Source organism: Enterococcus sp. SB12, assembly GCF_030910025.2.
Classification (GTDB): Bacteria; Bacillota; Bacilli; order Lactobacillales; family Enterococcaceae; genus Enterococcus_B; species Enterococcus_B faecium.
On record NZ_CP175675.1, the window covers coordinates 346,029 to 403,699 of the forward strand.

48 protein-coding genes, 6 pseudogenes and 1 other annotated feature (2 of these 55 cut by a window edge) are annotated in these 57,671 nt (G+C 38.3%); of the genes and pseudogenes, 36 read left to right on the forward strand and 18 right to left on the reverse strand.

Annotation, left to right across the window (positions count from 1 at the left end; translation table 11 throughout):
* From RBL01_RS01675 to RBL01_RS01690, 4 genes and pseudogenes are all read left to right on the forward strand, one after another.
* A pseudogene (locus RBL01_RS01675) lies at positions 1–1,416 on the forward strand (HelD family protein) (it extends 719 nt beyond the left edge of the window).
* A gap of 174 nt (positions 1,417–1,590) precedes the next feature.
* Positions 1,591–2,100 (forward strand): hypothetical protein, encoded by a 510-nt coding sequence (locus RBL01_RS01680; RefSeq protein WP_002319538.1) that lies wholly within the window; start codon positions 1,591–1,593, stop codon positions 2,098–2,100.
* Positions 2,097–3,401 carry a glycosyltransferase family 2 protein gene (locus RBL01_RS01685; RefSeq protein ID WP_002319539.1) on the forward strand — a complete coding sequence of 435 codons (1,305 nt, stop codon included), beginning with the start codon at positions 2,097–2,099 and terminating at the stop codon, positions 3,399–3,401. Before RBL01_RS01680 ends, RBL01_RS01685 begins: the two co-directional genes overlap by 4 nt.
* 107 nt (positions 3,402–3,508) lie before the next feature.
* On the forward strand, positions 3,509–4,366 hold the full coding sequence (locus RBL01_RS01690) for an LPXTG cell wall anchor domain-containing protein (RefSeq protein ID WP_002317153.1): 858 nt from the start codon (positions 3,509–3,511) through the stop codon (positions 4,364–4,366).
* Positions 4,367–4,477: 111 nt separating this feature from the next.
* Here RBL01_RS01690 and RBL01_RS01695 read toward each other — a convergent pair whose 3' ends face one another.
* The gene (locus RBL01_RS01695) at positions 4,478–4,798 is read right to left on the reverse strand and encodes a putative heavy metal-binding protein (RefSeq protein WP_002292575.1); all 321 of its coding nucleotides are present in this window, start codon (positions 4,796–4,798) and stop codon (positions 4,478–4,480) included.
* A gap of 152 nt (positions 4,799–4,950) precedes the next feature.
* On the opposite strand from RBL01_RS01695, the gene dhaM reads away from it, so the two are divergent.
* The 5 genes from dhaM to RBL01_RS01720 all read left to right on the forward strand — a co-directional run bounded on the left by dhaM (position 4,951) and on the right by RBL01_RS01720 (position 8,718).
* Positions 4,951–5,346: a dihydroxyacetone kinase phosphoryl donor subunit DhaM gene (gene dhaM, locus RBL01_RS01700; RefSeq protein WP_002304157.1), complete on the forward strand. Its 396-nt coding sequence runs from the start codon at positions 4,951–4,953 to the stop codon at positions 5,344–5,346.
* On the forward strand, positions 5,321–6,331 hold the full coding sequence (gene dhaK / locus RBL01_RS01705; protein WP_002324360.1) for a dihydroxyacetone kinase subunit DhaK: 1,011 nt from the start codon (positions 5,321–5,323) through the stop codon (positions 6,329–6,331). Before dhaM ends, dhaK begins: the two co-directional genes overlap by 26 nt.
* A gap of 27 nt (positions 6,332–6,358) precedes the next feature.
* Complete coding sequence (dhaL, locus tag RBL01_RS01710; RefSeq protein WP_002319542.1) at positions 6,359–6,964, forward strand: dihydroxyacetone kinase subunit DhaL; 606 nt, start codon at positions 6,359–6,361, stop codon at positions 6,962–6,964.
* 146 nt (positions 6,965–7,110) lie between these two features.
* The gene (locus RBL01_RS01715) at positions 7,111–7,776 is read left to right on the forward strand and encodes a glucose-6-phosphate 1-dehydrogenase family protein (RefSeq protein ID WP_002289292.1); all 666 of its coding nucleotides are present in this window, start codon (positions 7,111–7,113) and stop codon (positions 7,774–7,776) included.
* A 282-nt stretch (positions 7,777–8,058) separates the two neighbouring features.
* Positions 8,059–8,718, forward strand: coding sequence for a Crp/Fnr family transcriptional regulator (locus RBL01_RS01720; protein ID WP_002289290.1), 660 nt, complete (start codon positions 8,059–8,061; stop codon positions 8,716–8,718).
* A gap of 76 nt (positions 8,719–8,794) precedes the next feature.
* On the opposite strand, the gene RBL01_RS01725 is transcribed toward RBL01_RS01720, so the two are convergent.
* A complete protein-coding gene (locus RBL01_RS01725; RefSeq protein WP_038809639.1) occupies positions 8,795–10,405 on the reverse strand; it encodes an ABC transporter permease in 1,611 nt (536 codons plus the stop codon).
* A gap of 12 nt (positions 10,406–10,417) precedes the next feature.
* Positions 10,418–11,299, reverse strand: a complete 882-nt coding sequence (locus RBL01_RS01730) for an ABC transporter ATP-binding protein (RefSeq protein WP_002319544.1) — start codon at positions 11,297–11,299, stop codon at positions 10,418–10,420.
* A gap of 254 nt (positions 11,300–11,553) precedes the next feature.
* Here RBL01_RS01730 and RBL01_RS01735 point away from each other — a divergent pair, with 254 nt between their 5' ends.
* On the forward strand, positions 11,554–12,153 hold the full coding sequence (locus tag RBL01_RS01735) for a TetR/AcrR family transcriptional regulator (protein WP_002294634.1): 600 nt from the start codon (positions 11,554–11,556) through the stop codon (positions 12,151–12,153).
* 68 nt (positions 12,154–12,221) lie between these two features.
* On the opposite strand, the gene RBL01_RS01740 is transcribed toward RBL01_RS01735, so the two are convergent.
* On the reverse strand, positions 12,222–13,523 hold the full coding sequence (locus RBL01_RS01740; RefSeq protein WP_002339555.1) for a polysaccharide deacetylase family protein: 1,302 nt from the start codon (positions 13,521–13,523) through the stop codon (positions 12,222–12,224).
* 262 nt (positions 13,524–13,785) lie between these two features.
* Positions 13,786–13,991, forward strand: a binding site (T-box leader).
* Between the two features lie 111 nt (positions 13,992–14,102).
* On the opposite strand from RBL01_RS01740, the gene tyrS reads away from it, so the two are divergent.
* The 4 genes from tyrS (at position 14,103) to nhaC (ending at position 20,667) form a co-directional block, all read left to right on the forward strand.
* Positions 14,103–15,359, forward strand: a complete 1,257-nt coding sequence (gene tyrS / locus RBL01_RS01745) for a tyrosine--tRNA ligase (RefSeq protein WP_002286405.1) — start codon at positions 14,103–14,105, stop codon at positions 15,357–15,359.
* A 290-nt stretch (positions 15,360–15,649) separates the two neighbouring features.
* A complete protein-coding gene (tdc, locus tag RBL01_RS01750) occupies positions 15,650–17,527 on the forward strand; it encodes a tyrosine decarboxylase (protein WP_002319546.1) in 1,878 nt (625 codons plus the stop codon).
* Between the two features lie 266 nt (positions 17,528–17,793).
* Positions 17,794–19,191, forward strand: coding sequence for a tyrosine-tyramine antiporter (tyrP, locus tag RBL01_RS01755; RefSeq protein WP_002316652.1), 1,398 nt, complete (start codon positions 17,794–17,796; stop codon positions 19,189–19,191).
* A 108-nt stretch (positions 19,192–19,299) separates the two neighbouring features.
* On the forward strand, positions 19,300–20,667 hold the full coding sequence (gene nhaC / locus RBL01_RS01760) for a Na+/H+ antiporter NhaC (protein WP_002286385.1): 1,368 nt from the start codon (positions 19,300–19,302) through the stop codon (positions 20,665–20,667).
* A gap of 280 nt (positions 20,668–20,947) precedes the next feature.
* Here nhaC and RBL01_RS01765 read toward each other — a convergent pair whose 3' ends face one another.
* Genes RBL01_RS01765 through RBL01_RS01780 form a run of 4 tightly spaced genes read right to left on the reverse strand, consistent with a single transcriptional unit; the run spans position 20,948 to position 25,941 of the window.
* Positions 20,948–21,967 (reverse strand): LacI family DNA-binding transcriptional regulator, encoded by a 1,020-nt coding sequence (locus RBL01_RS01765; protein WP_002319547.1) that lies wholly within the window; start codon positions 21,965–21,967, stop codon positions 20,948–20,950.
* Between the two features lie 21 nt (positions 21,968–21,988).
* The gene (locus RBL01_RS01770; RefSeq protein WP_002319548.1) at positions 21,989–22,996 is read right to left on the reverse strand and encodes an aldose epimerase family protein; all 1,008 of its coding nucleotides are present in this window, start codon (positions 22,994–22,996) and stop codon (positions 21,989–21,991) included.
* Entirely contained in the window at positions 22,989–23,654 is a 666-nt protein-coding gene (gene pgmB / locus RBL01_RS01775; RefSeq protein WP_002307916.1) for a beta-phosphoglucomutase, read from the reverse strand. Before pgmB ends, RBL01_RS01770 begins: the two co-directional genes overlap by 8 nt.
* Positions 23,647–25,941, reverse strand: a complete 2,295-nt coding sequence (locus tag RBL01_RS01780) for a glycoside hydrolase family 65 protein (protein ID WP_002319549.1) — start codon at positions 25,939–25,941, stop codon at positions 23,647–23,649. The genes pgmB and RBL01_RS01780 overlap by 8 nt, the downstream gene beginning before the upstream one ends.
* Positions 25,942–26,200: 259 nt before the next feature.
* Here RBL01_RS01780 and RBL01_RS01785 point away from each other — a divergent pair, with 259 nt between their 5' ends.
* Both RBL01_RS01785 and RBL01_RS01790 read left to right on the forward strand, forming a co-directional pair.
* Positions 26,201–28,366 carry a PTS transporter subunit IIBC gene (locus RBL01_RS01785; RefSeq protein WP_002319550.1) on the forward strand — a complete coding sequence of 722 codons (2,166 nt, stop codon included), beginning with the start codon at positions 26,201–26,203 and terminating at the stop codon, positions 28,364–28,366.
* Positions 28,367–28,791: 425 nt separating this feature from the next.
* Entirely contained in the window at positions 28,792–29,625 is an 834-nt protein-coding gene (locus RBL01_RS01790) for an endonuclease/exonuclease/phosphatase family protein (protein ID WP_002319551.1), read from the forward strand.
* Between the two features lie 101 nt (positions 29,626–29,726).
* Here the strand turns inward: RBL01_RS01790 and RBL01_RS01795 are convergent, their stop codons facing one another.
* Positions 29,727–31,427, reverse strand: a complete 1,701-nt coding sequence (locus RBL01_RS01795; RefSeq protein ID WP_002376521.1) for a hypothetical protein — start codon at positions 31,425–31,427, stop codon at positions 29,727–29,729.
* Between the two features lie 629 nt (positions 31,428–32,056).
* Between RBL01_RS01795 and RBL01_RS01800 the strand changes: the two are divergent.
* Together RBL01_RS01800 and RBL01_RS01805 are read left to right on the forward strand one after the other, a co-directional pair.
* Positions 32,057–33,217 (forward strand): annotated as a pseudogene (locus RBL01_RS01800) (class C sortase).
* Positions 33,218–33,232: 15 nt separating this feature from the next.
* Complete coding sequence (locus tag RBL01_RS01805; protein ID WP_002286361.1) at positions 33,233–33,676, forward strand: GNAT family N-acetyltransferase; 444 nt, start codon at positions 33,233–33,235, stop codon at positions 33,674–33,676.
* A 239-nt stretch (positions 33,677–33,915) separates the two neighbouring features.
* Here the strand turns inward: RBL01_RS01805 and RBL01_RS01810 are convergent, their stop codons facing one another.
* Complete coding sequence (locus RBL01_RS01810; protein ID WP_002286355.1) at positions 33,916–34,446, reverse strand: phenolic acid decarboxylase; 531 nt, start codon at positions 34,444–34,446, stop codon at positions 33,916–33,918.
* Between the two features lie 104 nt (positions 34,447–34,550).
* Between RBL01_RS01810 and RBL01_RS01815 the strand changes: the two genes are divergently transcribed.
* Positions 34,551–35,102, forward strand: a complete 552-nt coding sequence (locus tag RBL01_RS01815) for a PadR family transcriptional regulator (RefSeq protein WP_002286354.1) — start codon at positions 34,551–34,553, stop codon at positions 35,100–35,102.
* Positions 35,103–35,254: 152 nt separating this feature from the next.
* Here RBL01_RS01815 and RBL01_RS01820 read toward each other — a convergent pair whose 3' ends face one another.
* Positions 35,255–35,728: a MerR family transcriptional regulator gene (locus RBL01_RS01820; RefSeq protein WP_002319555.1), complete on the reverse strand. Its 474-nt coding sequence runs from the start codon at positions 35,726–35,728 to the stop codon at positions 35,255–35,257.
* Positions 35,729–35,865: 137 nt separating this feature from the next.
* Here RBL01_RS01820 and RBL01_RS01825 point away from each other — a divergent pair, with 137 nt between their 5' ends.
* The 3 genes from RBL01_RS01825 to RBL01_RS01835 all read left to right on the forward strand — a co-directional run bounded on the left by RBL01_RS01825 (position 35,866) and on the right by RBL01_RS01835 (position 38,681).
* On the forward strand, positions 35,866–37,338 hold the full coding sequence (locus RBL01_RS01825; protein ID WP_002319556.1) for an MDR family MFS transporter: 1,473 nt from the start codon (positions 35,866–35,868) through the stop codon (positions 37,336–37,338).
* Positions 37,335–38,045, forward strand: coding sequence for a DUF4811 domain-containing protein (locus RBL01_RS01830; protein WP_002286342.1), 711 nt, complete (start codon positions 37,335–37,337; stop codon positions 38,043–38,045). The genes RBL01_RS01825 and RBL01_RS01830 overlap by 4 nt, the downstream gene beginning before the upstream one ends.
* A gap of 351 nt (positions 38,046–38,396) precedes the next feature.
* Complete coding sequence (locus RBL01_RS01835) at positions 38,397–38,681, forward strand: DUF1905 domain-containing protein (RefSeq protein WP_002286335.1); 285 nt, start codon at positions 38,397–38,399, stop codon at positions 38,679–38,681.
* A gap of 158 nt (positions 38,682–38,839) precedes the next feature.
* Here RBL01_RS01835 and RBL01_RS01840 read toward each other — a convergent pair whose 3' ends face one another.
* From RBL01_RS01840 to RBL01_RS01850, 3 genes are read right to left on the reverse strand one after another with little or no spacing between them, the layout of a single operon-like run.
* Positions 38,840–39,259, reverse strand: coding sequence for a hypothetical protein (locus tag RBL01_RS01840; RefSeq protein WP_002319198.1), 420 nt, complete (start codon positions 39,257–39,259; stop codon positions 38,840–38,842).
* Between the two features lies 1 nt (position 39,260).
* The gene (locus RBL01_RS01845; RefSeq protein ID WP_002319199.1) at positions 39,261–39,845 is read right to left on the reverse strand and encodes a UbiX family flavin prenyltransferase; all 585 of its coding nucleotides are present in this window, start codon (positions 39,843–39,845) and stop codon (positions 39,261–39,263) included.
* A gap of 46 nt (positions 39,846–39,891) precedes the next feature.
* A complete protein-coding gene (locus RBL01_RS01850) occupies positions 39,892–41,367 on the reverse strand; it encodes a UbiD family decarboxylase (protein ID WP_038809532.1) in 1,476 nt (491 codons plus the stop codon).
* 188 nt (positions 41,368–41,555) lie between these two features.
* Between RBL01_RS01850 and RBL01_RS01855 the strand changes: the two genes are divergently transcribed.
* A complete protein-coding gene (locus tag RBL01_RS01855) occupies positions 41,556–41,858 on the forward strand; it encodes a hypothetical protein (RefSeq protein ID WP_002286327.1) in 303 nt (100 codons plus the stop codon).
* Between the two features lie 114 nt (positions 41,859–41,972).
* Here the strand turns inward: RBL01_RS01855 and RBL01_RS01860 are convergent, their stop codons facing one another.
* A complete protein-coding gene (locus RBL01_RS01860) occupies positions 41,973–44,309 on the reverse strand; it encodes an ATP-binding cassette domain-containing protein (protein WP_038809533.1) in 2,337 nt (778 codons plus the stop codon).
* Between the two features lie 141 nt (positions 44,310–44,450).
* Between RBL01_RS01860 and RBL01_RS01865 the strand changes: the two are divergent.
* A pseudogene (locus RBL01_RS01865) lies at positions 44,451–45,120 on the forward strand (response regulator transcription factor).
* A 2-nt stretch (positions 45,121–45,122) separates the two neighbouring features.
* A complete protein-coding gene (locus tag RBL01_RS01870; protein WP_002319204.1) occupies positions 45,123–46,166 on the forward strand; it encodes a sensor histidine kinase in 1,044 nt (347 codons plus the stop codon).
* 233 nt (positions 46,167–46,399) lie between these two features.
* Here RBL01_RS01870 and RBL01_RS01875 read toward each other — a convergent pair whose 3' ends face one another.
* The gene (locus RBL01_RS01875) at positions 46,400–47,281 is read right to left on the reverse strand and encodes a LysR family transcriptional regulator (protein ID WP_025478232.1); all 882 of its coding nucleotides are present in this window, start codon (positions 47,279–47,281) and stop codon (positions 46,400–46,402) included.
* 158 nt (positions 47,282–47,439) lie between these two features.
* Between RBL01_RS01875 and RBL01_RS01880 the strand changes: the two genes are divergently transcribed.
* The 8 genes and pseudogenes from RBL01_RS01880 to RBL01_RS01915 all read left to right on the forward strand — a co-directional run.
* Positions 47,440–48,168: a DUF554 domain-containing protein gene (locus RBL01_RS01880; protein ID WP_002294613.1), complete on the forward strand. Its 729-nt coding sequence runs from the start codon at positions 47,440–47,442 to the stop codon at positions 48,166–48,168.
* Positions 48,169–48,323: 155 nt separating this feature from the next.
* On the forward strand, positions 48,324–48,641 hold the full coding sequence (locus tag RBL01_RS01885) for a PadR family transcriptional regulator (protein WP_002286315.1): 318 nt from the start codon (positions 48,324–48,326) through the stop codon (positions 48,639–48,641).
* Positions 48,634–49,242, forward strand: coding sequence for a DUF1700 domain-containing protein (locus RBL01_RS01890; protein WP_002286313.1), 609 nt, complete (start codon positions 48,634–48,636; stop codon positions 49,240–49,242). Before RBL01_RS01885 ends, RBL01_RS01890 begins: the two co-directional genes overlap by 8 nt.
* Positions 49,243–49,296: 54 nt before the next feature.
* A complete protein-coding gene (locus RBL01_RS01895; RefSeq protein WP_002322196.1) occupies positions 49,297–50,088 on the forward strand; it encodes a DUF4097 family beta strand repeat-containing protein in 792 nt (263 codons plus the stop codon).
* Between the two features lie 137 nt (positions 50,089–50,225).
* Positions 50,226–50,714, forward strand: a complete 489-nt coding sequence (locus RBL01_RS01900) for a DUF5348 domain-containing protein (RefSeq protein WP_002286309.1) — start codon at positions 50,226–50,228, stop codon at positions 50,712–50,714.
* Positions 50,715–50,764: 50 nt separating this feature from the next.
* Positions 50,765–51,637 (forward strand): SPFH domain-containing protein, encoded by an 873-nt coding sequence (locus RBL01_RS01905; protein WP_002319206.1) that lies wholly within the window; start codon positions 50,765–50,767, stop codon positions 51,635–51,637.
* A 175-nt stretch (positions 51,638–51,812) separates the two neighbouring features.
* The gene (locus RBL01_RS01910) at positions 51,813–52,175 is read left to right on the forward strand and encodes a YxeA family protein (RefSeq protein WP_002286306.1); all 363 of its coding nucleotides are present in this window, start codon (positions 51,813–51,815) and stop codon (positions 52,173–52,175) included.
* A gap of 8 nt (positions 52,176–52,183) precedes the next feature.
* A pseudogene (locus RBL01_RS01915) lies at positions 52,184–52,480 on the forward strand (ABC transporter ATP-binding protein); the annotation flags it as partial.
* Positions 52,481–52,485: 5 nt separating this feature from the next.
* Here the strand turns inward: RBL01_RS01915 and RBL01_RS01920 are convergent.
* The gene (locus tag RBL01_RS01920) at positions 52,486–53,445 is read right to left on the reverse strand and encodes an IS30-like element IS6770 family transposase (RefSeq protein ID WP_115235099.1); all 960 of its coding nucleotides are present in this window, start codon (positions 53,443–53,445) and stop codon (positions 52,486–52,488) included.
* A gap of 82 nt (positions 53,446–53,527) precedes the next feature.
* Between RBL01_RS01920 and RBL01_RS01925 the strand changes: the two are divergent.
* From RBL01_RS01925 to RBL01_RS01935, 3 genes and pseudogenes are all read left to right on the forward strand, one after another.
* Positions 53,528–54,004 (forward strand): annotated as a pseudogene (locus tag RBL01_RS01925) (ABC transporter ATP-binding protein); the annotation flags it as partial.
* A gap of 13 nt (positions 54,005–54,017) precedes the next feature.
* Positions 54,018–55,820, forward strand: a complete 1,803-nt coding sequence (locus RBL01_RS01930; protein WP_307780906.1) for an ABC transporter permease — start codon at positions 54,018–54,020, stop codon at positions 55,818–55,820.
* 276 nt (positions 55,821–56,096) lie between these two features.
* Positions 56,097–57,137: pseudogene (locus RBL01_RS01935) on the forward strand (aldose epimerase family protein).
* 51 nt (positions 57,138–57,188) lie between these two features.
* On the opposite strand, the gene RBL01_RS01940 reads toward RBL01_RS01935, so the two are convergent.
* Positions 57,189–57,671: the end of a glucosaminidase domain-containing protein gene (locus RBL01_RS01940; RefSeq protein ID WP_002318529.1), read on the reverse strand. Its footprint extends 1,668 nt past the window's final position; only the last 483 of its 2,151 coding nucleotides appear in the window; its start codon lies off the right edge, out of view; its stop codon occupies positions 57,189–57,191.

Genomic DNA, 57,671 nt, shown 5'->3' on the forward strand with positions numbered 1-57,671 from the left:
CATGCAGCGTATTGCGTATCTGCTCTATTTATATCGAGATACGATGACATCTGATGACTTGCTGATTCTATCACCTAATCATCGGTTTATCGACTATATTTCGAATGTCCTACCATCATTAGGTGAAAGAAATCCACTGAATCTAACCATCATGCAGCTGGTTTCACAGCTTTCAGCAGAGGAAATAGAAGGTGAAGAGGCTTATTTCAAACATATCACGGGAGAAAATGTATCGGAGCAGACAGAACGTTTGCGTAGCAAAAAGTTTATCGATAATCTAAAACAATCAGATCCTTTGTTTTTAGATCATCCGAATTTTATCCGTGGACTTACTAAAAATAGAAAAACAGTTCTTTCTAAAAAAACGATCGAAAAAATATATGAGAAAGTTCCTGCTCATCCTAAATTGATCGATAGGCTTCAAGCAACGAAAAAGGCACTGATGAGCGAATGGAAGAATCATCTTTTGAAACAAGCAAAAAGTCCTGCTGTGCAGAATCAGGTACTCTCGTTGACAGAAGATAGGCAGTTGGAATTATTCGGTAAATTGATTTCTGATGATTCGGAACAAAGTATTGCAGCTTATGCAAGGAAACTTTTACAAAAAAAATATCGAAAAATAACCAGACAAATCGAAGAAATGGCATGGGTGGCTGAGCACCAGTTGTTTGAAAGAATTTATGAAAAGCGATATGGCTCAGCTTATGCTTGGCAACCCACACGTACTGTTGATGAAGCAGTCATTATATTAGCTATTCGTCATTTACTTGTTGAAAAGGTAAATGTACCAGCATTTCGCTATCTATTGATTGATGAAGTACAAGATTATACCCTGGCACAATTAGGTCTATTGATCGAATTATTTCCAAAAACTCACTTTACTTTAGTAGGTGACGAGAATCAGGCAATCTTTAATTCTTCCACTACTTTTGCTGATATTATGCGTTGTTTCGACGACTACCATCTGCCGATCCATCGGTATGATCTTAGAAATAGTTACCGTTCTAGCGGAGCAATCACAGAGCTTTTCAAAACCTATGCTGTGGATCAAGAGAAGTCGACATCGTATCGATCCGACCGCAAGGAAAAGAACCCGAATACCGCTCTTTTCGATCCTCTGAAGAATTGTTGAAAATACTAGCTGAGATTTTGGTTTCTCTAAAAGGAGAAAAAGCGGCAGTTATCACCCAAACAGAAGAGGAAACCCAAACGCTACAAGAATCGATTAAAAAAAATTCATATGGATTAGAAAACTGCCAAATCATTCCTTTGAGTCTAGCAAAAGGACTGGAATTTGATCATGTAATCTTATATACATTTGAAAACGATGGAGATGAGCAAAGAAGACGCAGACAAATGTACACGGCGATATCTAGAGGAATGAAAAGCATTGTCGTATTGGAAAGAGCAACATAATTAAGAGATAAAAAATAAAAAGAACAACTGATAAAAAGAACAAAATATTTTTCATTTGCTGATGAGAAATGTTTTGTTCTTTTTCTTAGGAAAAATTTAGGAACACTTTATGTGAAAAGAAATGAAATGTATAGTAAACTCCTACGTCGTAACAAAAAAACGTGAGGTGAGGATATGAAAAAAGTAACAAGAGAAGAAGTTGCATCAATTTTGGTGAAAGATAAGTATTTTTCAAAAGGTAATTACTGGTTAAAGATTTGGCAAACGTTAGTGGCTCTTTTAGGATGGATGATCGTTGTTCTTCCTTTTATATGGGTGTTTTTCCCATTAACGAGACCAGAAAGAGCCAAGGATTTTTCCTTGTACGCTTTTTTATCAGAAAAGAAAATGCTGTATTTCTTAAACGGCTTTTTTGTATTGATTTTTTTCAGTTTCCTGATTACCTCATTTGTATTGACTAGGCGGAACAATCGAAATCTATACAAAAAAGTAAATAAATCTTTTGAATATGAAGATGAAGAATTGGAAAAAAGACAAGAATTACTTGAAGAAATGTATACGGAACGTTTTGGAACAAAAGAAGAGAGAGAAACGGTCCGTTTTTATTCTGTCTCCGCGGAGCAAAATCTAGATACGACATTCATTGCAGATTTGTATAAAGAAAATGGGGTGGAACTGAAATGATCTCAATCACCCATACAGGTAATTTATTCTTAGATACTTGTTTGTCTATTATGTATTTTTTTCTCGTTTCTTATCCGATTTTAGGCGGATTTGTATGGTTTATTGGTGTCTGGTGTTATGTGTTTTTATACAAACATAAGCAAAAAGAATGGGTAGATGTTCCCTTGAGTGTCGAACCGTTCATCACGATCATGGTGCCAGCCCATAATGAAGAAATTGTGATCGAAGATACAATCGAGTATTTGATGACGAAATTGAATTATCACAACTATGAGGTATTAGTGACAGACGATGGTTCAACGGACCAAACACCAGAAATATTAGCTAGACTGATGAAAAAATACGCTAATCTTCGTGTGGTTCGGATCGAAAAAAATAAAGGAAAAGCCCACGCGTTTAATATCGGACTTGCCTTTGCAAAAGGGAAATTGATTTTAAGCAATGATGCAGACACGGTACCGGAGCCAGATGCACTGATTAGGTATGTGAATTATTTCATTCGCCCTGGTGCAAGACATATTGCTGCGGTCACTGCAAATATGGATGTCCAAAATCGTACCAAATTGATTGCAAAATCTCAAACGGTTGAATTCTCAAGTATCGTGGGTATCATCAAACGAACACAGTCAGCTGTTTTCGGTGGTCTTTATGCTTACAGTGGAGCAAATACGATGTATCGAAAAGAAGCCTTGATCGATGTGGGCGGATTCAGACAAGATCGAGCGACAGAAGACATCAGTATTGCTTGGGATCATCAGTTAAATGATTGGGTATCTGTATTTGCTCCTGGGATCATCTTTTTCATGGAAGTACCTGTGACGTTGAAGATGCTATATCGACAAAGAAAACGTTGGGCAAAAGGTGGAACAGAAGTCTGGCTGACGAATTTCAAAAAAGTGATGCTCCATCCTTTTAAACATATTGGAAGAACGATCATCTTCATTGATCAAACATTGAGTATTGTCTGGTCAATATTCTTTTGTATTTCCGTAGTTCTTTTTGCTGGATTAATCGGGCATTATGTATATCAAGGAAACTACGAACAGATTTATATTACTTTTACATTCAGTTTTGTGTTCATCTGCTTTGAAATGGTCGCAGGATTTTTCCAGTTGCTAGCTTCGCTGATTGTAGATGATCGACGAAGAAAATTGAAATACCTTCTTTTCGCACCACTATATATGCTTTTGTTCTGGATAGTGAACGCGATAACGATCGTGACGACTTTCATTCCAGCAGTCAAAACGATTTTAGGTTATGGAAGCGGGACATGGAAAAGCCCGGAACGTACAAAAAAATAAAAGATGCACCGTTTTTTAGACAAACAGCCTGTTGTGTTTATGGTTCTTCCAAACATTTTTGCTTATAATAAGAAATTAGTTAAAAAGTAGTAAGGATGGGAAAAGTGATGAAAAAAAGAATGAAGCCGTTAATCTGGCCAATTGCTGTCTCCAGTATTTTCTTATTGGGACAGACAGCTTTTGCGGAAACTTCTGAACCTGCTCAAACAGAACCTTCAACAACTATAAGCTCTTCTGATGCTGAAAAAGGTGCCTCGGAAACAGAAACGACTTCCAATGTACCGATAGATAATTCAGGAGAAACGATTTCATCTTCAGAAGATACATCAATAAATAGTTCTACCTCTTCTGACCAAATCGATCATTTGCAAGACTTGGAAAATAAAAGAAAAGAACTCGAAGAAGCATTAGAAGCTGCAAAAAACAAATTGAAAGAAGACCAAGCAGCAATCGATCAAGATTTAGCTGATCTTAAAAATAAAGTGGGAAATGACCGTGCACAACTTGAGAAAAAGCTTGCCGAAGCGAAAGCAAAAGCGGAAGCTGTCCAAACAGATCTTGACGGGAAGATCCAACAAGCAAAAGAATTCAATCAGCAATTAAATCAGGTTGCTCAAACAGCTTCTGGAAAGCTAAGTCAAACTCAAGCGGATATCATAGCGGCCAGTCAAGCAATCCACGGAAAGATCAGCGAAGCACAAACAGTTGCTAATGATTTTGAAGCAAAAAAAGCTGACATAGCAGCTAGTATCCAACGAATAAAAGATATTTTGCATTCGGCAGGAGAAAAATCAGTGACCTCTGGAAGCACGACAGAAACAGTTCAGCAAACGACAGAGCCATCCAAATCAACAAGTCAGACTTTGCCAAAAACAAATGAAAAAACAGCTTCTGTCAGTTATTCCTTAGCAGGGGCGGGTGTGTTAGTCGCAGCAGCTTACGGAATCATCCGCAAAAAGAAATAAAAAAGAGAGGATGGGAAGGTAGAGTACCTCGAAGTTAGACTGAAAAATCTAATTCTTGAGTGCCACTACATGTCCCATCTCTCTTTAGTTATTAAAACAGATGTCCCCTACTTATCTCGTGGAGACAGCTGTTCCACTACATGTGACCATCAGCATGCCATTGTCGCTGCCTAATACTTCATAGTCCATTTTTACGCCAATGATCGCATCAGCTCCTAATGCTTTTGCACGTTCGGCCATTTCCGCAAGGGCTTCTTCTCTTGCGCCCATTAGTTCATTTTCATAACTTTTTGAACGGCCGCCGAAGACGTTTCGCAAACCAGCCCCAAAATCTTTCAATACATTGATCCCAGTAATAACTTCACCAAAAACGATTCCTTTATAAGCTACTACGGTTTTTCCTTCCACACTATTCGTGGTTGTTGTAATCATTCGATCACTCCTCTCTTTAATAAAAGTATAACAAAGTTCAAGATGCGCAACACATATTTTCCCAAAATTAGGAATTTATTATATACTTGAATTGTTCATTAATGAAAGCGAAACCAATCGTTAGCAACTATGTAAAAGAAAGGAAGATTCTTGTGAAAAAGAGTATTTTGCTTATTTCTCATAGTCAAAAAGTAACAGATGGTATTAAAGAAATGATTGAGCAGATGCAAAAATCCGAAGAGGTGCAGATCTTTTCTCTCGGCGGAATAAATGGCGAGATCGGATCAGACCCGATGAAAATCGTAGAAGCTGTCAATGAATCAAGTGATGCAGCTAGTTATTTTGTTTTTGCGGATATCGGCAGCGCGGTATTGAATTCGGAACTGGCAAAAGACATGTTGGAAGAAGAACAGCAGCAACGTTATCATCTGGTGGATGCGCCTTTAGTGGAAGGAGCTTTTGCAGCAGCCATCACTGCCGGTATAACGGATGATACTCAGCAAATCTTAACAGAAGCACAAAATGCCGGAAAGAAAGGATGGGAATAAATTGAAAAAAATCATGAATGATCCAAGCAATATTGTCGAAGAAATGCTGGAAGGATTAGTAAAAAGCTATCCAGAACTTGTTCATCGTGTAGAATCTTCCCGTGTTGTAGCCAAGAATCAGAAAGCGGAACAAGTTGGTTTGGTTTCTGGTGGAGGAAGCGGACATGAACCATCCCATGCCGGGTTTGTAGGGGAAGGAATGTTAAGTGCAGCGGTGCTTGGTGATGTGTTTACTTCTCCAACTCCAGATCAGATTCAAACGGCTATCAAGGAAGCGGATAGTGGAAAAGGAGTTTTACTGATCGTTAAGAATTATACAGGGGATGCATTGAACTTCGATATGGCAAAGGAACTAGCTGCTATGGACGATATTGAAGTAGAAAGTGTGATCGTAGATGATGATATCGCCGTTGAAAATAGTACGTATACTGCTGGAAAACGCGGAGTTGCAGGTACTGTCCTTGTACACAAAATCGTGGGCGATGCAGCAAGAAACGGTGCTTCCCTAGCTGAGTTGAAAGAACTGGGAGAAAAGGTCGTACAGGCAACTAAGACGATCGGTCTAGCGCTTCGAGCAGCAACTGTACCAGAAGTAGGGAAACCAGGATTCGAACTAGGAGAAGATGAGATCGAGTATGGTGTTGGTATCCATGGTGAGCCAGGCTATCGTCGAGAAAAGATGCAGCCTTCTAAAGTACTGGCAAAGGAACTTGTTACTAAGATTTTAGATGATTACTCGAATTTACCAAAAGAAGCAGGTGTACTAGTCAACGGAATGGGCGGGACGCCTTTGATGGAACAGTTCGTGTTCATGAATGATGTTTTAGCTTTGTTGGAAGAAAGAGGAGTCAATGTAGTTTTCCGAAAAGTCGGTAATTTCATGACTTCACTAGACATGCAAGGTCTTTCTCTGACACTGATCGACTTGACAGGGACACAATGGAAAGATTCTTTAGAAAGCAATGTACAGACGATTTCATGGTAAAAAATCTCAAGATAAAAGGGTGATAATATGAAACTAAGCGTTCAAGAAATCCAAGAATGGCTCACGCAATTTGCAGAGGCAATCAATCAGAACAAACAATATCTCAGTGATCTAGATACCCCGATTGGCGATGGAGACCACGGAAATAACATGGGAAGAGGAGTTTCAGCTTATGAAGAAGCTTTTCAAGCCGATCATCCTGAAACAATCAGCGATACATTCAAAGTATTTTCTATGGCGATGATATCGAAAGTCGGTGGTGCTTCTGGTCCGTTATACGGATCTGCATTCATGAACATGATGAAAGCGACAAAAGAGGTCGATTCTATTGATTCTCAAGAAAAATTAGGAGAAGTGATCGAGCAGGGAACAGCGGGTATTCAAAGCCGAGGAAAGGCAGAAGCTGACGATAAAACGATGTTAGATGTTTGGCTGCCAGTCACAGAGGCATTGAAGGCAGGGAATTTAACAAAAGAAATCATTGACCAGGCAAAAGAACACACCAAAGACTTGGTAGCTAAAAAAGGACGAGCTTCCTATCTAGGAGAGCGTGCAATCGGACATATCGACCCAGGAGCTGCTTCTAGTGCCATTTTATTTTCAACGCTTTTAGATGTGATCAATCAACCTTAAGTTCAATAAAACTGCGGTGATGCTCATCGCAGTTTTTTGTTTGGCTGTTCTTATGACTTGATGCAGAACAGCTTTTTCACAACCTCTATTTGTCCATATCGCAAAATTCAGGTAGAATACAAAAGATAACGGAAAGAGGCGAAACAATGGAACTTGGAAAATCAGATTATCAGTTGTTTGATCGACCAATCTACGCATTCAAACAGCTCAAAGAGAGCCATCCAACAGATAAGATCGAACAAATCAAGAAAGAATATAAAGAACACTGGCAAAAATGGAAAGAGATTCAGCTCCAGACAGCTGCACTTTTGCCTGATATGTACGGCATGAGCAAACCTAAAATCGAAAGCTGGACGAATGGCTGGAATTTACGCAGTCATTTTTGGAGCGCGTACCGAAGCGAATCTCGTCAAGACGAGAATGCCTGTCTAGCAGTTTTGTTGAATCAAAAACAATACCAAATCTATTTGATGTACCAACATTATAAAAGCGAAGAACGATATGGTAGCATTGCAGCGTATAACCAGTTGCTTGCGATACTGAAAGAGTGGAGCAAAACAGTCGATATCAAGGATTATTACATATGGCCGCAACCAGAACATGAACTTGACGACCACTTAGCTTTGTCTGACTATTTGTCCGATACAAAGAAACAAGAAGAGTTGAAAAAAGCGATGAGAGACCGAACCTTTCAAATGGGTAAACTATTCTTCTATCCGCAAGAAATCGAACACGTTGAGCAAATAACCGCTGAAACCTTACAAGAACTAGCACCACTATATCAAAAGCTAGGTGCGGAAAAATTTCAATAGACAACACGAAATAAGCAATGCGAAAAACAAACCTTACTCTCGGCTTGCGAGTGAAGGTTTGTTTTTGATTATTCAAAAAGTAAATATTTAAAAAATTGATAGGAATCAATTACTTAAGGTCTCAAAAGAAGGAAAATAAAGCAAGTGACAAAAAGAAATCCACTCTATTTGCTGGTATCTGGTTCGCTTGACGTTTATGCTATGATAAAAGAAAATTATCAGTTGGAATAAGGCAAGCCATGTTCCTTTATTAGAAATAGCTGTTTAGAAGGAGGAGAGATTATGAGTCATGATCATTTATGTGTTTCATTTGTTCCTTTGTTCAATCACTTAGTACAGCAAGATCAAGAAAAAGTACACGCACTTGTCAAACATCACTATGTGGAAAAAGGAGAACAGATTCTTGCGCCGAATGGAGAACCTCAATTAGTGATCGTGGCCTCCGGCAGTATGAAAGTGTATCAATTATCTGCTAGCGGAAAGGAACAGCTTTTACGAGTAATAGAGCCGGGCGGATATGAGGGAGAGAGCCAGTTGCTAGGCGTTCCAAATGAGTCTTTATTTGGCGAAGCACTAGAAAAAACGGAAATTTGCATATTGAGACAAAAAGATTTCTCGGAACTCTTACTGCATTATCCCGCCCTTAGTCTGAAACTTTTAGCAATCAACGTTGAGAAATTAACAAAAGTACAGCAGCAGACAACTTTTTTGATGATGGAAAAAGTAGAAGAACGAGTCGCTGTCTATCTGCTTGACTTAGCTAAAGCGACAGGGAAGGATCACTTTTTCCTGCCAATGAAAATGAAAGAACTTGCTGCATTTATCGGTACGACCCCCGAAACTTTATCTAGAAAATTTAAATTATTAGAGGAGAATGGTTATGTAAAAAGAAAGAATCGAGAAGTCTGGATCATTGATAAAGAGCAGTTAGAAGACTTGTAAATAAAAAAATGACCTTCAAATGTTGGATTTTTGACCCAGATTTGGAGGCTAGCATGAAATTGTACATGCTTTTTTATTATCCTTCTAGTAAGTCTCTTCGCCTATAACCAATAGAACCAAGGACGAACAGTGCAAGGCTGATACATGATAACGTAAGGAACACGGAAAGATCAAAAGAATCGTTTGGCATCCGTGGAACCCAGCTAGGGACAGCTGTTTTGGAAAACCATTCTGGTAAATCCAAAATTCCGCCAAAGTAATTGAGTGCAAAGGAGTAAGCTAAGTAGATATAAGCAAGTTTACCCATTCGAGGAAGCCATCCGAATAGAAAGCCACTAATTCCGATAAACACTAAAACGGCAGGCAGGAAATTGAACCCGGCTTTAAGAAACATCAATAGATCCATGTCTTTCGCATCCTTCATCGAAGCCAAAGCAGAAAGCCCTAGTGCACCAGAACTAATCAGGATTGCCAATATAGCAAATAGAATAGCTAGTAACATATTGGTCCAATAAAGTTGGTTCCTAGAAATTTTTGTTGCGAACAGCTGATTCATACGTCCGTGGGTTTCTTCTGTAAATAAACGATTGATGCTAGCAATTGGTAAAATAGCAGCTAGACAAATCAAGACGACCATGATCATGCTTGTAAAGTTTTTTTCAATTGAGACGCCAGATTGGATAAACATCTGTTTCATTAAGTCGTTACTTTCTAAAAACTGTTGCATATTCCCGTAGATAGAGCCGTATGCCGCCCCCATCAAACCAAAAGTGATAAGCCAACTGATTGTCATCCCTTTATTTAGATAGAATAATAAACCACGCAAGGATAAAAGAGAACGTTTAGCATACGGTTTTCCTTCACGTTCGGGGATATAGCCGGTGTTCAAATCTCGATGTTCCTCTAAAACAAATGAACTGATTATCAAGATTAGACTGAACAAAAACAAATAAAGCAAAGGAATCCAGTTGTTAGTTGTAAATGGATAGGTCAAATAAGACCAGCCTAAAGGATTCCACATCGAAAGGGAGGAATCAGCTACATCTGTTATTGCTCGTAGAAGGTAAAGTCCACCTAAAAACGCTAAAGACAGACCATTCGAACTGGCTGAACTTGGCATCAGTTGTGCAGCAAACAGTGCAACGGCACTCCCCAAAATCCCCATACTACCTACAGATAGCCCAAAAAGCCAAGCACCTTCTGCAGTGATCGAATCTGCTTGGAAAAAAATCATCGTACAGCTGATCGATATTGCTAAAAGCAAATTGATCAGAATACTTTCAGCGATGACAGCTAAAGAGTTTGCTTGACGTCCGACTCGAAAGGAACGAATAAGTTCAATCAGACCAAGTTCTTCTTTTTTTCTCGTTTGGCTCACCACGTGTAAAACAGAGATCACAGCAGCAAACAAACTGCAAAAAAGCAACATTTCATTTGCATACATCGCTCCTAAAGTATACTCAGCAGCATTCGAAGCTGGAGTTGGTCCGACCATTGCAATCATTGCCGGGTTTTGCAAGGTTTCGTATAATCCAGCTAATCCTTGTCCGGAAGTCAATTCTTCAAACGCAGGGACAAAACCACCAGAAAAAGTAGTGACACCGACTAGCCATATCAGGATCTTTTTCCAGTCACGGCTAAGGTTTTGAGAAAAAAGGGTGGACCAGCGTGAAAATTTATCAGTCATTTCGCTTCCTCCTCATCCTTCATAATGTCTCATGAATAAATCCTCAAGAGTCGGTGGAATAGATTCAAATTTTTTCGCACCTAATTTGGACGCTTCAGCTAAAATCACATCGAAAGCTTCGTTATCAGCAGCAAATTGAGCGAGGTGACCTTTTTGCACAAAGTCATGGACACCGTTCAATTGTGCTAAGTGACTATTCTCTGTTTCTGTTTCTATAGTGATGGTCGAACGAGTCAAATGACGCAATTCATCGAGTGTTCCTTCTTCTACGACTGTTCCTTCGCGTATGATCACGACTTTATCCGCTAGTCGCTCGACTTCACTGAGAATATGAGAAGAAAGTAGGATGGATTTGCCCTGTTCTTTCAATTTTTCAACTTCTTCTTGGAAAATCGTTTCCATCAAAGGATCTAAACCAGAAGTAGGCTCATCAAATAAATAGAGATCCGAATCAACAGCCAAAGCAGCAATCAAGCCCACTTTTTGGCGATTTCCTTTTGAATAGTTTTTTGCTTTTTTCTTAGGATCAAGAGAGAAACGTTGAATCAGTTCATCTTTTTTTTGAGCACTCCCTTTTCCATGAAGCTTCATGAAGAGATCGATGATCGCTCCTCCAGTCAAATTTCCCCACAAAGAGATATCGCCTGGAACATAAGAAAGACGTTCATGGATAGATAAAATATCTTCCCATACATCTTGCCCAAAAATCGTTGCCGTTCCGCCGTCTTTTTTTATAATCCCTAAAAGTGTCCGAATCGTCGTGGATTTTCCAGAACCATTTGGTCCGATAAATCCAACGACTTCACCTGAATGTACGGTGAAAGAGACATCTTTTAAAGCTTCGAAACGTCCAAAGCTCTTTTTCAAATGTGTGACTTTGACTATTTCTGCCATAAAAACCCCACTCCTTTTTCTAAAAATATATACTAAACAAGATTAAATAGTTTAATAAAATGGTTTTATACCTTTTTATAAAACTTTTTTTATTATTTTAGTACATAATATTCTTTTTATAAATTTTCTGTCAATGAATTCATAAACAAGGAATTGCTAGCTTGATACTTTCTCAATAGATAGTTATAATAAACCTCAGAATAAATTTGAACTATATATATTATAAAAGTTTAAAATTACGGGAGGCTCTACAAATGAACGGTTTTGAAAAGAGAGCACAAGAGAAAAAGAAAGAGATTTTACAAGCAGCTTTTGACTTGATGAACACAGACATAGGAACCGCTGGAGTGACAATGGATAAGGTAGCTGAGAACGCTCAGGTAAGTAAAGCGACGATTTTTAAATATTTTGGCAGCAAGGAAGGGCTGATTTATGAAGTATTTTTTGCATTTATGAATGATTTAGGGCAAGAAGCGAAAGCGTTGATTGCGGAAAATCTTCCATTTGAAGAAACACTGATTGCCATGAGTGAAAACAAAATCCGTTATCTCAATCGAGTGAACAAACAATTTTATATCGATTTGATGACATACTATACAAAAAAAGAAAAAAAAGAATTTTCTGACGCGATGGATGCGTATACGCAAGAAAGTTTCAGTATCATGCTTGATCTTTTCCATCGAGGGCGGAAAGAAGGAAAAGTGGATTTGAAATATTCGGATGAGTTCTTGATCCTCTATTTTCAAGCAATGGTAGAAGGAATTTCTAAGCCGGAGATATACGCAAAACTGCTTCCATATACAGCAGAATGGACAGAAGTCCTGATCAAGGGAATCGCACCGAAGAAGAAATAAAGCATAAAAAAGCCGAAACTGACGATAAAATGTCAGTTCGGCTTTTTTGGTTCATAAATGACGTAAAATCAAGCAGATTCGCGTGCTTCTTTGTCATAGACATCATGGACATTGATGAATGGATCAAGAATAGGATTTTTTCCGTCTAAATCAGATTGAAAACGAATGCCATCGATATTGATCCGAGCATTTCGATAGAAATCGGTACCTAATTGTCCCCAAGCTGGTGTAGAAGCATCGACATTACAGAAAATATCGAAACCTTGACTCTTCAAGTAAGCAAATTTTTGATTTTCTGCTGAATAAGGCTGCCAGTCGCTGATGTCTGCACCAAATGGATAAATCAGAATATTTGTTTTTCCTAGGATAGGTGCAACTTCTTGCTGCCACAATTCATTGTCTTTTTTTACATCTTCTAGTGAAGCTTGAGTCATATTCAAGTGACCCCATGTATGGGAAGCAAAGCTCCAGCCATCTTTCTTCAACTGTTCCGCCACTTTTTTAGCTTCTTTAATCTCTTTTTTTGTTTTTTCATTGTCTCCATATTGAGATTTTGATGTTCGATAACCTAAAACTCCGTTGTAACCTGTCAGGGCCAAGGTACCTTTTGCGCCTCGATAAGAAAAATCAGGATGTTTCTTGACAAAAACATCGATCAGAGGAACCATGTCAAAGTCACCGATTTCTTCTTTATCTTTCTCTTTATAGACATTTTTGATTTCATTGTTATTTGATACGACCAATCGGCTAGGAAAACCGGAATTATCCATATATTCATAATAGCTGACATCATCTTGTGAAAGAACCAATGGTTTTTTTCCTTCAGGTAGCGCAAGCCCGTTAAAGGAAAGATTTCCTTGTTCGTCTTTTTGGATCAAATCATTCAAATTAACTAAAACAAAATCATTTTGATAAAGTTGTTCGATCGAACGGTTGAATTCTTCAACAGTCACCATATAATCTTTGTATCCTTGTGCCTGTTGAGAGTGGAAGGCTTTTTGCGGGTCCACGATTAAGCTGTGGAAAAAAACATGAGAGATCTGAGTAGGATCAGACCAGTCGATCAATTGTTCTTTCTCCTTTTTTAGTGTTTGAAGAAGCTGTTGTGTTTCAGTAGATCCGTTCTTACTATCTTTTTCCAATAACGCAATCGCTTGGTCATAATCGTAGCTTTGAGCCAGATTTTTTGCTTGAGTAACTAGTTGTTGCTTATCATCTGTCGGTTCTTTTGCTTTTTCTGTTATTTTTTTTTCAGGAATGATTGGTTCTTTTTTTGTAGATGATCGGATGACAAAAAACAAACTTAGAATTAAAATAACGATAGTTAAAGCAGAAGTGGCTCCTAAAATAATTTTTTGCTTTTTTTCCATATACCTCGTCCCTTGCTTTTTCATTTTTTTACTTGTCCCATTCCTTATTGTAACGAAGAAAGAATAAGAGGCAAAGTAAAGTGACTTCTCGATAAATTGCAGAAAAAATACAGAAAAAGTTATTTCTTTTAACAATAATTGAAAATAAAATGTTCGGAATTAGAGCGGATTCAAAAAAGAAAAAATGAGGAATTTAAAAAAAATATCCTTTTTCTGTTGACAAAGAAAAAGTTGCGCTCTATGATAGACACATATTAATAATAACAAGACGAAGATCGAAACGAAGTAGTTGTTAAAGCCAATGTTTCAGAAAGCTGGTGGTCGCTGCAAACCAGTACATGCTTTAAAGCGAATTACATTTCAGGAGTCTTTGGCAGTGATTGCCACGCGACAGCGTTAAATGTTCGAGAGGTATGTTGGATATCTAGACATACAAATTGGGTGGTACCGCGAGATTTCGTCCCTTGGCTTATATGCCAAGGGACTTTTTTTATTTCCTATCCTATCCTGAAGAAATAATTAATTACACATGCTAGCAGTTTCCTGCTTTCATAAAAAAACTACACGGAGGTCAGTAAAATGAATATTATTGATGAATTAACTTGGCGCGACGCCATTAATCAGCAAACAAACGAAGAAAGACTTCGCGAGCTCGTTGAAGAAAAGAGCATTTCACTTTATTGCGGCGTTGATCCAACTGGTGATTCGATGCATATCGGACATTTGATTCCATTTATGATGATGAAAAGATTCCAATTGGCAGGCCATCATCCATATATTCTGATTGGCGGCGGAACAGGAACGATCGGCGACCCAAGCGGCCGCAAAACAGAACGTGTGTTGCAAACGATGGAACAAGTGCAACATAACGTGGACGCACTTTCCAATCAAATGAGAAAATTGTTTGGTAAAGATGCAAATATCACATTTGTGAACAACTACGACTGGTTGTCAAAAATCTCTTTACTTGAATTTTTGAGAGACTACGGTAAAAACTTCAACATCAACACGATGTTAGCAAAAGATATCGTTGCCAGCCGTTTGGAAGTAGGAATCTCATTTACAGAGTTTACTTACCAAATCCTGCAATCTATCGACTTTTTGCATCTGCATAAAACATACGATGTGCAATTGCAAATCGGTGGAGCAGACCAATGGGGAAATATCACAGCTGGATTAGACCTAATCCGAAAATTAGAAGGACCAGAAGCAGAAGCGTTCGGTTTAACGATCCCATTGATGTTGAAGGCTGATGGAACGAAATTCGGAAAAACTGCAGGCGGTGCCGTTTGGCTTGATCCGAAGAAAACTTCACCATTTGAGTTCTACCAATTCTGGTTGAATCAAGATGATCGCGATGTAGTGAAATACTTGAAATTCTTTACTTTCTTGTCTCAAGAAGAAATCGAAGACTTAGCGAAAAAAGTAGAGACAGAACCTGAGAAACGTGAAGCACAACGCCGTTTGGCAGAAGAAGTTACAAGATTTGTGCATAGTGAAGAAGACTTGAAAGAAGCGCAAAAAATAACGCAAGCATTGTTCTCTGGAAATATTAAAGAACTAAATGCGGAAGAAATCGCGCAAGGATTCGGTAAAATGCCGAACGTTGAAATTTCAAGCACACCTGAAAATATCGTGGAACTGCTTGTTTCCACAAAAATTGAACCATCTAAACGTCAAGCACGTGAAGATGTTTCAAACGGAGCTATAAGTATTAACGGTGACCGCGTTACCGATTTAAATTTTGTCATAAATCCATCCGATGAATTCGATGGTAAGTTTGTGGTTATTCGAAAAGGTAAGAAAAATTACTTTTTGGCCAAAGTAATTGATTAGAATTTAGTAAGTTTTTACCTTGGAAAAGGGAAATACTATTACAACATTCCAATTTTGAAACCCATCCTAAAATAGAACGCTGGTTGTCGTTAATACAATCTTTGCGAGGGAGTTTACATTTGTAAATTCCCTCGTTTTTTTTAATTATTTCAAAAGTGTGAACAATTCGGATAATTGATACATATTAAAATATGATTAAAAAGCAGGCCAAAACTTAGTTTACAGAATAGAAGAACAGGTGTAATGTAGGGCTCGACAAAATTTAAATATTTTTTTAGGAGGGTTTCACTATGAGTGAATCATTGTCGAAAGATCTAAACCTAAATGCCCTATTCATTGGGGACAAAGCTGAGAACGGCCAAATCTATAAAGCTTTGTTGAATGAATTGGTGGATGAACATTTAGGCTGGCGTCAAAACTACATGCCTCAAGACATGCCTATTATTACGCCAGAAGAAAAAAGCAGTGCTAGTTTTGAACACACTGTGAATAAAACAAAGGATGTTCTATCAGAAATTTCAGCGCGGATGCGTACCCATTCCGTTCCTTGGCATAATGCCGGACGTTACTGGGGTCATATGAACTCTGAAACATTGATGCCATCTTTACTAGCGTACAATTTTGCTATGCTATGGAATGGTAATAACGTTGCCTATGAATCTTCTCCTGCAACAAGCCAAATGGAAGAAGAAGTAGGAATGGAATTTGCAAAATTAATGAGCTATAAAGATGGCTGGGGCCACATCGTTGCTGATGGTTCTTTAGCAAACTTAGAAGGACTTTGGTATGCCCGCAACATCAAATCATTGCCGCTTGCAATGAAAGAAGTGACACCTGAACTAGTTACTGGAAAAAGCGATTGGGAATTAATGAACTTGTCAACAGAAGAAATCATGAATCTGTTAGACAGCGTCCCAGAAAAAATCGACGAAATCAAAGCTCACTCAGCACGTAGCGGAAAACATTTAGAAAAATTAGGAAAATGGTTGGTTCCACAAACTAAACACTATTCATGGCTAAAAGCTGCCGACATCATCGGTATCGGTTTAGACCAAGTGATTCCAGTGCCAGTTGACCACAACTATCGCATGGACATCAACGAACTTGAAAAAATCGTTCGTGGTCTAGCAGCTGAAAAAACACCAATCCTAGGTGTAGTCGGTGTTGTAGGATCAACAGAAGAAGGAGCAATCGACGGTATTGATAAAATCGTTGCATTGCGTCGCGTATTAGAAAAAGACGGTATTTACTTCTACTTACACGTAGATGCTGCTTATGGCGGATACGGCCGTGCGATTTTCTTAGACGAAGACAACAACTTCATTCCATTTGAAGATTTAAAAGATGTTCATTACAAATACAATGTCTTTACAGAAAACAAAGATTATATCTTAGAAGAAGTACACAGTGCATATAAAGCAATCGAAGAAGCAGAATCTGTAACGATCGACCCACATAAAATGGGTTATGTTCCATATTCTGCCGGTGGTATCGTCATCAAAGATATCCGCATGAGAGACGTTATCTCTTACTTTGCGACATATGTATTTGAAAAAGGCGCAGATATCCCAGCATTACTTGGGGCTTATATCTTGGAAGGTTCAAAAGCAGGGGCAACAGCAGCCAGCGTTTGGGCAGCACACCATGTCTTACCTTTGAATGTCACAGGATATGGTAAATTAATGGGTGCATCAATCGAAGGTGCACATCGTTTCTACAACTTCTTGAATGACTTGTCATTTAAAGTAGGAGACAAAGAAATCGAAGTTCATCCATTAACTTATCCAGATTTCAATATGGTAGACTATGTATTCAAAGAAAAAGGCAACGATGACTTAGTTGCAATGAATAAATTGAACCATGACGTATATGATTATTCTTCATACGTGAAAGGAAGCATTTACGGTAATGAGTTCTTAACTTCACATACTGACTTTGCTATCCCAGACTATGGCAACAGCCCATTACAATTTGTGAACCAACTAGGATTCTCAGATGAAGAATGGAACCGTGCCGGAAAAGTAACTGTATTGCGTGCCAGCGTAATGACACCATACATGAACAAAGAAGAACACTTTGAAGAATATGCTGAAAAAATCAAAGCAGCTCTTCAAGAAAAATTGGAAAAAATCTACGCAGACCAATTATTGGCAAGCGAAGCAAAATAAGCAAGGTAATCATGTTAGAAAACAGCTTGAATACTAACTGTTTCTGACGCATGTTTGGATCTGAAGAGCAAGGGGAGACCTAAGCTCTTCGATCCCTTTGTTTTGAGGTTGTCTTTGAAGAAACCCTTCAAGCAATAGACTCAAAGAATCCCCTCAAATATTCGCTGAATTGTTTCGTTTATTGCTGAAACTACTTCAAAGACACCGTTATTTTATCCAAAAAATCAAGGAGAGTGTCAACGGTGAGTAAATCTGAAGTAAGTAAAATGGGTCTTGGGACCTTTATCGGTCTGACAATGGCACTGTGTGCAACGGTTCGGAGTATTCCTACGTTAGCCGCAGTCGGTTGGACATTGATTTTTTATTCAATTTTTGCAGTTTTGTTTTTTGCCGGTCCGATATCAATGGTTTCCGGTGAGCTTTCAACGATGCTTCCTCAAGAAGGCGGTCCTCAGTTATGGGTAAAAACAGCACTGGGCAGCAAATGGGGATTTGTCGTTGCATGGCTATTATGGGTGCAAATGTTCCCAGGTATGGTAATGGTCGCTTCTACTTTAGGACCATTGTTAGGAAACACATTTGGTAATGTAGAACTTGGCAATAATCACTGGTTCGTTTTAGGTTGTATTTTAGTTATCTACTGGATCATCACGATCTTGAACTTGAAATTCGATATGGCAAAAGTCGGCGGGAACATCGGTGTATGGCTAGGGGTATATATCCCAGTAGTCATCATGTTCGTTTTAGGTGTTTTGGCAGCCTTCAAAGTCGGACTAGTCTCAAACGGCTATCTAGGTGACTTTTCATGGTCAAAAGCTTTCCCTGACTTGGAACATATTGATTCATTGAAATACTTAGCTGGTATCACATTTATTTTTGTTGGGATCGAAATGAGTTCTGTTTACATGCCTCGTTTGAAAGACGCAACAAAAAATTATACAAAAGGCGTATTTATCGCTTTGATCGGATTAGTTTTATTGAATGTCATCAATGCGATGCTTGTAGCAAATGTCGTACCAGATGGAAAAATGGAATTAGCAAATATCACGCAGCCTATCTTGATTGACTGTCAAATCCTAGGCTTACCAGAAGTGATCGGAAATATCTTCAGCTTCATGGTATTTATTGGTGTGCTTTTACAATTATCAGCTTGGGTTACTGGACCATCAAAAACAATCATCCAAGTAGCTCGTGAAGGATTCCTTCCACCAAAATTCGGATTCCATAAAGAAAACAAATACGGCGTATCTAGAAATGTCGTTCTAACACAATCAATCGTTATTTCATTATTTGCTTTGCTTTATGGTGTAATGGATGACGTAAGTGCTGTATTCTTGACACTTACAAATGCTACAACTGTTATTTATTGTATCGTGTACATTTTGATTGCTGTTTCATTGCTTAAAATGCGTAAGAAACATCCAGAATTCGAACGTCCTTACCGAATTGGTAAAAACGGAAACGGATTAGCTTGGGTAGTCAGCTGCATGCTGATCTTCTCTATTATCGTTGTCGTATTTGCTACATTAGGTACAGCGACATTGAGTGATGCATTATTAGTAGCAGCTATCACAGTGGTCATGTTCGTTATTCCATTGATCATCAATCACTTCAAGAAAGATTCTTGGGGGATTGAGGTAGAAAAAAGTTTAGAAGAAAAATAAAAAAATAAGTCTTTCAGCCGACGTTTTGTCGCTGATTTAGTAGGAGGTCCTGCCAAGTGAATAGTTTTTTCATGGCAGGGCCTTTTCATTTGAAATAGGAGATCGACGATGAATAAAAATATTTCTTTAAAAGAAAGTATCGCTGTATTGATCGTGTTGTTGGCACTCCTAGGAGTACTGATCATCGGATTCCAGCTCTCGCCACATATCCCGATCCTTGCAGCTTTCATGTGTTTGTTGTTTTATGGCAGATTTAAAAAGTTCACATGGGATGAGATCCATGACGGGATCATCAAAGGAATCACTCCAGGGATCATTCCAATCCTGATTTTTCTTTTGATTGGTGTCTTAGTTGCTTCATGGATTTTATCTGGAACCATCCCTACGATTATGGTTTATGGATTTAAACTTGTTTCTGTGCGTTTCTTTTTACCGACAGCATTTCTTGTTTGTGCAATTGTCGGAGTGACTGTCGGCAGTTCATTTACAACGATTTCGACGATTGGAATTGCTTTTTTGGGGATCGGTCATTTACTTGGATTCAATGATGCAATGACTACAGGCGCAGTCGTTTCCGGTGCCTTTTTAGGGAATAACTGCTCGCCTTTATCAGATACGACCAACTTGGCAGCGGGTATTGGAGGAGTTAATCTATTCGAACATATCGCTGGTATGCGTTATACGGATTTCCCAGCATTCGTCCTTTCGTTGATTTTTTATACGATATTAGGACATAACAGTCATTCAGCCGATCTAGCTAGTATCAATGAAATGATCCAAAACATGAAAGCAAGCTTTTGGATCTCTCCTTGGACATTGATTCCACTAGTTATTTTATTTGGGGGGGCAATCAAAAAAATTCCGGCTATCCCTACATTACTAGCGGGATCAACAGCTGCTCTCGTTCTTTCTTTTATCCATGAGAAAAGTTTGACGGTCGGAAAAGCAGCAGACATCTTGATGAATGGTTATGTCGCAAATACACCTGATCCAAAGCTAGATGAACTGCTTTCTCGAGGCGGGATCATGAGTATGTTAGGTTCTGCTAGTTTGATTTTACTTGCATTGGCATTAGGTGGGTTACTGATCAAATATCTGATCGTTGATACCATCGTTCAAGAATTAAAAGAAAAGATGGACCGACCTTCTCGTTTAGTCGGGTTTACTGCCTTGAGCTGTATCGGAATCAATCTGATCGTTGGAGAACAGTATCTGTCCATCATTCTTCCAGGAGAAACATTCAAGCGTTCTTTTGATGACGTTGGCTTATCAAAAACCTATTTGACACGAACACTAGCGGATTCAGGTGCGACCGTCAATTCTCTCGTACCGTGGGGAGTCAGCGGCACATTCATTATGGGAACGATGAAAGTTAGCGCGTTGCATTACTTGCCATTCGCCTTTTTCTCGATTCTTGCACCTGTCTTTACAATATTAGGCGGTTTTTTATTGAATCGTCGACGTGTAAAAAATTGAAGGAAGGAAAAAAGAGGCTGGGACAGAAGCGTTTAACTCCAAGAAACAAGAAGAAATTCAAGAAAATTGCTTTTTAAATTTTTGTGAATTTCAGCTTATTTCCGAAGGAATTGCTTCTGCTTCCGCCGTTTATACGTGTTTAGAGCGTGAGACAAAAGTGTTCTTTACTTTTGTCCCACGCTCTTTTTTACAGATAAACAATGTGTTAGAAGTAGTATCTTCTTTTACATAAAAAGCTGACCATAGAATAAATGGTCAGCGTATTTAGTGAGTCAGCTATTTAGTATGGGTTTTCTAAAGGAACGACTGTCTCTCTTTTGATCAAGCGATGAGGGATGACCAAGCGTACGCCGCTACTTAATTCTTCATGGATCAGTTCACGCAGTTTTTGCATAGCGACACGTCCTAATTCGGAGATATCGATATCGATGCTTGTAAGGTAAGGATGTGTCAATGTTGAGAAGATCGAGTTGTTGAAGCTAATGACGGAAAGTGTCTCTGGAATGACATAACCATACATTTGTGCCAACTGCATCGTGCGAAGGGCGAAGATATCGTCAATGACTACCAATGCTGTGGCTTCGTTTTCTTTCAACGTTTTCTCAAAGGTCAGATAATCTTCTGTATGTTCCAGTACTACACTGGAAAACGCAGGAAGATCAGCCATCATCATCGCTTTTTGATAACCGAAATATCGTTCGAAATACAAACTCTCATGAGTCGTATTCGTCACGAATAGGATATTCTTATGTCCATTCTGGATCAAAAATTCTGTTGCTTGTTTGCCTAGAAGCTGGTTGTCATTATCTACATAAACGATTTCGTTTTCGTGATGATAAGGCTGTCCGATCAAAGTGAAAGGGATGTGGTTTTGGTATAAATAATCAATGACAGGGTCTTGACTATCTGAATACACTAGAATAAAACCATCTACTTGTTTTTGTAGATGCATACGCTGGACGTTCTCTAACAGTAAATCAAAATTTTTAGCAGTAGCAATCGCTGTCGTCATATCATAATTCCGAGCTTCTTCGTTGATTGCTTCCATGATCTCAAGATAAAAGGGATTCCCAATCCGCTCTTTTGAATCAAGAGGGGGTAAGATCACGCCGATGGCACTAGAAATGCGTTTTCCTAGATTGCGGGCAGTCATGTTAGGAACATAACCTAGTTCATCCATGATTTTTCGGACTTTCTTCTTTGTTGCTTCGGAAATACTAGGATGATCATTGATAACACGAGAGACGGTCGAGGTAGCAACACCGGCTTTTTTCGCCACATCTTTTACGGTAATAGCCATGATAAAAACACCTTTCTCTTGTTATTGTGCAGAGAACCGATAAATCGTCTGACTGATCCGTTCTTGACCAGGATGGAGGTTGATCGATCCAAAGTTGGGGAAATGAACGATATCAGGGATTTCTTGCGGTTCGATTGCTAATCCGTAGTTTGAATGCATCTGTTTTCCGTTGACAGAGAAATCAGCTTCAAATCCAGTCGTAGAAAATAATACCATACTTTTATTGGAAGTTGCTATAGTCATTTGACGACCAGAATGCTTCTCGAATAATTGTAAGGAAGTTCTGGAAAGCCTAGGATGATGCAAAAGAAATACATCATCTAGTCCAGCTGGATAACAAGCAAGGATTTCTTGCAGTGTTGGAGATTTTCTAAAGTCGATGGGCAGGTCTTCTTTTTTCGTCCAATTTCCAGTAGGTAGCTTTTCTTGATCTAATTCAAGTATACCATCTAAGAAGACCATTAACTGATGGTCATAGATGTCTCTTTTTCCATTTCCTGAAAGGTTGAAGTAGGCATGATTGGTCGGATTGCAGATGGTTTCGACCAGGCTACTGGCAGAGGTCGTCATCTCTAACTCGTTTTTTGTCAAACGGTAAGTGATCGTAGCAGTGATTGGTCCTGGATAGGTAGAAAATTCATCTTTTAAGTAAAAGACCACGCCTATTGATGAAGGAGTTTTGAAAACTTCTACTTCCCAAAATTGGAAAGACCAGCCTTTCGTGCCACCGTGGATATGGTGTGATCCGCAGTTTTTCTCCAATCTATGCTCACCCCAAGAAGCATCCCGGATCCTTCCGGCTACAGGTCCGACAGTTGCTCCAAAAAAGCTTTTGTCTGTTAGAACATCTTCGAAACGATCGTAAGACAATAAAACATTTTCTGATTTTCCTTCTTTGTCTGGTGCGAAGATTTGGTGCAGGCGGGCACCGTAATTGAGAAGAACGACTTCTAAGTAGTCGTTCTTCAATGTGACTTTCTTTATTTCAGTCTCTGGAACTGGTACGACGGAGATTTCTGGATTATCCATGGTCATGCCACTTTTCTTTCAAGTAATCGATCGTAAGAAAAGTCGTATCAGGGACAAGCGGGATCTCCTCTCCAAGGTCTTCAGCACGTCCCACGCCAATTGGTTGAGCACCACTTGAGAGGATGGCTTGGATACCGGCTTGCGCGTCTTCGATCCCGATACATTCTTCTGCTTTTAGTCCGACAGCTTTTGCTGCAAGGAGGAAGATATCTGGCGCAGGTTTTCCGTTTGTTGCTTCTGCCGGGTCGGCAATAGCATCAAAGTAAGGTGTAAGACCCATTTTTTCAAGTAGGAAAGGCCCATTTTTACTTGCAGAAGCAAGAGCAATCTTGATTTTTTCTTCTTTTAAAGAATCCAGTAAAGGCACGACCCCGGGGAAGACATCTTTTGGTTCGATCGTCTGGATCATCTCTAAATAATAATCGTTTTTTCTTTTCGCTAATTCTGCAAATTCTTCCTTTGAAAAAGAGTGTTCTTTTCCGCCATAAGCTAAAAGCAAAGAGAGTGAGTCTTCTCGGCTGACACCTTTTAGCTGTTCGTTGAATGTGCGGTCGATCGTAATGCCGATTTCCTGACCAAGCTTTCGCCAAGCACGATAATGGAATTCAGCAGTATCGGTAATGACACCGTCTAAATCAAACAATACCCCTTTAAACATTTGCTTCCTCCTTTCTTAGCGTTATTTCTAGACGATCCGCTAAAGAATAAGACTGTTCATAGACGTAAATTTCTAGAGGAGAACCTTCTAATAACTCGAAAGTAACTTGTTCATCTGTGACTGAGATGAACAATAAACGTCCGCGATAATTGATATGGAAAGAATAAGCTTTCCAAGTTTTTGGCAGAAATGGTGCGAATCTCAACTGATCATGGGCAGTTTTCATTTGAGCAAACCCTTGGACGATCGACAACCAGCTACCAGTCATGGAAGTGATGTGCAAGCCGTCTTCTGTGTCGTTATTGTAATTATCCAAATCCAAGCGAGCTGTTCGCTGGTACATTTCTACAGCTTTGCTTTCCATTCCTAATTCTGCTGCTAAAATCGAATGGATACTTGGCGAAAGGGAAGACTCATGGACAGTCATTGGTTCATAGAAATCAAAGTTTTTTTGTTTTTCTTCTTTTGTAAAAGTATCATTGAAGAAATAAATCCCCTGTAGTACATCTGCCTGCTTGATGAAGCAAGATCTAAGGATTTTGTCCCAAGACCAATGCTGATTCAGAGGAAGATCGCTTGTGGGAATATCGGATACAGGCATGAGATCTTTATCTAAGAATGTGTCATGCTGGACAAAGATTCCTAATTCTTCGTCAACTGGGAAGTACATGTTCTCTGCGATATCTTTCCATTTGGCTAGTTCTTCTTCGCTGATAGTGATAGCAGCTTCTTTTTGATAAGTTAAATAATTTTCTCGCGTGTAACGCAAGACCCAAGCTGCGATCGTATTTGTATACCAATTGTTATTGATATTGTTCTCATATTCGTTTGGGCCGGTCACACCGTGGATCATGTATTTATTTGCTCGTTTTGAAAAATGGACACGGTCTGCCCAGAAGCGTGCGATTTCTGCTAAAACTTCCAGTCCTTCATTTTTCAAATATTCCGTATCGCCGGTGTAATTCGTATAATTGTAGATTGCATAGGCAATCGCGCCATTTCGGTGAATCTCCTCGAATGTGATTTCCCACTCGTTATGGCATTCGACACCAGTGAAGGTGACCATAGGATAAAGCGCGCCTTTTAATCCTTGTTGCTGAGCGTTGTGGATTGCTTGCGGCAGTTGATTATGCCGATATTTCAGCAGATTCTTAGTTACTTCAGGTTTGGCTAAAGCAAGATAAAGAGGGACAGCATACGCTTCTGTATCCCAGTAAGTGGCTCCGCCGTATTTTTCTCCTGTGAATCCTTTGGGGCCGATATTTAATCGTTCATCTTCGCCGTAGTAAGTAGAGAATAGTTGGAACAAATTGAATCGAATACCTTGTTGTGCTTCTTCGTCTCCTTCGATGACCACATCGGCAAGCTTCCATCGTTCTGCCCAAGCCGCTGTTTGCTCTTCTTTTGCTTGGATATAATTGTTTGTCTGGTTCGTTAATTCTGAGACAGCTTTTTCTGCTTGCTGCGCTTCTGGAATATCTCTACTAGTAAGAACGATAATTTCTTTTTCCACTGACCATGTCTCACCTTGAGATAATTCTGCAGACAAGCAACCATGTAATGCTAAAGTATCTTCGTGATAGTCAGGGATGACTGATTTTCCATTAACGAAATGGCGCATTGCTGCAGTAACAGTAAATTGTTCAATCCCAAAGTTGTTTGGAATAGTTTTAGTCGTCAAATAGCCGATTTCTTCTATAGTTCCACAATCAATCTCATTCCAAAAATGTTCATCATAGTTGCTGTCTTCGTTTTGAACATTTCCATCCAATTTTGATACGAGTTTGACTGTTCCGCTACCTTCAAGCATTTCTATAGTTAAATAGATATAAGCTGATTCTTTTTTGACAATGCTCAGAAAACGTTCGAAGGAAATGCGTACTTTATTAGTAGAAGTAGTGATTGTGAATGTACGAGATAATACACCATTTTTCATATCTAATTCCCAGTAAAAGTCTTCTGGTTCCAAAGAAGCCAAGTCGATCAGCTGATCGTTGATCGAAATATCTATCGCGATAAAGTTCAAGGCGTTGATCACTTTTCCAAAGTATTCTGGATAACCATTTTTCCACCAGCCGACACGTGTCTTATCGGGATACCAGACACCCGCCAAATAAGTACCTTGATGGTGGTCCCCTGAGTAAGTTTCTTCAAAGTTCCCGCGCATCCCCATATAACCGTTCCCAATACTTGTTAAAGATTCTTGCAGTCGAAGATTTTTTTTATCTAATTGTGTCGTGCTGATTTTCCATGGATCAATAGCAAATAGTCGTTTGATCTGTTTCATTTTTCTCCTCCTAATGAGCTGTTTTATACGTTCATAATAAACGCAACCGATTGCACAAGTCAATAGACAAAAGAAAATATTTCATAGAAAAAAGCATAAAAAAATAAATTTTTAGGAGAAAATTATAGAAGGAAACACACGCATTATAGGTTTTATATAATGGTATAGACAGAAAAATAAAAAATAAAGCATTTACAAAAAAGAAAACGCACGCTATAATACGTTTAACGAAATCGATTGCGTAAAGGAGCTAAACGGAATGAAAAAGATATTTAGTTTTGAGTTTTGGCAAAAATTTGGAAAGGCTTTAATGGTTGTGGTAGCAGTTATGCCGGCAGCTGGGTTGATGATCAGTATAGGGAAATCAATTCCCTTGATCAATCCTGATTGGACGCCACTTGTCACAACGGGCGGAGTAATTGAAAATATTGGTTGGGCAATTATTGGTAATCTTCATATTTTATTTGCTTTAGCAATAGGAGGAAGTTGGGCAAAAGAAAGAGCAGGCGGAGCATTTGCAGCTGGGATCTCATTTATTTTGATCAATCGGATCACTGGGGCTATCTTTGGTGTCACAAGTGACATGCTTGCGAATGAAGATGCATTTACCCACACTCTGTTCGGTACGAAGATCATGGTTAAAGGATTTTTTACAAGTGTATTGGAAGCACCAGCTTTGAATATGGGAGTATTCGTAGGGATCATCGCTGGATTTGTCGGGGCAATGGCTTATAATAAGTACTATAATTATAGAAAATTGCCGGATGCTTTGTCATTTTTTAATGGAAAGCGCTTTGTTCCGTTTGTTGTTATCTTATGGTCAACAATCGTGGCATTGATTCTTGCTGTGGTGTGGCCAAACGTACAGGCTGGAATCAATAATTTTGGTTTATGGATCGCAGAATCACAAGAAAGCGCACCGATTCTAGCACCGTTTTTATTTGGAACATTAGAACGTTTACTATTGCCATTTGGATTGCATCATATGCTGACGATTCCTATCAACTATACACAGCTTGGCGGATCGTATGAGATTTTATCAGGCGCACAGGCGGGGACACAAGTATTTGGGCAAGATCCGTTATGGTTGGCTTGGGCCACTGATTTAGTGAATCTTAAAGGTGCAGGGGATATGTCGCAATATGAGTTTGTGTTGCATAACTGGACGCCGGCTCGTTTCAAAGTAGGACAAATGATTGGTTCTTCAGGTATCTTGATGGGAATGGCTTTTGCGATGTATCGTAATGTCGATCCTGATAAGAAAGCAAGATATAAATCAATGTATTTTTCAGCAGCGTTGGCTGTCTTTCTAACAGGTGTAACAGAACCATTGGAGTTCATGTTTATGTTTGCTGCTGTGCCATTATATGTCATTTATTCAGTGATCCAAGGGGCTGCATTTGCGATGGCAGATATCTTGCCATTGCGGGTCCATTCATTTGGGAATATCGAATTGCTGACTCGGACACCGTTAGCTATCAAAGCGGGTTTAGGTGGAGATCTTATCAACTTCGTGTTGTGTGTGATCGCTTTTGGTGTTGTTACGTATTTCTTAGCAAATTTCTTGATCAAAAAATTCAACTTTGCTACACCGGGACGTAACGGAAATTACGACAATGACAGTGAAGAAACCGTTGTATCTAACAGCGGAACAGGAACAGCAGATCAGCAAGTGGTCCAGATCATTCATTTGCTGGGAGGAAAAGAAAATATCAAAGATGTCGATGCTTGTATGACTCGGTTACGCGTAAGTGTAAATGATCGAGAAAAAGTAGGGACTGAAGAAGCCTGGAAACGAGCAGGGGCGATGGGATTGATCGTCAAAGACAATGGAGTCCAAGCAGTTTATGGACCAAAAGCAGATGTCTTGAAATCAGATATCGAAGATCTGCTGCAATCAGGAGCAGAGATTCCAGAGCCAGAAATGGTTTCTACAGGAAATAGACAAGCAGATAGTAAGCAATACTTAGGTATAGAACAAGAACTAGTTTCCGCAGCTTCTGGAGAAGTGATTCCTTTATCTGAAGTAAAAGATCCGGTATTCTCACAAAAAATGATGGGTGACGGCTTTGCTGTTATTCCAACATCAAGAGAAGTTGTTGCGCCGATCGCTGGAAAAGTGACAAGTATTTTCCCAAGCAAACATGCAATTGGGCTGGAGACGAAAGATGGTATCGAAGTTTTGATCCATATGGGAATCGATACAGTCCAAATGAATCAGCCAGCTTTTGAGATTGCTGTCAAAGAAGGCCAAGAAGTAGGAACAGGAACGAAATTAGCTGAGATGGATCTTGATGTGATCCAAAACGAAGAAAAAGATCCAACGATCATGATCGTATTTACAAACGATAAAGTAGAAGAAGTAGTGATCAAGCAATTAGGTACAGTGACAGCTGGTAAAGTGATCGGCTCCATTAAAATGTAAGGTGAGGTTGTGAAATCATTGTCCTGACCTGAGTATTAGAGAAACAAAACGAAAAAACAGCTCCTCGTATTTTGCCGTTTTTTGAACTAATACCGAAGGTCAGCTGATTGAACACCATTTATCGAGAGGTTGTGAAAAAGCTGTCCTGCATCAAGTAATAAGAACAGCCAAACAAAAATAGCTCCTCCTATTTTTCGTTTGGTTGGGCTTATTACCGAGAAGCAGCAGTTTGAATACTGTTTAGTGGAGAGGTCGTGAAAAAGCTGCCCTGCACCAAGTGATAAAAACAGCCAAACAAAAAATAGCTCCTGGTCCATTGAGCTTATTACTGAGGAGTTAGCAGGAGAACACTATTTGCTGGAGAGGTTGTGACAAAAATTTTGTCACAACCCTTTTGTTTCGAAATGAAGACAAGGAGAAAACCAATGAAATTCATGACACTCAACACGCATAGCTGGCTTGAGCCAGAACCAGAGAAAAAATTGCAAGAATTAGCAGATAAGATCCTGTTAGAAGATTATGAAGTGATTGCTTTACAAGAAATCAACCAATTACTGGAATCTGAAGAAGTAGAACCTGCGAAGCTAATGAAGTTCTGTCCGGTAAAGAATCAAGTACCTATCCGTAAAGATAATTTTGCCTACCGTTTAGTTCAGCTTTTAAAGGAACACGGAAAAGAGTATTTTTGGAGTTGGGAAATGAGCCACATCGGTTATGATAAATATGAAGAAGGAAATGCACTGCTTGCGAAAAAAACATTGGAAAGTCAGGTCCTTACCGTCTCCCAATCTCAAAAGAAAGAAGATTATCAGACACGCAAGATCTTGATTGGGAAAACAAAGATAGATGATCAGGACATTTTTGTCTCGAGCTGCCACTTTTCTTGGTGGACAGATAAAAAAAGTGGCTTTTATTTTGAGTGGAAAAACTTGGAAAACTACTTTTTGGAAACTCGCGTACCACTTTTTTTCCTAGGTGATTTCAATAATCCAGTAGACTCTCAAGGTTATTATACTGTAAGAGAAAGTTGCCTTCTTCTTCAAGATTCGTATGTTGTCGCGAATGAAAAAGGAAAAGCAGCTACTGTGGAAAAGAAAATCGATGGTTGGGAACAAAATACAGAAAAATTGCGTATAGATTTTATTTTCGTCCCTGAAGGAATGCAGGTTAAAAAATATCAACGGATTTTTGATGGGATCGATAGTCCAATCATCAGTGATCACTACGGGGTGGAAATCGAATTAGATGTGAACGAATAAAAAATATAACATATAACATAAAAAAACTGATTAAAATAAAACTCTCCAAACGATTATACCGTTTGGAGAGTTTTTTGATCGGATGTATTTATCCCTTTTGCCTAAGCACGTAAAAGCTTGTATCTATGATAAATAAATAAACATAGCAAGGTAAACCAGCCAATCAAAGTAAGAGAAAGAATGAAATAGAAATAGATTGGCGTTTGATAATGAAGCGTGAGCTCGTTGATTCCTTTTTGCTGCTTCACGATTGGGGTCCCGATATCTGTTACTTCATAATCAGTCAATGTTTTTCCATTTTGCTGTAGCACAGTCCGATCGTAGACGATAACAGGGATATGAACAGTTTTGTCCCCAGTGTTTTTCCACTTGATTGTCAGAAGACCGCCTGGATGTGTTTTTATAAAAGTTGTTTCGTTTTCTAGTATTTCTTCGTTATACCGGTCGTATTTATTGTCTTTTGTCTCCTTATAGATTGGCAGATAGTCAGGTGTGGTTTTTTGGAAAACGAACAAGCTGGTAGACATATCTTTGCTGAAGAATGTTTTCCTTGCTTCTTCCGGCGTATCGAATAGATAAGTATGTCGACTGACAAATGTTTCATTTTCCCACTTTTCCAGATGCTGGTATAAGTTCTGGATCGTCTGTGCTGAAAAAATAAGAATGCCAAATATACTTAAAAGACGGAACCACTTTTGTTCAGACCACTGGTTCAGTGAAAGGGCAAGGTAAAGTAGAAGCAATAGCGTAAATGGCACGAAAAATCGAAATGGAAACTGGATCAAACTAATAAAAGGCACATTTTTTTCGATCAATGTCGTCCATGGAATCAAGCTAGTAGAAAGAAAAAAGAAAACAAGACTTGTGTACAACACGATTTTTTGGAATAAGGTGTTCTTTTGTTGAAAGAAAATAAAAAGCAAAAAACCTGATAATATCAATATAGGAAAGGCCTTAGGGTAATGGAGCCAATAACTGCCATCCAGATCTATCGCCTTTTGACTCATTTCTCTGTTAACAAAGGGAGGAAGAATCTTATTCCCACTGTAAACAATAGCTAATCCTGCCCAAATATTTGCTGTCAGAACAAAATAAAGCAAGACCGACTTAATCAGTTGAAGCAGTGCTTTTCCTTTTTCAGTCTGGTTAAAAAAGTAATAAAGATAAAAAGGGATATACATCAAAGCTAACATGATCGAAGACAGTAAATGGATCTGTGTCATAAGTCCCACTGAGACAGCGACTTTGATAACAGGGAACTTTTTATGAAGGACGAAATCAGCAATAGGGATCATACATAAAGGATAAAAACAAGTCCCCCAGCTAGTGAATCCTTGGTTGATAGACCAGTATTGAATAGAATACGTACTCATGAATAAAACGGCTACTGGTACACTTACCCAATTTCGAATATTGACATATCTCAGTAAAATCAGCATAGAAAATCCTGAAATAAGATAAAGAATGAAATTTGAAAGAATCTGATAATGAAACCAGCTACCTGCAAGCAACACGATCAATCCTTGTAAATAAGCGAAAAATGGGCCGTAAACGGCATTCACGATCCTGCCACTTTGCTGGAATCCATAAAGGGAAGGAAAATAATGGAAATCCCCATATTTAATTTGTTGCGCGGCATCATAGAACCGATTGTAATGGAATGGGGCATCAGCACCCAAAATTAGTTTATGTGTGAATAAATGAGGCATGAGAAATGCCAAAGCAATGAAAAAAATTGCTAAAAATGGGCCATATTTTTTCAATTGTCGAACTCCTTTGCAAACTTTAGATAAATTCATCATATATCCTATGCGAGAGGTAGGCAAGAAATTAGAAAATTCATGAAAATATTTATGAATTTTACAAGAAAAACATAAGTGAAAGTTCTAAGGAGAAAGGATGCGACATAAGTTTTGTTGCATCTCCTTGTTTTGAAACAGAATTTTTCTTAATACTCGAAACAAAGTAGCTTTTTCATGACCTCTCGGTAAACGGTGTTCAATCAGCTGCTTCTCGGTAATAAGCTCACTAGCCTAGAAAATATGAAAAGCTATTTTCTGACTAGCGCTCTTATTATTCAAAACATAACACAGTTTTCACAACCTCTTCCTTAAATGGTGTTCAATCAGCTGCTTCTCGGTAATAAGCTCACTAGCCTAGAAAATATGAGAAGCTATTTTCTGACTAGCGCTCTTATTACTCAAAGCATAACGCAGTTTTCACAACCTCTTCCTTAAACGGTGTTCAAAAGCTTGCATCTGCGGTAATAAGCCCAACCAAACAAAAAATATGAGTAGCTATTTTTTTTGGCTGTACTTATTACTTGATGCAGGACAGCTTTTTCACAACCTCATCGGCTTTCATTTTCTATTTTTTTCCTGAACCCATATAATAAAAGAAAGAACAAAAAAACTTGCAAGGGAGGACACATGTGAAGCAGAGTAAGCAAAAACAGTCTCGTCGACTTTTGTTTCGTTTGTTTTTATTAATATGTATCGTCGTAGGGTTACTGATCGCTTTATATCCATTTTATGTGGATTCTTTAAATAGTTTTATTGATCAAAAACGTATCGAACAAGTACAAAAACGGACCGCAGCTGAAATTGAAGTGCAGCGAAAGAAAATGGAGGAGAAAAACCAACGATTAACTGACCAAGGATTCAATCCTGGTACTGATCCTTTCAATGAAAAGAACAGAAATGAAAGTACAACATCCAGCCAATTAGAGGAATGGCTGATCGGAAGTATCAATATACCTAAGATCCAATTAAATATTTCACTTTATGATCGGCTCAATGGTAGGATCCTTGAAAATGGAGCAGGCGTCTTGCAAGGAACCTCTTTCCCGCTTGGTGGAAATTCGACGCATTCAGTGATCTCTGCTCACAGCGGTTTACATAATTGACGGTTATTTACCGAATTAGATCGTTTAGAAAACGGAGACACGTTTATTTTGACTGTTTTGGGGGAGAAATTGGCTTATCAAGTTAAAAATATACAAGTGGTACTGCCAGATGACACGTCTGTTCTAACGATTGCAGAAGGAGAAGACTTAGTTACTTTGCTTACATGTACGCCGTATATGATCAACACGCATCGTTTGCTAGTGACAGGACATCGGATTCCTTATAACGAATCGGTAAAAAAAGAAGAAGGAAAAGGAAATCAGGAAAGAACCATGAGGCAATGGTTTATTCTTGCAGGAACGATAATAGCTGTAGTCATACTGTTAGTGTTTATCGGACGACTAATCTATCAGTATAGATTAAGTAAAAAAGTGCTTGATTTTTCATTTATTATTAGTGATTCGTCAGGGAAACCGGTAAATGGTAGTTCATTCATTTTGAAACATAAGAAAAAAATACTTACTAGAAATGGTGTGCCGTTTTCAGTACAAAGCGACCATCATGGGAAAGTCAAGCTGGATCAATTGCCTGGTGGGACTTATCGAATCGTTTCAGCTGATGATCCTAAAGTTGCTGTTTCTTTTGGTATTAGAAAAGTAAAACAAGAGAAGATATACTTTTTTGAGGGGCGAAAACTTGTAAAAGAGCTTCAAAAAAATGGTTTTTATTTTAAAATCAATGAATAAGTAAGGAGAGAAAAAATGATCCGCACAACAACAAAATTGTCTGCCAAAGAACTGGAATCTGTTCTATCGATTTGGCTGCATGCTAACTTGGATTCTCATGAATTCATTCCATCAACTTATTGGGAGAATCAAGTAGAATCTGTTAGGAAAGCTTTACCAGATGCAGTGATTTACTTAGCAGAAATAGATCAAGAAATTATTGGTTTTGCTGGGGTGATTGATCAGTTTATCGCAGGAATCTTTGTGAAAAGGGAATACCGGCAACAAAGAATCGGTACGCAACTAATGAAAAAAATAAAAGAAACCAATAAAACACTGACTTTGACAGTCTATCAAAAAAATCAATCAGCTATTCATTTCTATCTTTCACAAGGTTTTACAATTCAAACACAGCAAAAAGATGAAGCAGTAAATGAGGAGGAACTTGTGATGAAATGGAATCAAAACGCTGATTTTTGATGAACAGAATAACGAAATAATGCTCCCAGCAAAAAATTAGGCTGGGAGCATTATTTCATTTTGAAGTCACTAATTTAACTGTGTGAATATGCAGTTGTTACGACCTTTGATAAACGGTGTTCAATCAGCTGACCCTCGGTATTAGCTCAAAAAACGGCAAAACATGAGGAACTATTTTTCCGTTTCTTTCTCTAATACTCAGGTCAGAACGCTGATTTCACAACCTCTCTTTCACAACCTTATTTTACTCGTTTATAATTTTCATCGAAATATTTTCCGCTACGGATATCATCTGGCATTCCATCGTATGGTTCTTCGCTAATAACATCTTCATTGTCTATACCTGCATCACCCATATAAGTGATAGTAGCAAATTCAGGAACAAGTAATTTTGGATAAGTTTCATATTTTTCACGAGCTGCTTCCATTTCTGCGATATGTTCGTTTTGGAAAGTAACAGTGATTTCTGGATGTTCTTCAACCCATTTAGGGAAAAAGATCATTCCGTGAAGTTTCTTTTCATTTGGCATAAAGTCCAATGCCACGTCTGTCCCTGTTGGCTCTGTCCAAGTGATTTTGAATACGCCGTCCGTCAATTTAACGATATCAGCTTCTTGGTCTTTTACCCAACGGCCTTTGACCATTCCGCCATGGATACGGTAATCAACAGTATGGTCATTTTTGGCATACCATTCATATTCCCAACCATTATCATACGTATAGATAAAGTGAGTTCCAATAAAATCTTCCAATTCTTTAAATTCTTTCATGTTTAAGCATCTCCTTATAAATTAAAACATGTAATAAACTACATGTTTTCGATTACTCATTTATGATAGAATGGATTTAAAGATTTGTCAAGGAGGGGAAACTGATGGCAAGAAAAAATACACTTCGATATATTTTGTTAGGGTTATTAAGTAAGAAGAAGATGACAGGATATGAATTGAATCAATCGTTCAAAAATGAAATAGGAGAATTTTGGCAAGCAAAACATAGTCAGATTTATCCTGAACTTGCAAAAATGGAAGAGCAAGGAATCATTCAGCATCAAGTAGAGATCACAGGTGAAAAATTGGAAAAGAAAGTTTATGAATTAACAGAAGAAGGGAAGGAACAATTGGCAGAGTGGATTCATACACCCACCAATGAACTACCGGTTAATCGAGACGAATTTGTTCTGAAATTGTATTTCGTCAAAGACGTGAATGATCCGGCATTAGTAGAAATTATTCAGCAGCAGCGTGACCTTCATGAAGAAAAACGACTTCATCTATTAGAGCGAAAAAAAACGATCTTTCCTACTGAAAAAGAAAAACATGAAAATTACGGACACTACCTGATTTTAGCGCATGCGATCAATCGGGAAACAGAATATGCAAATTGGCTAACAGATGTATTAGAAGAAAGTAACCGAAAAAAATAAAAAAATATCCGAACAGTGATGGAGAATTCCTTTCTATATGAAAGAAACGCAGATCACCGTTCGGATATTCTTATGTTCAAACAGGCCTTTTTTCAAGTATTTATGTAGCATCTACTTATTAAAAAGCTTGGTACTTAGGAGATTAGTGGCGTTTAGAGTTCTTTTAACAGCTGTTCGTAGTCAGCTTTTTCATCGACAGGAAGGAGCTTGTAAGTTAATTCGTCTGTCTCGTTGTCATGAATGATGTACATCTTAGCATTCTCTTCTTTGAAGTTACCAATTTGTAAAATCGTATAGCGTTCGTCGATCAATTCGATATCTTTGATTGCTTTTGAAAAAACTTTACGGACATGGTGTATTTTCTTTTGGCGGATTTCTGCCTTTTCTGCAGCTTTTGACAAAGTAAATCCGTCATCTAAATATTTTTTGATCAGTTCTACTTTTATGACTGTAGGTAAACGATATTTTCTAGGACAATTCGCATCAGCTTCGATCGAACGAATGAATCCCTTTTGTTCCCAATACCTTAATTGACGTGGAGACACACCTACGATATCACTTAATTCACTGATGCCAACAACCAATTGATCATTTTCCAACAAACGTTTAAGGGAAGCCCCAACCATTTTTGTCACTCCTTTTGTCCTTTTGCTTCCCTTAATTATATCCGTATTAACTTATGTGTCAAGTGGGTTGACAAATAGCGAATTTAGGACTAAAGTATTCTAGTAGTTTCAGAAAAAATTCAGAAAGAAGGAGAAATATGAGTAACAACCAACCCGTAGATATTTACGGAAAACCATATAATCGGACACTTTTAGTTGTTGTCTTATTAATTGGTACATTTTGTACCGTTTTGAATCAGACCTTATTGACGACAGCTTTTCCTACATTGATGAAAGCTTTCGATATTTCAGCGTCTGATGTGCAATGGTTAACGACTGGTTTCTTGCTAGTCAACGGGATCATGATCCCAATAACAGCATGGCTGATCAATAAATTCAGTTCAAGAAATTTATATCTTTCTGCCATGACGATCTTTTTGATCGGAACAATTACTTGCTTTACAGCACCTAATTTTAGTACATTACTAATCGGTCGCTTGATCCAAGCTTGCGGTGTGGGAGTATCGATGCCATTATTGCAAAATATCATGCTATCTATTTTCCCGCCAGAAAAAAGAGGATCAGCAATGGGGATGTCAGGGATCGTTATTGGACTTGCTCCTGCTTTAGGCCCTACATTATCTGGTTATATCATTGATAACTACCATTGGCGTGACTTGTTTGGTATGGTACTGCCAATCGTTGTTCTTGTCTTGGTTTTAGCATTCTTTCTAATGAAGAGCGTTATTCCATTGTCAAATCCTAGCATTGATATTTTATCCGCTATTTTATCAACGATTGGATTCGGTAGTTTGCTTTACGGATTTTCTAGTGTAGGAGATGACGGCTGGGGGAGCTTGAAAGTAATTGGTTTCTTAGTTGTTGGTGTGATTTTCATCGCATTGTTTTCATGGCGTCAATTACATTTGGAACATCCATTCTTGGAACTTCGCGTATTCAAATCATCTACATTCACGATTGCCGCTGTTTTAGCTGGTGTAACAAATATGGCGATGGTAGGGGCAGAAATGGTCGTACCATTGTATATTCAAAATATTCGTGGAGAATCAGCATTCCATTCTGGCTTGATGTTGTTGCCGGGTGCATTGATCATGGGGGCTATGATGCCTGTTACGGGTGCGATTTTCGATAAATATGGCGCGAAACGTTTAGCCATCACAGGGATGTTCATTTTGACAGCCGCAACTGCACCATTTGCTTTCTTGACAAAAACGACTCCAGTTTTATATATCGTGATCCTTTATGCAATCCGTATGTTTGGGATCTCCATGGTCATGATGCCGGTAACGACTTCTGGTATGAATGCATTGCCAAATAACTTGATCAGTCACGGGACAGCGGTAAATAATACATTCCGTCAAATCGCAAGCTCGATTGGTACAGCTATTTTGATCAGTGTGTTGACGAATGTGACAAAAGTAAATATCCCAAGCAAATCTGTATTGGATAATACACCATTAGCTTATAAAGATCAGGCAATCAATGCCACACTGTCAGGTTACCATGCCGCGTTTATCGTAGCGATCATCTTTGGGATCCTTGGCTTTATTATTGCCTTTTTATTGAAGAAAAAAGAACCTGTTCTAACGAAAGCGGGGGATAATGCATGATTATTGGAGTTTTGATTGTCAGCTTGCTTGCTTTTGCTTTAACGAACGTGTTCGCTAAAAAAACATGGCAAACCTTTTTATCTTTGATTTTCGGACTAATCTTCGTCGCTTCACTAAGTTTGATCGTCGCTAATTTGTCCAATCACTTTGGAATGGAAAAAGTAACGGAAACAAAAACAGAAAAAATTGTTTCCAGTGCTGATTCCCAAGGAGCAGATATGCTTTTGTATAAAGCTTTAGGGAATGGAAAAGAAAAAGTGTATCTTTACCGAACAAATGAAAAACAAGAAAAACCAAAAGCAACTGGTACGGATAACGAAACAAATAAAGTAGAAAAGACAGACGGCGATGCTGAAAAAGTGACGAAAACTACTTATTGGGAATACAAAAACGACATGTATAAATTCTGGTTCAATATTGCTGATAACAATCACGAATATGACAGCCGAGTGAATACATTCAAAATCCCAGAGACATGGGTAGAATTAAGTACGGACCAAGCAGCCAAGTTAGCTGAATTAGTGAAGAAACAGCAAAGTACGATGGAAAGTGAAGCAAAAGCTTATGTTCAAGACGGTATGGTAAAAGCAATGACTGAAAATCCAAAAATGAGCAAAGCAGAGCAAGAACAACGTACGAAAGCCTTAGCTGCTGAATTCCAACAACAAGCATTCGCAAAATTAGTGAAAGAAGCAAAAGGCGAATAATATTTTGAACACCGTGTAGGAGGTTGTGAAAAAGCTGCTCTGCATCAAGCAGTAAGAACAATCAGATAAAAATAGCACTCCATATTTTTCATCTGATTGGGGTTAGTGCCGTAGATGCAAGCTTTTGAACACCGTTTAAGGAAGAGGTTGTGAGCCTGCCGTTTAACTCTGAGTCACAAGGAGCAATTTCAAAAAACAGCTTCTCATGTTTGTTGAATATTGTGACTTGTGACCGAGGAGTTGGCAGGAGAACACCGTTTATTCGAAAAAAGGAACTGCGACAAGACTTTTGTCACAGTTCCTTCTTTTTTTTGCTATGCTATACTAGATGTAAAAAATAGGAGAAATAAAATGAGGGAAATTTATTCTTTTGAATCAAAAATCTATGCTTCCGAAGTCGGCAAGGGCGGGGCATATATTATTTTTCCGTATGATATAAGAAAAGAATTCGGTGCTGGAAGAGTTAAAGTCCAAGCAACTTTTGACAATGTGCCGTACGAAGGCAGTATCGTGAATATGGGTGTGAAAAATCCAGATGGTTCAGTCTGCTACATCCTTGGACTACGAAAAGATATTCGTAAAAACATCGGTAAAGAAATCGGTGATATTGTAGCAGTTACAGTGAAGCAAAAATAAAAGAGGTTGTGACAAAAGACGTGTCACAACCTCTTGATAAACGGCGTTCAATCAGCTGTCCCTCGGTATTAGCTCAAAAACGGCAAAATATGAGAAGCTATTTTTCCATTTTTTTCTCTCATACTCAGGTCATAACGCTGATTTCACAACCTCTTCTTTCATAATGGTTTTTCACCATCTTTATAATAAACTGGTTCTTTGATATGGAAATCTATTTTTTCCAACCAATCTAAAATCTTGTAACCTAACTCTTCTGACATCGGAAAAGAGGCGTTGATTTGTGCATTGGAGATATGGTCAACATGGATACCGGAAGTGATCGTACAACTTCCCAGAACGGCAGTTTTGATGATCACAGCTATTTTTTCGGCTAAGACATCGTCTTTATGGAACCGACCATCGTGGCTAGGGAAACGTACAGTTTGCATCTCTGTATTACGAGAAAATGTAGTGACTGTTCCGATATGTGGTGTATCTCCGCCTGTTAAAGTAATCAATAAGTCTTTACCAATTACTTTAACAGCAGCTTGGATCGTGAAACCTAGTTTTGTTACTTCAACTATCGTTTCTTTTTCCATATTAATCACCTTGCCAACGTTTTGAATGCTCATTTACAATCCCAAATTGATCCAAAAGTTTCATTGTATGGTGATCAACAAGATCTTGGATCGTTTGAGGCTGATTATAAAAAGCAGGGATCGGTGGTATGATTTGCACACCTAGTCGTGCTAATTTAGTCAAGTTTTTCAAGTGAATGGCATTTAATGGCGTTTCACGAGGAACAATGACTAACTTTCGTTGCTCCTTCATTGTTACATCAGCAGCACGTGCAATCAGGTTGGCGCCTAAACCAACAGAGATACCTGCGACTGTTTTCATACTTGCCGGTACGATGATCATTCCATCGGTCAAAAATGATCCGCTGGCGACAGCAGCACCTAAATCTTTGTTTGAATAATGGTAATCAAACAGGCTTTCGAATTCATTTAGTGATAAGTCGGATTCCAGCTTTAAGTTCTGTTTTGCCCATGGACTGATGATTCCGTGTGTTTCTACCATCGGATATTCTTTTAGTTTCTTCACTAGGTTGATGGCATAAATGGTGCCTGAAGCGCCACTTACACCAATCACGATTTTTTTCTTCCGTTGTGCCAATTGTTCCATTTTCCGCACTCCTTTTTATGATGTCAAAACAGTTGCAGATCGTTCATTATTTCAAATATTTTTCCCAATCTTTTACTTCTTGGAATTTTGCACGTACAAAATGTTCTTTCATATCGAAAGGAACTGTACCGTCAAAGATAGTTTTTGCACTCATCCCACGGAAACGAATAGAGCCAGGATTATATTCTGGTAATTCTGATGGGTCCAATGGATGGTTCCTCATTCCTGGGATCACGATGATATCTTTATCTCCTTGGAAACGAGTGTTGAAAGTCCAAACTACATCGTTCATGTCGAAAATATCAACATCTTCATCGACTAAAATGACTGTCTTCAATTCTTTGAAGGCTGATAAAGCAAGAATAGCTGCTTGACGCTGAATACCTTCATCCGCTTTGTTTTCTTTACGGATTTGCATGATGGTCATCAATTTACCACCACCTGCAGGAGGATTGTAGACATTTACTACTTTTCCTGGAATAGCTTTATCGACCAAGGCAAGAATACTTGCTTCTGTAGGAATACCGGCCATAGATACGTGTTCTTCACTGGGACCAATCGTTGTTTGCATGATTGGATTGTCTTTTCGGTGAGTAACTGCTTTGACTTTCACTACTTGTACAGCTGGATTAGCATCCCCAGTATAGCCAGGAAATTCTGGCATTGCTTTTCCTGAGTTCGTGTTGATATCTTCTTGCATTGTTTCATTTGGCATGATTTCTGCTTCAATAATGAATTCAGCACGAGCAATACCCACTTCATCGACTGCTATACCATCAACGATTTGAATAGGTTCGTTACGCAAAGCTCCTGCACACCATAGTTCATTGTAGCCAAGTGGAGTGGTAGGTGGTTCGAAAGTCGTGCCAATGGCAATTGCTGGATCTAAACCAATATTGATAGTGATAGGCATTGGTTTATTCAAGGCTTCGAATTGTTTTTGGAAGTGACCAATGTGGCGTCCGCCAGGCATGATGTACATACCGATCGTATCTTTATCTTCTAGAACCATACGATGGATCGTTACATCGCTCATTGTTTTTTCTGGATCTGATCCTAAGACTACACCCATTGTGATGTATGGACCAGCATCTTCAGGAGTATTTGTAGGTGCAGGCAAAATGTTGCGAATATCGAAGTCTGCATCGGTAGATAGATGAACGACTTCTTGTGCTGGAGCGTCTGCTTTGTCTACTTTCACAGGTTTGATTGGATTTTCTACAGCGTCTTTCAAGAAACGACCAAGTGTTCGATAATCATGGTGCAAAATTTCACCTACACGTTTACGACTAGCCATTGTTCCGATGTTCACACGTGTGCCGGGGAAACCTTTGATATTGTTGAAAGTCATAGCTGGTCCTTCTTGAGTCGGACGTTTTACTGTACCGCCAGCACCGATATAACGGTAAACACCAGATAATTCTGCTTCAGGATCGATTTCAATATCTGTTTCGTGATATTGACCTGGAAGTGTTTTTAGTTCTTCGATGACTTTTCTTAAATCATACGGTTGATCTGTCATGAGAGATTCCTCCTTAGTTGTCTTTACCTATCTATAGTAAAAGGTGAAAAAGAGGAAAACAATTCAACTTGTTCGGTAAAGTATTCTACAATGGAATGGATGCGTTTTTTTGATAATAGAATAAACTATGATATACTTATCACTAAAAGAAAGCGTATACTTAAAATTAACAGAAGGAAAGTGAAAAAATGGAGGAGTCATTTCCTAAAGCAGTAAAAGTGGAAAATATAGCGAATATTTTGAAAGTTACATTTGAAAACGGAGAAGTAAAATACGTGAAATCTCATTGGACAGAAGAGATAACCGATGCCTTGCAATTTGGAAAAAAAGGAAGAGGAAAAAGAAAAAATCTTCTCGCACTTTCTCGTAATATGTGGATTGGGACTGAAGTAACGATTGAAGCAGATGGAACAGTATTCATAAATGGAAAAGACAGGTATACGCCAGAAGAGTTGTGGTACAAAGGAAAGAAAAGTATACCAGAATTATAAAAAATAATTAAAAAAAACAGCGCGAAACAAGGAACATATTACTTCCTCGTTTCTTGCTGTTTTCTACTATTTCAGCGCTCTTATGACTCAAATATAAATGTGGTTGTCACAACCTTATTCTGCACGCAAAGCGATAGCGGCGTCTTTTTTCGCTGCCATTCGTGCAGGAAGATGACCGCCAAGCATCGTCAATATAGTAGAGACGATCACTAGAATAATCGCATGGACAGGATTTAGTTGAGCAACATTTTTTAGATCCGTCATGTTGTATAAGATGCTATTGATAGGGAACGTAGCTAGCCATGCAATAAACACACCTAATATCCCAGAAGAAATACCTAAAATACACGTTTCTGCGTCAAATACGCGAGTGATGTCTTTTTTACGTGCACCTAAAGCTTTTAGTACACCGATTTCTTTTGTCCGTTCAATCACAGATGTATAAGTAATGATACTGATCATGATCATACTTGTTACTAAAGAGATCCCTGCAAAAGCAATAAGGACATAAGTGATAGCATCCATCAATCCGCCAGTCAGTTCAGTCATCGTTCCAGCTAAATCAGTATAAATGATTTTATCTTCATCTGATTTGCCTTTATTGTAATCATCTAGATAATCCAAGATCTTTTCTTTGTCTTCAAAATTGTTCGGATAAATCATGATACTTGAAGGCAAGCTGTCTCCACCTAAATAACTAAGCAATGTTTGTTTGGCATTTTCGTCAACTTTTTCAGTAGTTAAGACATTTACATCACTGTCTCTTTGAGCTTTGACGATTTCTGATTCTTTGTTTTCGTTGACGATTTGAGTCGTTAATTGATCGCTATAAGCGATTCCTGGAGATAAGAGATTCATTGTAGAAGAAGATTTCACGCGTAGGATCCCCGAGATCTTCAATTCATCAGAAGCATTCTGATACATCGCATTATAATCTGTATTAGGGATAAAATTCCCAGTTGGAAGTTTTGTATAGTAAGTATTGTTGTTTACTAATTTGAATGTTGTACCAACGATATCATCAAAATCAAGTTTTTCGTCTTCTTTCACATCAAATCCAAGATTCTTCAATGCGTTGATATTAGTATTATTATTGCCGTCTACGATCAGCACGACATCTGTTGCTGAGGCTGGATAACTTCCGGCAAGTAAAGAATAATTGTCTTTTAAAAAGTTTTCTTTGCTAGTGTCAAGCTGTGTAGGGAAACTTGACACTCCCACACCTGTCATTGTTGACATCGTACTAGATAAAGAAAGAGATTCCGTATCAGGATTTTGATTCGAGAAGCTGACAGGCTGTACTTTGCCATTTACATCACGTAAAAGATTGATTCCTGTAGTACGGGTAAATCCGATATTATTACTTAAGTTAGGATCGATGTCTGTTACGTAATCGACGTATGTTTGATCAATCTTATTCGTGTGCTGTGCTTTATCTTCTTCGCTGACTTTTGCAGTAATCGTTTTGCTGTCTGGATAATCCGCTTTGCTTGCACCCAATCCGGCATCGTCACGAGTCTGGTTAGTCGTTACCTTAGAAATAGTAATCGGAAATTTCGCCATCGTTTCAGCTTGCGTGTTATCGATTTGTTTTTGGAATCCAGAAGAAAGGGACAGAACGATCGCGATTCCGATGATCCCAATGCTGGAAGCAAAGGAGGTCAAGAAAGTACGTCCTTTTTTTGTTCGGATATTGTTGAAGGAAAGCTTCAACGCTGTCCAAAAACTCATCTTTGTTCTGCGTAAGTTAAATTGATCATCTTTTGGTCGTTCGATGTGAGGATGGGAATCTGTTAAGATCTTACCATCAGAAAATTCAATGATCCGATCTGCGTATTGATGGGCCAATTCAGGATTATGTGTGACCATGATCACTAATTTTTCTTTCGATAACTCTTGGATCAATTCCATGATCTGGATACTTGTTTCTGTATCTAACGCTCCGGTTGGTTCATCGCACAAAAGGATGTCTGGGTCATTGGCTAGTGCTCGAGCGATGGCCACTCGCTGCATTTGTCCACCAGATAACTGATTTGGCTTTTTATGCATATGATCTGTCAAGCCGACCCGGTGCAATGCATCTTCTGCCCGTTTTCGTTTTTCGTCTTTAGAAACACCACTTAATGTCATCCCAAGCTCAACGTTTTCAATAATGCCTAGATGACCAATCAAGTTGTAACTTTGAAAAATGAAACCGATAGAGTTGTTTCGGTAGGCATCCCAGTCACTGTCCTTAAAGTCTTTAGTAGACTTTCCATTGATCACCATATCACCGGAATCATAATTATCTAGTCCACCAATCACATTCAGCATAGTCGTTTTACCAGAACCACTAGGACCTAAAATCGCTACGAATTCTTTTTGTCTGAAAGCGACAGACACACCATCCAATGCTTTGGTGGTGGTTTCGCCGACTTTATAATATTTTTTTATATCTTTTAATTGAAGCATAATCACCCTTCTCCCGTATTGAAATATTCGGTATACTAATAAGTATATCAGAACAATGATCGTAGTATACGAAATAAATGTTAACTGAAGATGAACTACAAGAAAAAATCTAGAAATTTTTCAAAAAACAGAGGGAGATCAATGAATCGTATTTTAGTAGTAGAAGATGATCCGCAATTACAGTTGCTTTACCGTTCTGTGTTGGAACGAGCGGGCTTTTCAGTCATCACCGCACTGAATGGAGAGGATGCGCTGAAAAAACTAGAAGCGACACATATAGAATTGATCATTACAGATGTCATGATGCCTGAAATGGATGGCTATGACTTGGTAGGATCATTACGTAACGCCAGATTCGACATGCCAGTTCTGATGATTACAGCAAAGGCTGATTTCGAGGACAAGAAACGTGGATTCAAATTAGGTGCAGATGATTATATGACAAAACCCATCGATGTCAATGAAATGATCCTGCGTGTGGAAGCATTGCTTCGACGTTCAAAAATCAATTACAGCAGTATCTTGACGATTGGGGCAAACAAAATTAGAGCTGGATACTTATACAGTGGTACAAAATCAGCATTCTTTTATTCTGCCTCAAAAAGAATTTCTGCTTCTGTATAAATTACTGTCTTATCCAAACAAGATTTTCACTCGCCAGCAGTTGATGGACGATATTTGGGGATTAGACACGAATACAGAAGAACGAACGATCGATGTACATATCAAACGTTTAAGGACCCGTTTTGAAAAGACAGAAGATTTTCAAATCATCACAGTACGGGGACTAGGCTATAAGGCGGTTATTTAAAGATGAAAAAGAAGCTATTTTCACAATTATGGATCTATTTTGCTAGTATCGTATTTATTTCGATCTTAGTAACACTGCTGTGTTTTCTTGGTTTTATTTTCTTATTGTCTCGACATTCTATCTCGCCTGCTGAATCGGCTGGAAAACCAACGTTATACCCGTTATTCGTCTTTGCGGGGTTCAGTATGGTCGTGGGTACAGGAATATCGATTTTTGTTGGGCGGCGTATCCTGCATCCAATCAGTGCGCTAGGGACAAATATGAGTCTGGTAGCAACGGGAGATTTTTCGATTCGAATGGATGAACAGCAGAAAGTAGCAGAAGTACAGCAACTGTATAAAGATTTCAACGTTATGGTCCAAGAACTCAATAGTATCGAGACACTGAGGAATGACTTTGTGTCCAGTGTATCCCATGAATTCAAAACACCACTAGCAACAATCCAAGGATATGTTCAATTGTTACAAGCCCCAAATCTTTCTGACGAAGAACGCCAAATATTTTTATATCGGGTCATCGAAAGTATCACGCAGCTTTCACAATTAACAGAGAACATTTTAAAATTGAACAAACTGGAAAACCAGCGTATCCAACTGGAAAAGAAAGAGTATCGATTAGATGAACAAATCAGAGAAGTAATCGTTTTTTTGCAGCCTAAATGGGAAAAAGAACAGCTAGAATTGGATATCGAACTTGCTGCAGTAAACTATACAGGTAATGAAAAGTTTTTGTACCAAGTGTGGCTGAATATCATGGATAACGCCATAAAGTACAATCAAGTCAATGGAAAGATTCATATCAAACTATTTGAGACAGCCACAGAGATTGTACTGGAAGTGACTGATTCAGGTGTAGGAATGAATGAAGAGACCAAAGATCGAATGTTTGAAAAATTTTATCAAGGAGATACAAGTCGTCAAATTTCTGGGAATGGGCTAGGACTTTCACTGGTCAAAAAAATTCTAGAACTGCATGATGGACGTATTGATTATAGCAGTATCGAAGGAGTAGGAACGACAGCAATGATACGGTTAAGTAAACAATAGGAAAAAGAATAAAACCCCTAAAAATTCTATCGAAGGTTTTTAGGGGTTTTTAGTCGTTTTTTGTGATTAGGGAAATGTTCTTACGGTTCTTTTGGCATAAAAATCGCTGCTTTCCTATTGAACTACGAGAAATGTTAGAGGTGTTATTGAAACAAGGATATGATGCAAGAAAGAGAGCGAAAGTCATGAGTCGCTCTCTTTTTGGATGGATAGATAGACAGAAAATGAAGGGCTTAGTTCTCTTCTTGTCTCAAATACTCCCAAAATGTGTCTGAAGCCAAAGAATGTTCACCGATTTTACGCGTAAATGCGAGATAACTTTCTTTTGTTGGAGAGATGGAGAGGATCACAGTATTTTCTTTTAACAGATTTTTGACTGTTTTTTCCATAACAATAGCAATCCCCATGTCATTTGCAATCATATTGATGATCAAGTCGATTCTTGCTCCTTTATAAGAGATTTTTGGTTCAAATCCAGCTTTGCGACACAGATCTAGTGCAGGTTGATACAAGTTCGTAGTGGGGCCAAGGAGCAAAAAGTTCTCCTTTTTCAGTTCGCTTAGATCCAATTTCTTTTTACTAGCTAAAGGATGATTTTTAGGTAGAACTGCTACAAAATCGTCTGTTTCAGTAGGCAACCACTCAATCGAACTCGGCGGGGCCTGGAAACTTCTAGCAAAGTGGATCGTGTCACTATGTTCATTGGCGTCATTGTAAGTTAATTCGACACTTTCCACTTCTTTCAACTGGACTGTAAATTCAGGATGGCGTTTCAAAAAGTCGGTGATTTTGGAAAAACCTTTATAATTGATCATTGTCGGTATCGTTAAGATATTTAATGAAAGATTGTTGTCTTTCGTATAGGTTTCAAGCACTTCTTGCATAGCATGGTATTGTTCTACGACATTTTTTACATATGGGAGCAATAAGCTTCCAGCTTCGGTCAATTCGATTTTTCTATGGGCGCGTTCGAATAATTTGACGTCTAATTCTGTTTCTAACGAAAGAATCTGTTTAGAAATATTTCCTTGGGTGGTGAATTGTCGATCAGCAGTTTTGGTGAAATTCATTGTTTCGGCTAAATCAAGAAAAACTTCGAATTTATGGATATCCATCATATTCCTCCTACTTATTCCAATAAAGAATACTTTAACACAAAAAATGAATTGGTGTAATCTTCTCTGTCTGTTACAATCTTTCTTGCAGCGAAAGCAATAATTACAGAAATTTTTCTGATTTTTTTCGCTTCGTAGAAAAAGAGAGGAGTTTTTTGATGCCAACTGGAGTTTTGATCAATGTAGGTTCCGTTTTGCTTGGCGGACTAATTGGCGGATTAGTAGGAAATAAATTAAGTGAACATTTTAAAGCACAGCTGACGATGGTTTTTGGTGTGTGTTCGATGGGGATGGGAATCTATTCCATTGCGCCGATGAAAAATATGCCGGCTGTTATTTTTGCTTTAGTGATAGGAACAGCGATTGGTCTGATTGTTCATTTAGGTAATGGGATAAATAAGGGGGCTGCGCTGATGCAAGTACCTATTTCTAAAATCTTCCCTAGTGAAAAGCTTGGTATGACCCACGATGAATTTATCAGTACATTAGTGACGGTCATTGTTCTATTTTGTGCAAGTGGTACGGGGATCTATGGAAGTTTAGATTCTGGGATGACAGGAGACAGTACGATTTTGATTTCTAAATCTGTCCTTGATTTTTTCACAGCAGCTATTTTTGCGTGTAATTTAGGGTATGTCGTTTCTGTGATAGCAATTCCCCAATTCATTATTTTTTATATTTTGTTCTTATTGGCAAAATTTATTTATCCATTGACTACACCAGACATGATCTTAGATTTTAAAGCTTGCGGCGGATTCTTGATGGTCGCTACCGGTTTTAGAATGATCAACGTGAAAATGTTCCCAGTAGCTGACATGATACCTGCAATGATCGTTATCATGCCACTAAGCTGGATGTGGACAAATTGGATTATGCCACTGTTATAATAAAAATCAAAGAGAAGCCATTTTTTGCTGACTAAAAAGGATCAAATCTTTTAGTCAGTTTTTTTGTATTTGACAAACTAATTTTGAAACTATATTATATGTTGTATAATATAGATTGAAATAAAATATTACACTTGAGAATAGAAGGTGACGTAATGCACATCCAGATTCCAACTGTTCTTCTTGATGGTACTGTGCTAGCAGCATTAAGCAAGGAAGATATGTATGGGTATGCCTTAACAAAAATCGTACAAGAAAGTCTCTCTGTCAGTGAATCTACACTATATCCGGTTTTGAGAAGATTGAAAAAAGAAGGATATCTTGAGACCTATGATGAACCTTTTGAAGGCAGAAACCGTCGATATTACTCGTTGACACCAATGGGAAGTCGTCATTTAGAAGAAATTATTGATGAATGGATTGTTTTTCGAGATTCTTTAGACCGGTTATTGGAGGAGAGCACAAATGAATGAATATTTGAATGAAGTTGTGGATCATCTTCAAGAAATTCCTGAAGACGATCGTTTTGATTTGATCCAGTATTATGAGGAATATTTTTTAGATTCTGGAAAAACATTAGATCAGATCATTGATGAATATGGTACACCAAAGCAGTTTGCCTTAAAATTAAAAATCAGTTACTTTTCAGAAGAAGAACAAGCAGAAAACGAGTTAGTGAAAAATCCAAAAAGACAAATTCGCCTGATTTGGTTAATCATTATCGGTTTATTTGCTTCTCCTGTCCTCATTCCACTAGCACTGGGGTTTATATTGGTTATTGGGGGACTATTGGTTGCTTTACTAGCGCTCATTTTTAGTATCTATGTTTTATGTATCAGTATCTTAGGTGTTGGCCTATTCATGATCATATCAGGAATAAGTGTGTTTGGACAATCGATTCTGAGTGGATTATTCTTTATCGGTGTCGGTCTGTTCGCCACAGGAAGCGCAGTATTTATTTCGCCACTGTTGCTGAAAGGAACAAAAGGGCTTTTTTATGTCATGATGAACTTTGTTAAATGGATGGGACGACGTTTTATTACAAAAAGAGATCTGCATTCAGCGGGCGTTTGAAGGAGGACACATAAATTGAGATTGAAACATTTTTTGATTACCGGTATTGGTCTGATGCTTACTGGTGGCCTCCTAGCAGGTGCAACTTATACATTAGGCGCTCAAAAGAGTCTGACTTGGGATAATGGTCCTCGGTTGATCGATATGGTTACTGAGACAAAAAAAATCAAGGATGCAAACAAAATCGTCATCCATGCAGAAAATCAAACAGTTTCGGTCATACGCGGATTGGATTTTGAGATAAAAACGACTTATGATAAGACAGAAAAGCCAGAAATAAAGGAGAAAAATGGCGTGTTGACTGTGAATGCAGTCAAAAAATCAACAGGTGCAATCATTAGTTTAGAAGACACAAGTGCACAAATCACTATTGTTGTCCCTGCAGATCATGAATTATCTGAATTGACAATCGAAGGGAATAATAGTGCAATTGATATCAACGAAGTATCAATCAAAAAAGTGAATACTAAGACACATGATGGCTGGGTATCGTTCAATGAATTTACAGGAGGAACAATAACTGCGAAAGATGAATTAGGCTCACTTCGACTAGATGAGGCCAATGTGGATAACTTGATCGTCACAGGTGAAAACAGCAACTTCCATCTAGAAGACAGTTTGATCAGCAAAGAAGGAAAAGTCATCCTAAACGGTGGTAATTTATCTTTGCATGAGATGGAAAACAGTGGCTATACTATCCAAACGTCTGGTGAATCTTATATTGAAAAAGACTACCAGCCAATAACAAATACTTTGTTAGAACAAGGACAGAAAAAGCTAAAGATCACTGCTAAAGACACATCGATCAATATTACGACGGATCAAGAGGACAATGAAACAGATTGATCCTGTACTCAACTGGATATTTTAAGAAAAAACAGCAAAGATCCTTCCAATCTTTGCTGTTTTTCATCGCTTAACGCACATAACTATAGTAAAATAAGAAAGAAAATATCTAAAAAGAAAACAGGGTGAAAGAGTATATGAAGGTAGAAGAAGGTCAAAGAGAAAAGTTAAAGACAGAAATGGAAAGATTACATACTTATATCACTCAACTAAGCCAAACCTTCTATGATCCAGACAAAGAAAAAGTGATGGTTAATTACCCGAACAATTCAGAAGGTCGCCAATTAGAGCAAGTGTACCATGAAGTTTTCAAACATTTATTGACGGTGAAGAAAGAGCTGGATTATTATTCTTTACCGATTATCGATACAGGAATATTGAAGTATGATGGGAAGAAGGAACGATTTATCTTTAAATCTGTTCGGGAAGATTTGCCTCTTTCAGCAGGGATGGATCTAGAGGTCTTGGTAGAAGACTATTTTACAGAAGAAAAGCACTGGGTTCGAACAAAATTGGATTATTTACCGCAGGCAGCCGGAGGGACACAGGCAAGCGGTTGGTACATCACTGAAGACAAAGAGTTAGAACTAGAAGGTGTAATGGCGCGTATTCGAAAAAAAAATTAAAAAAGTAACATTAGATATTTATTGAAGGATAAAGGAGCGCAGGAAGTAGTATGAGAGAAAAAAGAGCATTTTATATCAATGGTTATGCAGGGATTGTCGGATTGGTCGTATTAGCTTTAGTTGGATTGTTTTTCTTCTATTTAGGCATGTGGCAAGCGAAAGTTTGGGCACTTTTTTTAAGTATTTTTCTTTGGTTGATCACGTTATTGTTGTTAAGTTCGGCAACTGTAGTCAGTCCTAATCAAGCAAAAGTAATTTTGTTTTTTGGACAATATTTAGGTACGATTCGAGAAAATGGCTTTTTCCTTACGATACCTTTGGCACAAAAAATGACTGTTTCGTTGAAAGTTCGGAATTTCAATAGTTCTGTTTTAAAAGTCAATGATTTGGATGGAAACCCCATCGAAATCTCAGCAGTAGTAGTCTTTAAAGTCGTTGATACAGCAAAGGCATTATTCGATGTAGCGTATTATCAAGATTTTGTAGAAATCCAAAGTGAGACAGCCATTCGGCATATCGCTAGCCAATACCCGTATGATACATTCAATGAGAATGATTTGACGCTTCGAGGAAACACGACGGCAGTGTCTGACGAGTTGCAAAAAGAGCTGCAAGAGCGTTTAGCAGTAGCAGGTGTCGAAGTAATCGAAACACGCTTGAACCATTTAGCCTATGCAACAGAAATCGCTAGTGCCATGCTCCAACGTCAACAAGCAAAAGCCATTTTGTCTGCTCGACAAACCATTGTTGAAGGAGCTGTCACGATCACTAAAATGGCCTTAGAGCAAATCGAAGATGGACAAGAAATCAATTTCACCGATGATCGGAAAGTCCAATTGATCAATAATTTACTTGTCTCAATCATTACAGACAAAGGAACGCAACCTGTTATCAATACAGGCGACATGAAAGACCGTAAGTGACATACTTTTTGTAAGATAGGAAGAAGGAGTTTAGGACGGATTATTGTCTTGAACTCTTTTTTTAGTTGTTTTAAAGAAAATGACAAAATTGAAAGAAGAATGATAGTTGATTCGAAGGCAGAATTGTTCGCTTTTTTCTATAATCAGTATATAAAGTAAGAGAGAAGGGGAAAAAGTGAAAAAACTTCTGATCGGTCTACTTGTTTTCATCGTTGTGGTACTTGCAGGGGTGAAAATCGCAGATTACGTAGTTATGGGTGGAGAAGAATACTATGTACAAATTACGACAGATGGTACAAAAACAGTTTCAAAATCAGACTCTGGACAAGAAACAGTCAACTATAGATATATCCTGCCTGGCTATACGAAAGAGGGTAAGGAAAAAGAACTGGACTTCAAGGGACAATTGACTCGACCGCTTCGTAAAGGAGCATATTTAAAAATCACCTGGAACAAAAATAAAGGTGTCACTTCGTATGAAGAAGTCGAAAAAAAAGACGTGCCGAAAACAGCACTGGAAAAACTAATTAAAGGGTAGGGAAAGAAATGAACAAAATAGTCGAAGTACAGAATGTAACAAAAGTATACGGAAAAAACAATGAGAAAAAGACGCAAGCATTAAGCGGCATCAGCTTCGATGTAGAAAAAGGCGAATTTATTGGGATCATGGGCGCTTCTGGTTCTGGTAAATCGACACTTTTGAATATTTTATCCACATTAGATAAACCAACAGATGGGCATATCCGAATCAATCAAAAAGATGTGACTACATTAAAAGGAAATCAACTAGCAGATTTTCGTGCGAATGAGATTGGCTTTATTTTCCAAGACTTTAATTTTATGATTTGTCAAATTAAGCTAGAATAAAATGCTTCTTGTACATAGCTCAAAAATATTTCGATTGGTGTTCTGTAATTCAATGATTTTCTTGGAATATGATTACGTTGATTGCTGACACTGGAAATAAATGTCTGATTCACTTCTCTAAAATCCATTGATTTCGGCAGTCCATTACGACGCAGAATCCCGTTAGAATTCTCGTTTAATGGGCGTTGAGAAGGTGTTCCAGGGTCCGCAAAATATATATCAATATTATGTTGGTTACTAATGGCTTTCCAGTTAGAAAATTCTTTTCCACAGTCAAACGTAATAGATTTAAAGAAGTTTTTAGGGAAGCGAGAAAACCATTGATTAAGGGCAGTTTCAATATCTAATGCCTTACGGCCGTTGGGTTTAATCGTGATAATGACTTTAGATAACCTTTCAACTAAAGTAATGACGGCACTTTTATGATGAATGCCAACGATCGTATCACCTTCAAGGTGACCAAACTCAGAATTGAAATCAGGATAATTATCAGGTCGATCATGGATTGAGCGCTGATACTGTTGTTTTCCCCGTTTTTCCTGATGGCCATTGGGTTTTCTTTTACCTTTCATCGGTAGTGTGTCAATATCAAATATTCCTTTAGAAAATAAACGATAAAGTGTTCTCATACCGCATGAAACAGGCCTTTCTTTTCGCCCGATAATGACGTCAGGCGTCCAACCAAGAGTGACTTTCTCTTTAATGTAATCTACTTCATGAGCAGGTAATTGAATGACTTTTCTCCCACATTTTTTCTTATTTTCTTTATACTGGTGCCAATAATCAAGAGCAGTCTTGCCTTGCTTGAACTTATTGACTACATTATAAATAGTTTGTATAGCACGTCCCATTCGGTTAGCGATTTCAACCGGCTTATTATGTTGAAGATAATATGATTCTATCATTGTCAGTTCGTCTATGGTAAGATGTTTGTAGGTCATTTATGGTTACACTCCTTTGTTTTCTTTCGTCGGAAATACAATTTGAGTGTACCATAAATGCCTTTTTATTTTTCTAACTTAATTTTACAATTCGCGTTTATTAGAAAGCTTGACAGCACAAGAAAATATCGCTGTTCCTCTTTCTTTACAAGGCGTCAGACCAAAAGAAATCAAGCAACGTGTCCAAAAAATTGCAGAACGTTTATCCATCTCTCATATTTTGGAAAGCTATCCTTCTGAGATTTCCGGTGGACAAAAACAACGGGTCGCCGCCGCACGTGCATTGATCACACAACCAACGATTCTATTAGGGGATGAGCCTACAGGTGCGCTGGATTCCAAAAGTGCCCGGGATCTTTTAGATACGATGGACGAATTGAATACAAAAGATCATGTATCGATTCTTCTTGTGACGCATGATCCGTTTTCTGCAAGTTATTGCCAACGTATTTTATTCATCAAGGATGGCGGTATCCATCAAGAAGTGAAACGTGGAGATCAAAGCCGTGATTCCTTCTATCGAGAAATACTATCTATTCTTGGAAACTTGGAACAGTAGGGGGAGATTGACTATGCTTTGGAAATTATCACTTACTGGGATCAAGAGCCGTTTAAGAGACTACCTGGTGTTATTCTCAGGATTAGTTATGGCATCTGCTATTTTTTACATGTTTGAATCAATGGCAAGCAACGAAGCTTTTTTGAAAAGTAATACGATCGTTGCGGCTACAGTTATCATTTTCCGATTCGGTTCTGTTTTACTAGGGATCATCACATTCGTTTATATTTTATATGCAAATTCCTTTTTGATGACGATGCGGCAAAAAGACTATGCAATGTTTATGATGCTAGGAGCAAAAGGCAGAAAAATCGCACAGATGATTTTTTCTGAAACATTCTTAGTAGGGATCGCAGCTACTTTAGTGGGTTCAGCTGTCGGTGTAGGATTGACAAGTATCGTCCACCGATTATTAGTGGATCAGTTAGATCTCAATATTTCGCATTTTACACCTTTTAGTATTCACGGGTTGTTGATCACTGTTTTGTTTTTTGCTGTTTTGTTTTTATTAGCTGCTGTTGTCAATGCTTTTTCGATTGTCAAAAAACCGATATTAGCATTGATTCGTGCGGATCAGACACCAACAAGAATCAAGCAGCATAAATTCTTGTTTTTCCTTGAAGTAGTACTGGGGATTGCTTTTCTAGGCTGCGGTTACTATATGATGAAACACGTGGGGACCTATCAAGTCTTTGGTATAGGGGTAGCCTTAGTTACGATCGTATTAGGAACTTATTTCATTTTCCATTCTGTGATCGTTTTCTTTTTATCATTACTAAAGAAATCAGAACAGATTTCATTGAAAAAATTGAACAATTTCACATTGTCACAGTTAAACTTTCGTATTCGTGAATATACACAAATGCTCTCAATGGTCGCTATGCTGTTTGCCTTGGCACTGGGCGCTTTGACGGTAGGATTAGGTTTTAAAAATGAAATTGCAGACTTGACAGAAAACAATTCTGGATATGATCTAGTGATGAATAATCCTCGGGCAGAAGATCAGCAAAAAATCAAAGAACTTTCACCAACACTTTCTGCTTCTTATACTCAAAAAGAAGATGCGGGAACGATTTACTATAATGCAAGTGAATTTGCGGCTCAACCATTGATCATGATAAAACATGAAGATGGAACACCGCCGAAGATCACGAAAGAAAAAGTTCCTGCTGAAAAAATGAATGAACTGACTGTACAAGAGGAACTTCGAAGCTATGAATTGCCGGAACAGCAAGAAAAAGAAATCAAGGTAGTCAGTCAATCAGAATTTGATCAACTGAACTTGCCACAATCCACTTTACAGCTAGTTCAGGTAAAAGACTTCCAAGCAAACCTGAAACCAATCGAAACACTTGTTGCTCAAAATAAAATGAACAATCCATCTTTGCAAAAAGTAGAGTACAGCAACCAGAAATATGAAATGTATGAAGTGTATAATGGTCTATTCTCTGGTTTTGAATTTATGGGATTCTTCCTAGGTTTAGCTTTCTTGACCATGCTTGCTAGCTGTTTGATGTTCAAGATCTTGTCAGGAAGCAAGAGTGACATTGCTCGTTATGAAATGCTTGAAAAGATAGGAACACGACGCGGGTTGCTTAAACAATCGATCCGTAGAGAAGTAGGCGTGTTATTCTTAGCACCAGGAATCTTAGGTGTAGTCCATGTCTTATTCGGATTACAAATGTTTGGTCTATTCATGCAAAATCCATACAAAGATATTTGGGTTCCGTTTACGATCTTCTTCGTATTGTATTTCATCTACTATGTACTGACGACATGGTTATATACTGGAATCGTATTGAAAAAGAGATTGTGAAAAAGCTGTCCTGCATCAAGTAATAAGAACAGCCAAGCAAAAATAGCTCCTCATATTTTTCGTTTGGTTGGGCTTATTACCGCAGATGCAAGCTTTTGAACACCGTTTGTTCGGAAAAAGAGGTTGTGACAATATTTTTGTCACAACCTTTTTTTCACGGTCTTTTATTAAAATATAGTAAATTTTTTCTCGTTACTCACGGAATAAGCTGTTAAGAAAACGGTTTCCATGTATACTGGAATCAGTGCAAATGAAAGAAAAGAGGGTGCAAGGAACATGGAAATCAATGAACAAAATTTTGGCGAAAACTATCACTTGATTACGATCACGAATCAAAATGGGACATCTTTGTCTGTCAGTGATCTTGGGGCACGGGTTGTTCATTTTCAAACAATAATCGATAATGAAAAATGAGAGTTGATCTTAGGTTTTGATGAAGCAAAAGAATATCTAGAAAAAGACCCTTATATCGGTGCTTCAATCGGACGTATGGCTGGACGGATTACGAATGGCACATTCAAATTAGATGATGAAACGTTCGAAGTAAAAACAGACCCGGACACTGGTCATTGTTTACATGGTGGTGCACCTAGCTTTGAAGCCAAGCAGTGGCATTATACAGTCATCAATGGTGAAAACGAAGCATCGGTCATTTTCTATCAGACTAGCCCAGATATGGAAAACGGATTTCCTGGAACTTTAGATGTAGAAGTACGGTATACGCTGACGAACGATGATACATGGCGAGTGACGGTCCAAGGGATCAGTGACCGCAAAACAGTATTCAATCCTACAAATCATGTCTATTTCAATTTAACCGGTGATCCAGCACAGTCAATCGACGAACATATACTTTGGTTGAATAGCCGATTATTTGCTACGCTCAATAAAGATACAACGCCTACAGGAGAAGTAGTTTCAGTAAGTGGCACAGCATTTGACTTCCAACGTCCTAAAAAATTAGGTGAGGTCTTTGCCAGTGATTTTCGCCAATCAATGATAGTGGGCGGTATCGATCATCCATTTTTGTTGAAAAAACAATCTGGTTTACTAAATGCTGCGGAATTGACAAGCCCAGATGAAAAAGTATCGATCCAAGTAAAAACAGATGCTTCAGGAATCGTGATTTTTACAGCAAATTTTGGAGAAGATGGACCGGAAATGCGCGGGAATAAATTAGTAAATCATGGCGGTATCACATTTGAGACTCAAGAACTGCCAGGAGCGGAGCGACTTGAAAGTTTTGGAGATGTCACTCTGGAACCTAACCAAGTACGCGAGTTTGTAACGGAATACAAAATAAATATAAAGAAATAGAATAAATTAAAAAGGGAGTGTGACAGTGTCACATCCCCTTTTTAATTTATTCTATTTCTTTAAAGGCAGATCAAGCCAGAATGATTTGTCTAAACTTAACAAGGTTAGTACAGGAACAGTTGCAGCTTTAACTGTACGAGTAGTTGTTTCTGGTATCTGTCTTGCCGTAAAATTGTTCCACAAATCCCAGATTGAAGCGACACGGAAGATGGAAGAAGCGTTGTTGACGCGTTTTATCGTTGAAAATTCTAATCCTGTGATTGGCACGCCATCTGTTGTCCATTTGATTGGCACATCGAATCGCTTAGACATATTGAGGATTTCAGCGTTTGCTTCTTCAGTTGTTGCTGCTTCTTTTTTCGGTTCATCATATTTTGTCAGGTCGTACGCTTCGATGATCGCGTTCAATTTTTGTGAATATTGGCGATCTGTAGCATAACTTCCTTCCAAATATTTGGTTGCTTCTTTGTAGTCTTTTGTTTCCGACTTCCAAGTTGGTTTGTAGAAATCAGGATTGCCAGTCAGTCCATTTTT

What these genes read in the sequence shown, in the direction of transcription:
- RBL01_RS01680 (WP_002319538.1), top strand. Translation starts at nt 1,591, where the DNA reads ATGAAAAAAGTAACAAGAGAAGAAGTTGCATCAATTTTGGTGAAAGAT.
- RBL01_RS01685 (WP_002319539.1), top strand. Translation starts at nt 2,097, where the DNA reads ATGATCTCAATCACCCATACAGGTAATTTATTCTTAGATACTTGTTTG.
- RBL01_RS01690 (WP_002317153.1), top strand. Translation starts at nt 3,509, where the DNA reads ATGAAAAAAAGAATGAAGCCGTTAATCTGGCCAATTGCTGTCTCCAGT.
- RBL01_RS01695 (WP_002292575.1), bottom strand. Translation starts at nt 4,798, where the DNA reads ATGATTACAACAACCACGAATAGTGTGGAAGGAAAAACCGTAGTAGCT.
- dhaK (WP_002324360.1), top strand. Translation starts at nt 5,321, where the DNA reads ATGCCGGAAAGAAAGGATGGGAATAAATTGAAAAAAATCATGAATGAT.
- dhaL (WP_002319542.1), top strand. Translation starts at nt 6,359, where the DNA reads ATGAAACTAAGCGTTCAAGAAATCCAAGAATGGCTCACGCAATTTGCA.
- RBL01_RS01715 (WP_002289292.1), top strand. Translation starts at nt 7,111, where the DNA reads ATGGAACTTGGAAAATCAGATTATCAGTTGTTTGATCGACCAATCTAC.
- RBL01_RS01720 (WP_002289290.1), top strand. Translation starts at nt 8,059, where the DNA reads ATGAGTCATGATCATTTATGTGTTTCATTTGTTCCTTTGTTCAATCAC.
- RBL01_RS01725 (WP_038809639.1), bottom strand. Translation starts at nt 10,405, where the DNA reads ATGACTGATAAATTTTCACGCTGGTCCACCCTTTTTTCTCAAAACCTT.
- RBL01_RS01730 (WP_002319544.1), bottom strand. Translation starts at nt 11,299, where the DNA reads ATGGCAGAAATAGTCAAAGTCACACATTTGAAAAAGAGCTTTGGACGT.
- RBL01_RS01735 (WP_002294634.1), top strand. Translation starts at nt 11,554, where the DNA reads ATGAACGGTTTTGAAAAGAGAGCACAAGAGAAAAAGAAAGAGATTTTA.
- RBL01_RS01740 (WP_002339555.1), bottom strand. Translation starts at nt 13,523, where the DNA reads ATGGAAAAAAAGCAAAAAATTATTTTAGGAGCCACTTCTGCTTTAACT.
- tyrS (WP_002286405.1), top strand. Translation starts at nt 14,103, where the DNA reads ATGAATATTATTGATGAATTAACTTGGCGCGACGCCATTAATCAGCAA.
- tdc (WP_002319546.1), top strand. Translation starts at nt 15,650, where the DNA reads ATGAGTGAATCATTGTCGAAAGATCTAAACCTAAATGCCCTATTCATT.
- tyrP (WP_002316652.1), top strand. Translation starts at nt 17,794, where the DNA reads ATGGGTCTTGGGACCTTTATCGGTCTGACAATGGCACTGTGTGCAACG.
- nhaC (WP_002286385.1), top strand. Translation starts at nt 19,300, where the DNA reads ATGAATAAAAATATTTCTTTAAAAGAAAGTATCGCTGTATTGATCGTG.
- RBL01_RS01765 (WP_002319547.1), bottom strand. Translation starts at nt 21,967, where the DNA reads ATGGCTATTACCGTAAAAGATGTGGCGAAAAAAGCCGGTGTTGCTACC.
- RBL01_RS01770 (WP_002319548.1), bottom strand. Translation starts at nt 22,996, where the DNA reads ATGGATAATCCAGAAATCTCCGTCGTACCAGTTCCAGAGACTGAAATA.
- pgmB (WP_002307916.1), bottom strand. Translation starts at nt 23,654, where the DNA reads ATGTTTAAAGGGGTATTGTTTGATTTAGACGGTGTCATTACCGATACT.
- RBL01_RS01780 (WP_002319549.1), bottom strand. Translation starts at nt 25,941, where the DNA reads ATGAAACAGATCAAACGACTATTTGCTATTGATCCATGGAAAATCAGC.
- RBL01_RS01785 (WP_002319550.1), top strand. Translation starts at nt 26,201, where the DNA reads ATGAAAAAGATATTTAGTTTTGAGTTTTGGCAAAAATTTGGAAAGGCT.
- RBL01_RS01790 (WP_002319551.1), top strand. Translation starts at nt 28,792, where the DNA reads ATGAAATTCATGACACTCAACACGCATAGCTGGCTTGAGCCAGAACCA.
- RBL01_RS01795 (WP_002376521.1), bottom strand. Translation starts at nt 31,427, where the DNA reads ATGATGAATTTATCTAAAGTTTGCAAAGGAGTTCGACAATTGAAAAAA.
- RBL01_RS01805 (WP_002286361.1), top strand. Translation starts at nt 33,233, where the DNA reads ATGATCCGCACAACAACAAAATTGTCTGCCAAAGAACTGGAATCTGTT.
- RBL01_RS01810 (WP_002286355.1), bottom strand. Translation starts at nt 34,446, where the DNA reads ATGAAAGAATTTAAAGAATTGGAAGATTTTATTGGAACTCACTTTATC.
- RBL01_RS01815 (WP_002286354.1), top strand. Translation starts at nt 34,551, where the DNA reads ATGGCAAGAAAAAATACACTTCGATATATTTTGTTAGGGTTATTAAGT.
- RBL01_RS01820 (WP_002319555.1), bottom strand. Translation starts at nt 35,728, where the DNA reads ATGGTTGGGGCTTCCCTTAAACGTTTGTTGGAAAATGATCAATTGGTT.
- RBL01_RS01825 (WP_002319556.1), top strand. Translation starts at nt 35,866, where the DNA reads ATGAGTAACAACCAACCCGTAGATATTTACGGAAAACCATATAATCGG.
- RBL01_RS01830 (WP_002286342.1), top strand. Translation starts at nt 37,335, where the DNA reads ATGATTATTGGAGTTTTGATTGTCAGCTTGCTTGCTTTTGCTTTAACG.
- RBL01_RS01835 (WP_002286335.1), top strand. Translation starts at nt 38,397, where the DNA reads ATGAGGGAAATTTATTCTTTTGAATCAAAAATCTATGCTTCCGAAGTC.
- RBL01_RS01840 (WP_002319198.1), bottom strand. Translation starts at nt 39,259, where the DNA reads ATGGAAAAAGAAACGATAGTTGAAGTAACAAAACTAGGTTTCACGATC.
- RBL01_RS01845 (WP_002319199.1), bottom strand. Translation starts at nt 39,845, where the DNA reads ATGGAACAATTGGCACAACGGAAGAAAAAAATCGTGATTGGTGTAAGT.
- RBL01_RS01850 (WP_038809532.1), bottom strand. Translation starts at nt 41,367, where the DNA reads ATGACAGATCAACCGTATGATTTAAGAAAAGTCATCGAAGAACTAAAA.
- RBL01_RS01855 (WP_002286327.1), top strand. Translation starts at nt 41,556, where the DNA reads ATGGAGGAGTCATTTCCTAAAGCAGTAAAAGTGGAAAATATAGCGAAT.
- RBL01_RS01860 (WP_038809533.1), bottom strand. Translation starts at nt 44,309, where the DNA reads ATGCTTCAATTAAAAGATATAAAAAAATATTATAAAGTCGGCGAAACC.
- RBL01_RS01870 (WP_002319204.1), top strand. Translation starts at nt 45,123, where the DNA reads ATGAAAAAGAAGCTATTTTCACAATTATGGATCTATTTTGCTAGTATC.
- RBL01_RS01875 (WP_025478232.1), bottom strand. Translation starts at nt 47,281, where the DNA reads ATGGATATCCATAAATTCGAAGTTTTTCTTGATTTAGCCGAAACAATG.
- RBL01_RS01880 (WP_002294613.1), top strand. Translation starts at nt 47,440, where the DNA reads ATGCCAACTGGAGTTTTGATCAATGTAGGTTCCGTTTTGCTTGGCGGA.
- RBL01_RS01885 (WP_002286315.1), top strand. Translation starts at nt 48,324, where the DNA reads ATGCACATCCAGATTCCAACTGTTCTTCTTGATGGTACTGTGCTAGCA.
- RBL01_RS01890 (WP_002286313.1), top strand. Translation starts at nt 48,634, where the DNA reads ATGAATGAATATTTGAATGAAGTTGTGGATCATCTTCAAGAAATTCCT.
- RBL01_RS01895 (WP_002322196.1), top strand. Translation starts at nt 49,297, where the DNA reads ATGCTTACTGGTGGCCTCCTAGCAGGTGCAACTTATACATTAGGCGCT.
- RBL01_RS01900 (WP_002286309.1), top strand. Translation starts at nt 50,226, where the DNA reads ATGAAGGTAGAAGAAGGTCAAAGAGAAAAGTTAAAGACAGAAATGGAA.
- RBL01_RS01905 (WP_002319206.1), top strand. Translation starts at nt 50,765, where the DNA reads ATGAGAGAAAAAAGAGCATTTTATATCAATGGTTATGCAGGGATTGTC.
- RBL01_RS01920 (WP_115235099.1), bottom strand. Translation starts at nt 53,445, where the DNA reads ATGACCTACAAACATCTTACCATAGACGAACTGACAATGATAGAATCA.
- RBL01_RS01930 (WP_307780906.1), top strand. Translation starts at nt 54,018, where the DNA reads ATGCTTTGGAAATTATCACTTACTGGGATCAAGAGCCGTTTAAGAGAC.